General features: G+C 70.7%; 49 protein-coding genes, 1 tRNA gene and 2 pseudogenes (1 of these 52 running past the window's edge). 28 read left to right on the forward strand and 24 right to left on the reverse strand.

Annotated elements, in window-relative coordinates; genetic code table 11:
• Together R2S09_RS23020 and R2S09_RS23025 are read left to right on the forward strand one after the other, a co-directional pair.
• On the forward strand, positions 1 to 385 hold a 385-nt coding region (locus R2S09_RS23020; RefSeq protein WP_316742974.1), incomplete at its 5' end, for a hypothetical protein.
• Positions 385 to 894 (forward strand): SUKH-3 domain-containing protein, encoded by a 510-nt coding sequence (locus tag R2S09_RS23025; RefSeq protein ID WP_306191620.1) that lies wholly within the window; start codon positions 385 to 387, stop codon positions 892 to 894. The genes R2S09_RS23020 and R2S09_RS23025, both read left to right, overlap by 1 nt.
• Positions 895 to 1,008: 114 nt before the next feature.
• On the opposite strand, the pseudogene R2S09_RS23030 reads toward R2S09_RS23025, so the two are convergent.
• Positions 1,009 to 1,182: pseudogene (locus tag R2S09_RS23030) on the reverse strand (site-specific integrase); the annotation flags it as partial.
• 587 nt (positions 1,183 to 1,769) lie between these two features.
• On the opposite strand from R2S09_RS23030, the gene R2S09_RS40625 reads away from it, so the two are divergent.
• Positions 1,770 to 2,156, forward strand: a complete 387-nt coding sequence (locus tag R2S09_RS40625) for an HNH endonuclease (protein WP_399144442.1) — start codon at positions 1,770 to 1,772, stop codon at positions 2,154 to 2,156.
• Positions 2,157 to 2,204: 48 nt separating this feature from the next.
• On the opposite strand, the gene R2S09_RS23035 is transcribed toward R2S09_RS40625, so the two are convergent.
• The 3 genes from R2S09_RS23035 to R2S09_RS23045 form a co-directional block, all read right to left on the reverse strand.
• Positions 2,205 to 2,423: a hypothetical protein gene (locus R2S09_RS23035; RefSeq protein ID WP_306191619.1), complete on the reverse strand. Its 219-nt coding sequence runs from the start codon at positions 2,421 to 2,423 to the stop codon at positions 2,205 to 2,207.
• A 345-nt stretch (positions 2,424 to 2,768) separates the two neighbouring features.
• Complete coding sequence (locus R2S09_RS23040; RefSeq protein ID WP_306191618.1) at positions 2,769 to 2,966, reverse strand: DUF397 domain-containing protein; 198 nt, start codon at positions 2,964 to 2,966, stop codon at positions 2,769 to 2,771.
• On the reverse strand, positions 2,926 to 3,774 hold the full coding sequence (locus tag R2S09_RS23045) for a helix-turn-helix transcriptional regulator (protein WP_316742975.1): 849 nt from the start codon (positions 3,772 to 3,774) through the stop codon (positions 2,926 to 2,928). The genes R2S09_RS23040 and R2S09_RS23045 overlap by 41 nt, the downstream gene beginning before the upstream one ends.
• A 95-nt stretch (positions 3,775 to 3,869) precedes the next feature.
• Here R2S09_RS23045 and R2S09_RS23050 point away from each other — a divergent pair, with 95 nt between their 5' ends.
• Complete coding sequence (locus R2S09_RS23050; RefSeq protein WP_306191616.1) at positions 3,870 to 4,319, forward strand: ATP-binding protein; 450 nt, start codon at positions 3,870 to 3,872, stop codon at positions 4,317 to 4,319.
• An 86-nt stretch (positions 4,320 to 4,405) separates the two neighbouring features.
• On the opposite strand, the gene R2S09_RS23055 is transcribed toward R2S09_RS23050, so the two are convergent.
• On the reverse strand, positions 4,406 to 6,010 hold the full coding sequence (locus tag R2S09_RS23055; protein ID WP_316743084.1) for a CocE/NonD family hydrolase: 1,605 nt from the start codon (positions 6,008 to 6,010) through the stop codon (positions 4,406 to 4,408).
• A gap of 179 nt (positions 6,011 to 6,189) precedes the next feature.
• Here R2S09_RS23055 and R2S09_RS23060 point away from each other — a divergent pair, with 179 nt between their 5' ends.
• From R2S09_RS23060 to R2S09_RS23075, 4 genes are all read left to right on the forward strand, one after another.
• Positions 6,190 to 6,945 (forward strand): TetR/AcrR family transcriptional regulator C-terminal domain-containing protein, encoded by a 756-nt coding sequence (locus R2S09_RS23060; protein ID WP_306191615.1) that lies wholly within the window; start codon positions 6,190 to 6,192, stop codon positions 6,943 to 6,945.
• A gap of 239 nt (positions 6,946 to 7,184) precedes the next feature.
• Positions 7,185 to 10,871: a LamG domain-containing protein gene (locus R2S09_RS23065; RefSeq protein WP_316742976.1), complete on the forward strand. Its 3,687-nt coding sequence runs from the start codon at positions 7,185 to 7,187 to the stop codon at positions 10,869 to 10,871.
• 138 nt (positions 10,872 to 11,009) lie between these two features.
• The gene (locus R2S09_RS23070) at positions 11,010 to 17,603 is read left to right on the forward strand and encodes an RHS repeat-associated core domain-containing protein (protein ID WP_399144446.1); all 6,594 of its coding nucleotides are present in this window, start codon (positions 11,010 to 11,012) and stop codon (positions 17,601 to 17,603) included.
• Between the two features lie 34 nt (positions 17,604 to 17,637).
• The gene (locus R2S09_RS23075; RefSeq protein ID WP_306191612.1) at positions 17,638 to 18,072 is read left to right on the forward strand and encodes a hypothetical protein; all 435 of its coding nucleotides are present in this window, start codon (positions 17,638 to 17,640) and stop codon (positions 18,070 to 18,072) included.
• Between the two features lie 33 nt (positions 18,073 to 18,105).
• Here the strand turns inward: R2S09_RS23075 and R2S09_RS23080 are convergent, their stop codons facing one another.
• Genes R2S09_RS23080 through R2S09_RS23090 form a run of 3 tightly spaced genes read right to left on the reverse strand, consistent with a single transcriptional unit; the run spans position 18,106 to position 19,591 of the window.
• Entirely contained in the window at positions 18,106 to 18,288 is a 183-nt protein-coding gene (locus tag R2S09_RS23080) for a hypothetical protein (RefSeq protein ID WP_306191630.1), read from the reverse strand.
• Positions 18,285 to 19,103: a serine hydrolase gene (locus R2S09_RS23085; RefSeq protein WP_306191611.1), complete on the reverse strand. Its 819-nt coding sequence runs from the start codon at positions 19,101 to 19,103 to the stop codon at positions 18,285 to 18,287. Before R2S09_RS23085 ends, R2S09_RS23080 begins: the two co-directional genes overlap by 4 nt.
• Positions 19,104 to 19,120: 17 nt before the next feature.
• Positions 19,121 to 19,591 carry a GNAT family N-acetyltransferase gene (locus tag R2S09_RS23090; protein ID WP_306191610.1) on the reverse strand — a complete coding sequence of 157 codons (471 nt, stop codon included), beginning with the start codon at positions 19,589 to 19,591 and terminating at the stop codon, positions 19,121 to 19,123.
• A gap of 105 nt (positions 19,592 to 19,696) precedes the next feature.
• On the opposite strand from R2S09_RS23090, the gene R2S09_RS23095 reads away from it, so the two are divergent.
• On the forward strand, positions 19,697 to 20,197 hold the full coding sequence (locus tag R2S09_RS23095) for a MerR family transcriptional regulator (RefSeq protein ID WP_316742980.1): 501 nt from the start codon (positions 19,697 to 19,699) through the stop codon (positions 20,195 to 20,197).
• Positions 20,194 to 21,210, forward strand: coding sequence for an aldo/keto reductase (locus tag R2S09_RS23100; protein ID WP_306191608.1), 1,017 nt, complete (start codon positions 20,194 to 20,196; stop codon positions 21,208 to 21,210). The genes R2S09_RS23095 and R2S09_RS23100 overlap by 4 nt, the downstream gene beginning before the upstream one ends.
• Before the next feature lie 163 nt (positions 21,211 to 21,373).
• Here R2S09_RS23100 and R2S09_RS23105 read toward each other — a convergent pair whose 3' ends face one another.
• From R2S09_RS23105 to R2S09_RS23115, 3 genes are all read right to left on the reverse strand, one after another.
• Positions 21,374 to 22,249 carry a DUF4429 domain-containing protein gene (locus R2S09_RS23105; protein WP_306191607.1) on the reverse strand — a complete coding sequence of 292 codons (876 nt, stop codon included), beginning with the start codon at positions 22,247 to 22,249 and terminating at the stop codon, positions 21,374 to 21,376.
• A 66-nt stretch (positions 22,250 to 22,315) separates the two neighbouring features.
• Positions 22,316 to 23,533: an alpha/beta hydrolase gene (locus R2S09_RS23110; RefSeq protein WP_316742982.1), complete on the reverse strand. Its 1,218-nt coding sequence runs from the start codon at positions 23,531 to 23,533 to the stop codon at positions 22,316 to 22,318.
• Positions 23,534 to 23,751: 218 nt separating this feature from the next.
• A complete protein-coding gene (locus R2S09_RS23115) occupies positions 23,752 to 24,432 on the reverse strand; it encodes a TetR family transcriptional regulator (RefSeq protein WP_316742984.1) in 681 nt (226 codons plus the stop codon).
• Positions 24,433 to 24,554: 122 nt separating this feature from the next.
• Here R2S09_RS23115 and R2S09_RS23120 point away from each other — a divergent pair, with 122 nt between their 5' ends.
• Entirely contained in the window at positions 24,555 to 26,168 is a 1,614-nt protein-coding gene (locus R2S09_RS23120; RefSeq protein WP_316742986.1) for an MFS transporter, read from the forward strand.
• Positions 26,169 to 26,457: 289 nt separating this feature from the next.
• Positions 26,458 to 26,769 carry a small hydrophobic protein gene (locus R2S09_RS23125; RefSeq protein ID WP_306191603.1) on the forward strand — a complete coding sequence of 104 codons (312 nt, stop codon included), beginning with the start codon at positions 26,458 to 26,460 and terminating at the stop codon, positions 26,767 to 26,769.
• Positions 26,770 to 26,790: 21 nt separating this feature from the next.
• On the opposite strand, the pseudogene R2S09_RS23130 reads toward R2S09_RS23125, so the two are convergent.
• Positions 26,791 to 27,540: pseudogene (locus R2S09_RS23130) on the reverse strand (potassium channel family protein); the annotation flags it as partial.
• A 71-nt stretch (positions 27,541 to 27,611) separates the two neighbouring features.
• Positions 27,612 to 30,368, reverse strand: coding sequence for a pyruvate dehydrogenase (acetyl-transferring), homodimeric type (aceE, locus tag R2S09_RS23135; RefSeq protein ID WP_306191602.1), 2,757 nt, complete (start codon positions 30,366 to 30,368; stop codon positions 27,612 to 27,614).
• A gap of 414 nt (positions 30,369 to 30,782) precedes the next feature.
• On the opposite strand from aceE, the gene R2S09_RS23140 reads away from it, so the two are divergent.
• The 6 genes from R2S09_RS23140 to R2S09_RS23165 all read left to right on the forward strand — a co-directional run bounded on the left by R2S09_RS23140 (position 30,783) and on the right by R2S09_RS23165 (position 35,583).
• A complete protein-coding gene (locus R2S09_RS23140; protein WP_306191601.1) occupies positions 30,783 to 31,220 on the forward strand; it encodes a DUF3052 domain-containing protein in 438 nt (145 codons plus the stop codon).
• A 270-nt stretch (positions 31,221 to 31,490) separates the two neighbouring features.
• On the forward strand, positions 31,491 to 31,949 hold the full coding sequence (locus R2S09_RS23145) for a peroxiredoxin (protein ID WP_316742988.1): 459 nt from the start codon (positions 31,491 to 31,493) through the stop codon (positions 31,947 to 31,949).
• A gap of 158 nt (positions 31,950 to 32,107) precedes the next feature.
• The gene (locus R2S09_RS23150) at positions 32,108 to 32,683 is read left to right on the forward strand and encodes a TerD family protein (protein WP_306191599.1); all 576 of its coding nucleotides are present in this window, start codon (positions 32,108 to 32,110) and stop codon (positions 32,681 to 32,683) included.
• Positions 32,684 to 32,810: 127 nt separating this feature from the next.
• Positions 32,811 to 33,389, forward strand: coding sequence for a TerD family protein (locus R2S09_RS23155; protein WP_086724953.1), 579 nt, complete (start codon positions 32,811 to 32,813; stop codon positions 33,387 to 33,389).
• 51 nt (positions 33,390 to 33,440) lie between these two features.
• Positions 33,441 to 34,589, forward strand: coding sequence for a DUF475 domain-containing protein (locus R2S09_RS23160; protein WP_316742992.1), 1,149 nt, complete (start codon positions 33,441 to 33,443; stop codon positions 34,587 to 34,589).
• Between the two features lie 256 nt (positions 34,590 to 34,845).
• Positions 34,846 to 35,583, forward strand: coding sequence for a Tellurium resistance (locus R2S09_RS23165; protein WP_306191597.1), 738 nt, complete (start codon positions 34,846 to 34,848; stop codon positions 35,581 to 35,583).
• A 58-nt stretch (positions 35,584 to 35,641) separates the two neighbouring features.
• Here R2S09_RS23165 and R2S09_RS23170 read toward each other — a convergent pair whose 3' ends face one another.
• Positions 35,642 to 36,412: a TerD family protein gene (locus R2S09_RS23170; RefSeq protein ID WP_316742994.1), complete on the reverse strand. Its 771-nt coding sequence runs from the start codon at positions 36,410 to 36,412 to the stop codon at positions 35,642 to 35,644.
• Positions 36,413 to 36,612: 200 nt separating this feature from the next.
• On the opposite strand from R2S09_RS23170, the gene R2S09_RS23175 reads away from it, so the two are divergent.
• From R2S09_RS23175 to R2S09_RS23185, 3 genes are all read left to right on the forward strand, one after another.
• On the forward strand, positions 36,613 to 37,782 hold the full coding sequence (locus tag R2S09_RS23175) for an HpcH/HpaI aldolase/citrate lyase family protein (protein WP_306191595.1): 1,170 nt from the start codon (positions 36,613 to 36,615) through the stop codon (positions 37,780 to 37,782).
• 62 nt (positions 37,783 to 37,844) lie between these two features.
• A complete protein-coding gene (locus R2S09_RS23180; protein WP_316742996.1) occupies positions 37,845 to 40,385 on the forward strand; it encodes a phosphoribosyltransferase in 2,541 nt (846 codons plus the stop codon).
• On the forward strand, positions 40,385 to 41,197 hold the full coding sequence (locus tag R2S09_RS23185; protein WP_306191593.1) for an HAD family hydrolase: 813 nt from the start codon (positions 40,385 to 40,387) through the stop codon (positions 41,195 to 41,197). Before R2S09_RS23180 ends, R2S09_RS23185 begins: the two co-directional genes overlap by 1 nt.
• A 43-nt stretch (positions 41,198 to 41,240) precedes the next feature.
• Here R2S09_RS23185 and R2S09_RS23190 read toward each other — a convergent pair whose 3' ends face one another.
• Positions 41,241 to 41,471 (reverse strand): zinc ribbon domain-containing protein, encoded by a 231-nt coding sequence (locus tag R2S09_RS23190; protein WP_306191592.1) that lies wholly within the window; start codon positions 41,469 to 41,471, stop codon positions 41,241 to 41,243.
• 536 nt (positions 41,472 to 42,007) lie between these two features.
• Between R2S09_RS23190 and R2S09_RS23195 the strand changes: the two genes are divergently transcribed.
• The 3 genes from R2S09_RS23195 to R2S09_RS23205 all read left to right on the forward strand — a co-directional run bounded on the left by R2S09_RS23195 (position 42,008) and on the right by R2S09_RS23205 (position 47,001).
• Positions 42,008 to 44,287, forward strand: a complete 2,280-nt coding sequence (locus R2S09_RS23195) for a transglycosylase domain-containing protein (protein WP_399144494.1) — start codon at positions 42,008 to 42,010, stop codon at positions 44,285 to 44,287.
• A 123-nt stretch (positions 44,288 to 44,410) separates the two neighbouring features.
• Positions 44,411 to 45,697 (forward strand): hypothetical protein, encoded by a 1,287-nt coding sequence (locus R2S09_RS23200; protein WP_316742997.1) that lies wholly within the window; start codon positions 44,411 to 44,413, stop codon positions 45,695 to 45,697.
• 185 nt (positions 45,698 to 45,882) lie between these two features.
• Complete coding sequence (locus R2S09_RS23205; RefSeq protein WP_306191627.1) at positions 45,883 to 47,001, forward strand: amidase domain-containing protein; 1,119 nt, start codon at positions 45,883 to 45,885, stop codon at positions 46,999 to 47,001.
• 66 nt (positions 47,002 to 47,067) lie between these two features.
• Here R2S09_RS23205 and R2S09_RS23210 read toward each other — a convergent pair whose 3' ends face one another.
• The 4 genes from R2S09_RS23210 to R2S09_RS23225 form a co-directional block, all read right to left on the reverse strand.
• A complete protein-coding gene (locus R2S09_RS23210) occupies positions 47,068 to 48,417 on the reverse strand; it encodes a hypothetical protein (protein ID WP_316742999.1) in 1,350 nt (449 codons plus the stop codon).
• A gap of 74 nt (positions 48,418 to 48,491) precedes the next feature.
• A complete protein-coding gene (locus R2S09_RS23215) occupies positions 48,492 to 49,262 on the reverse strand; it encodes a DUF4097 family beta strand repeat-containing protein (protein ID WP_316743000.1) in 771 nt (256 codons plus the stop codon).
• A 240-nt stretch (positions 49,263 to 49,502) separates the two neighbouring features.
• Positions 49,503 to 49,577, reverse strand: a tRNA-Val gene (locus tag R2S09_RS23220).
• Positions 49,578 to 49,670: 93 nt separating this feature from the next.
• A complete protein-coding gene (locus R2S09_RS23225) occupies positions 49,671 to 50,021 on the reverse strand; it encodes a hypothetical protein (RefSeq protein WP_306191588.1) in 351 nt (116 codons plus the stop codon).
• Between the two features lie 158 nt (positions 50,022 to 50,179).
• On the opposite strand from R2S09_RS23225, the gene R2S09_RS23230 reads away from it, so the two are divergent.
• Both R2S09_RS23230 and R2S09_RS23235 read left to right on the forward strand, forming a co-directional pair.
• A complete protein-coding gene (locus tag R2S09_RS23230; protein WP_316743088.1) occupies positions 50,180 to 50,692 on the forward strand; it encodes a GNAT family N-acetyltransferase in 513 nt (170 codons plus the stop codon).
• A 335-nt stretch (positions 50,693 to 51,027) separates the two neighbouring features.
• The gene (locus R2S09_RS23235; protein ID WP_306191587.1) at positions 51,028 to 51,180 is read left to right on the forward strand and encodes a hypothetical protein; all 153 of its coding nucleotides are present in this window, start codon (positions 51,028 to 51,030) and stop codon (positions 51,178 to 51,180) included.
• 15 nt (positions 51,181 to 51,195) lie between these two features.
• On the opposite strand, the gene R2S09_RS23240 is transcribed toward R2S09_RS23235, so the two are convergent.
• Positions 51,196 to 51,984 (reverse strand): MBL fold metallo-hydrolase, encoded by a 789-nt coding sequence (locus R2S09_RS23240; RefSeq protein ID WP_316743002.1) that lies wholly within the window; start codon positions 51,982 to 51,984, stop codon positions 51,196 to 51,198.
• Between the two features lie 339 nt (positions 51,985 to 52,323).
• On the opposite strand from R2S09_RS23240, the gene R2S09_RS23245 reads away from it, so the two are divergent.
• Positions 52,324 to 52,557 (forward strand): DUF2277 domain-containing protein, encoded by a 234-nt coding sequence (locus R2S09_RS23245; RefSeq protein WP_189901419.1) that lies wholly within the window; start codon positions 52,324 to 52,326, stop codon positions 52,555 to 52,557.
• A gap of 63 nt (positions 52,558 to 52,620) precedes the next feature.
• Here the strand turns inward: R2S09_RS23245 and R2S09_RS23250 are convergent, their stop codons facing one another.
• From R2S09_RS23250 to R2S09_RS23265, 4 genes are all read right to left on the reverse strand, one after another.
• Positions 52,621 to 53,256, reverse strand: coding sequence for a DedA family protein (locus R2S09_RS23250; RefSeq protein WP_306191585.1), 636 nt, complete (start codon positions 53,254 to 53,256; stop codon positions 52,621 to 52,623).
• A gap of 452 nt (positions 53,257 to 53,708) precedes the next feature.
• Entirely contained in the window at positions 53,709 to 54,161 is a 453-nt protein-coding gene (locus R2S09_RS23255) for a DoxX family protein (RefSeq protein WP_316743089.1), read from the reverse strand.
• 283 nt (positions 54,162 to 54,444) lie between these two features.
• Positions 54,445 to 56,088 (reverse strand): alkaline phosphatase D family protein, encoded by a 1,644-nt coding sequence (locus tag R2S09_RS23260; protein WP_316743004.1) that lies wholly within the window; start codon positions 56,086 to 56,088, stop codon positions 54,445 to 54,447.
• 194 nt (positions 56,089 to 56,282) lie between these two features.
• On the reverse strand, positions 56,283 to 56,936 hold the full coding sequence (locus R2S09_RS23265; protein ID WP_306191584.1) for an HNH endonuclease family protein: 654 nt from the start codon (positions 56,934 to 56,936) through the stop codon (positions 56,283 to 56,285).
• A 388-nt stretch (positions 56,937 to 57,324) separates the two neighbouring features.
• On the opposite strand from R2S09_RS23265, the gene R2S09_RS23270 reads away from it, so the two are divergent.
• On the forward strand, positions 57,325 to 57,434 hold the 5' portion of the coding sequence (locus tag R2S09_RS23270) for a TMEM165/GDT1 family protein (protein WP_306191583.1). 469 nt of this gene lie beyond the right edge of the window; the window shows 110 of its 579 coding nt (coding positions 1-110); its start codon is at positions 57,325 to 57,327; the stop codon falls past the right edge of the window.

The raw sequence follows: 57,434 nt of genomic DNA on the forward strand, positions 1-57,434 counted from the left end.
GGGGGCCACGCCGGTCCTGGTTCACAACTGCAACCTGGGTGACTATGCCGACAGTGTTCGCAACGAACCTGGGGTGAAGTTTGCCTCCGAGTACACATCTCCTTCAGGTGCGAAGTACTACGGCCGCAATAAGCACGGTCAGCAGGCAGAAGGGCCGTTGGCGGATGCACTCGAACGGACAGGTCACCATGGAGGGTGCGCGGAGGTGCACTGTCTAATTCAGGCGCAGGCGGCGGAGGGGCCCGAGGCCATCAGGGGTGGAACCATGCAAACGGTAAGGACGCGAAATAACTCCATGCCGACATCGAATACGGATGGGCATGGTGAACCGGCTCACCCCTGCGGCCGTTGTGGCAGACTGCTGGAAGACCTGGAGATCAACTGATGTCCCTGATTCGCTTCGACTCGCTCAGCGAGGATCTGCTTGGGGCGCTTGTTGCGTCCGGATGGAGCACAGGAAGGAAGGTTGATGCAGGTCAATGGGTGGAGCTGCTGGAGGGTGAAGGGTACCGGTCCCACTCATTGGCAGAGGAAATCCTCGCGGCGGTGGGAGGGCTCTCAATCGGTCCGGTCAATCGAGTCGGCCCGAACTTCAGTAATGACGAGCCTTACAATTTCGATCCCATCGCCGCTGGATCAGGGCAGCGTGATCTAGCAACAGAGGTGGAGAGTGTTCTCGGTGGGGACTATTTCCCCATCGGTGAATGGCTCAGTTATTCAAGCGTGTTCGTCGAAGCTGAGGGGAGGGTGGTTGCTGCTGGCATGGGTTGGATTTGGGAGCTTGGTTCCACCTTCGAAGACTCCCTAGAGTTGGCAGTCTGCGCGAATCGCCCACTGATCTGTCTGTACTCCGATCCGGGACTCGATCCTTGGCCGAGACCTGATTCTCGTTAGTGAATCTCGGCCGCGTAGAGCTTCGTCTAACGGGGCTTCTGGCCGGGTTGACGGCAGTAGTTGACGGCAACGGCGGCGGACACCTGGGTGTCCGCCGCCGTTGCCGTACGTATGTCAGGAGTGGTCGAGGGCACAGCCGAGGGAATCGATGGCGTCTCGCTGGAGGCGGAGTCGGACGTGGGCGTAGACGGTGGCGGTGACACCGATGTAGGCGTGGCCGAAGAGTTCCTTGATCACGACGAGTTCGACGCCTTGCTCCAGGAGCAGGGTGGCGGGGGACTGGACAAGTTGGTCAGCGGGTGAGCTGTTCAGAGTTTCTTTACTTGATCAAGGCGACCCGCTGACGCGGGTCGCGCGCGGCACGGCCGCCCACCCGGCCCGCTCTCGGCTCCGCCACCGCGGGCCGGCCAGCGACCAGGCCGCGCAGAAGCACGTAGCGGAGCACCGGAAGCGCGAAGGAAGCCGGACGCGCCCGCACGGCGAGCGCCAGGCCGACGGCGAGGCGACGGTGGGGAGTTGGCTGGTGCGCAGGCCTGGTGGACGGGTCGGGGGGCTCCGCGTGCTTTACCCACCTCCCCGGGTCGGGGCCCGCGTCGGGCAAGGCCAGGGGGCCACTCGTGCACATTGCGGGCAGGAACACGGCCTGCCCGAGTTGCCGGGCCAGCGTACGGCCCCCTGACCATGCCCGACCCCAACCCGGGCAGGACACCGGCCAAAGCCCACTCCGCCGCCCTCACGCACGTAGCCGTCTGACGGCAACGCCGACGGCAACACGGGAGCACAGCAGGGCACTTCCACACACATCCACGAACAGGCCGGAATTCGCTGACCAGCGAAAATGCAGGTGACGACCGCCCGGCGAGCACACGTACTATGTGCTGGCGGGAAATGCCCCAGTACTGGTACACAATTGCCCAAGGGTTGCTGGAGGCGCGCCGGGAAGCCGCCCATTCAAGCCTTTTACCCGCGCCGGGAAGAAGAAAGTCTGGGCTGACAATGAAGCGGCAAATGGCGGCACGGCGAAATGTGAGATATGTGGCGAGCCCCTTGTTAGGCCCCAGCAGTCGACGAGGGGGGTAACGCCGCCCCCGAATGAAGGTGCAGTCGATCATCGGGAGCCCCGGTCGAGAGGCGGATCAGGGGATCCCGGCAACGGTGATCTGCTATGCCGAGTATGCAATAGTGAAGTCAAGAGCGACCTCACGTATGATGAGCTGTGGGAGCAGATGGGCTCGTTCCCGAATGGCGGGATTCCGGGATAGGAGATGAACTCGATGAACGACCACTTTGCCTCTCCTTCGGGATTTCCCTCAAAAGTCGCGGCGGATGTAGCGGCTGTCGTGCAACGGACGGTCATGAGCGGGGAACTTCCAGCGCTTATTGTGGTACATGACGACGAAGGTGACTGGCTCATTGGGGATGGGGTGAATGATCCCAATGAAGATGGCGCTTGCGGGGTCTACCATTTGAGCCATGTCATCACCTTGGATGAGAGTCTTGCGGAGGTTATGAAAATTCCAATTGGTCATGCGGCAATGCGAGAATCAGCCTCGACTCCCTGGGAAATCTCCCCGTGGGAGTACGGAGATTAGGTAGCGAAATAAGTAAGCTACTGAGGGAAATCAGGATTTCGCGGTGTGGAAGTGAGCGGAGTGACCGGTCGAATGTGTCAAATAAGCCTTCGTGCCCGCAGGTAGGGCCTGACCTACTCTGGGTGACTCCTATTTTCGGCTACGTCATCCGACCGGAACGAAACCGATCCGCTTGGGGCTCGTAACGCGATCTCTTTGAGGTGCGCTGGTCAGGCGTGACCTGTGGGGCCGGTTGTGCCGCTCCGAAGTCGGCGAGGGTAACGGAGGCGTCCTCGCGACCTGCTACCGCAGCCCGTCCATAAACGCCTTCCACGCCTCCTTGCCCACGATCACGACCGGGCCGGCAGAGTTCTTGCTGTCGCGGACCGGGACGGCGCCGGTGCGGCAGCCGATGGCGACCTCGACGCACTCGCCGCCGGTGTTTCCGCTGTAGCTGGACTTACGCCACTGTGCGTTCCTCAGGCTGGGACCGGTCTCCATAGCGTTCCTCCATCACGCGGGTGATCAGCGCCGCCGAGTCCTCCACGGAGAGGGCGGTGGCCTGCAAGCGAGCGTAACGGAGAGCGGCCTCCCTGACGGTCTCGGGGTTGGCCGTCACATGGCCGGAGATGAGGTCCTCGGTGTAGACGACGTCCGGGTCGTCCTCGAAGCGCATTACGGTGAACGAACCGGCAAGGCTCGCGTGTTCACCCGTCGAGTTCGGCAGCACCTGCACCTGCTGCCAGCGGTGGCCGGTGAACTTCAACAGGTGCTCCAGTTGTCTCCGCATGACCTCCCGGCCGCCGATCGGTCGGTGCAGCACCGCCTCGTCCAGGATCACCCAGGCCAGCGGTGGCTGTTCCCGCTCCAGGATGCGTTGGCGTTCCATTCGGGCCGCCAGCAGACCTTCCAGGTCGTCCGGCATACCGGTGGCGAGGACCGCCCGCGCGTACTCCTCCGTCTGCAACAGGCCGTAGATCAACTGCGCCTGGTACGTGGAGATGTACGTCGCCTTCGCCTCCATCTCCGCGTACGGCTGAAACCAGTTGGGGAGTTGGCTGCGCAGGACCAGGCCGATCAGGCGGGAGAACAGGCCGTCCGTGCCGAGAGCCGCGTCGACGCGTTCGGAGAAGTCGCGGGTGGGGACCTTCTTCGTTGTCTCGATCTGCCCGATCAATGAGCCCGTGCAGAAGATGATCTCGCCGAGCTGGCCCTGTTTGAGGCCGTGGGCCTCGCGCTGACGGCGCAGCTCCCAGCCGTAGTACGCGAGCGGGGAAGCGGTGGGGTCGAGCGACTGGATGTTGGCCACGGCGGTACCTCGCTTGGGGATTGTGCCCTCCAACACCTCACGGCGTTCGTTTCTTTGCGTTGTCGAATGTATTCGGAGCGTCGCAGTCTTGTGGTGTGAATCAAGCAACTGGTCCGCGTACGGCGGACGTCCAGAGTGAGTACCGGGCCGAGTTCGCCGTGGGCGAGCATTCGGCCCGGCATCTGCGCGGAATTCTGCGGCTCTACCTCGCCGGTTCGGGGCTGGAGGGCGTGGCCGACGCCGCCGAGCTGGCGGTCACCGAGCTGATCGCCAACGTCGTACGGCACGTACCCGGCCGACGCTGTCACATCTGTTTTCTGCTCCGGCGTGGCGGAGTGCGGGTGGAGGTCGCAGACCGGTTTCCCGAGCTGCCCGTGGCGGCCATCGGCGATGCACTCGCCGAGGGTGGGCGCGGGCTCGTGCTCGTGGCCGCCCTCACCGACCGGTGGGGTGTCACCGCCCGCCCTGACGGGCAGGGCAAGACGGTGTGGTTCGAGTGCCTGGCCGGGGGCGCCGGCGCAGCTTCGTCAGAACCGCGTCCGTGACGCGTGGTCGGCTGGGGCCAGGGCCATTCCTGCGTTAGCCGACCAGACGCGTGATACGGGCATCCCCTCGGGATAGGGAGCCGCTGTCACGTCAGCGCCGAGCTCTGGGGCAGTGTCAGCGTCGAGTCCGTGTGGAGTGTGATGTGTACAGGGGCGAAGGTCGTGGCGTCCGCCGGTGGGTGGCCGGTGCCGGAGCCGCGGGCGTAGCGGGGGTGGGCGCCGCCGCTGATCTGCCAGCGGATGCGGTGGCCGGCGGGGAAGCGGTGGGCGGTGGCGCTCATCGGCACGGTGATCTGTGCGGACGCCTGTCCGGTCGTGCGGAGTCGGCCCAGTCCGTCGCAGATGTTGACGGAGCGGTCCTGGGGGTCCACGTCGCACAGGCGGGTGAAGATGTCGGCGTGGCCGGTGTCCGTGGAGATGGTCAGGCGTGCGGAGACCGGGCCCGCGATGTCGACGGGCTCGGTCAGCGGAGGGCCGGTGAACGTCAGGACGTCGTCCCGGGCCTCCAGGGGGCCGTTGTCGCGCGGACCTGCGGTACGGGAGAGCAGAGGGCCGCCGAGGGAAGGGGTGGGGTCGGCCGGGTCGTAGCGGAACGTCGTCAGGGGTGCTGAGTCCGTGGGGGCCTGCTGGGTGAGGTGCCCGCCCGGGGTGGGGTACCACGGGGTGGCGGCGAGGGGCGGCGGCCAGTCCTCGAGATCTCGCCAGGTGTTCTCGCCGCCGACGTGCACGCGTACGGTCGCCGGACGCAGGCCGGAGGGGTCGGCGCACAGGTGGGCCCGCAGCCACGCGAGGCTCTCGGCGAAGACCTCGGACCAGCCCTGTTGCAGGGCGGAGGTGTGGGTCCAGGGGCCGACGAGCAGGGCGGTCTCGCATCCGGCCCGGCGCAGCCGGTCGTACTGCTCGAAGGTCTGGTCGGCCAGCGCGTCGTGCCATCCGGTGATCAGGGCGGTGGGTACGTCGAGCCGCTCCGCCGCCTCCGCCGGGGACGCGCCGTGCCAGTACGTGTCCTCGGGGTCCGGGTGTGTCATCACCTCGTCCAGCCACGGCACTTCGTGCCCGAGGGCGGACGCGTACGCGCCGCGCAGGGGCTGCGCGGTGGTGACGTCGCGCAGGCGGCGCCGAAGGCGCAGGGTCGCTCTCAGGAACGGAACCATGCCCTGGTGCTGGTAGGTCATGCCCACGCCGACGGCGAGGGCGTTCTCCAGACGCAACGCGCCGTCCGCGTGGAACAGGGCATAGGGATCGTGCAGGCCCACCTGCATCACCATCGCCTTCAGCTCCGGGGGCGGGTCCACGACGAGGGCCCACTGCACGTAGCCCAGGTAGCTGGGGCCGACCGTCCCCAGTGTTCCGTCGAACCAGGGTTGCTCGCGCAGCCATGACACGGTGGCCCGGCCGTCGGCGGCCTCGTTGCGCCACAGGTCGAACGCCCCGCCCGAACCGCCGGTGCCGCGGCAGCTCTGCACGACCACATGGAAGCCCTGTTCGGCGAAGAGCAGGCCGTACATGGGGGACCAGGGCAGGCCGCGGCCGTAGGGCGAGCGGACCAGGAGGGTGGGGAAGTCGCCTTCCGCGCGCGGGAAGTAGTGGTCGGTGCGCAACGGGCTGCCGTCGGCGGCCGGCACCTCCAGCCCCGGCTCCCATCCGACGTCGTGCCGTTTCGCCGGGAGGCGGCGCCAGGTCGCCCTCATCATCCGCGAGGACAGCGGCGGCTTTCCGGCAGGTGGTGCCCAGAGCGGCCGGGCCTCGGCGTCGGGCATGCGTGATGGCATCGTTCCCCCTCCTTCATTCCGTACGTCGTACGATAATAGAGGGTGCTTGGATGATCCCCGCAAGAGTCGCCTCGAGGGCAGGGAAGGAGAGCGAGGCCGTGCCCGATGACGGAGCACCCGGCGGCGCGGGCGTCGACCCCGAGCGGCTCTGGCTGCGTTCCGCCGAGCGGCGCAGGGGCCGCAGGCCCTCCTTCAGCCGCGAGGCGATCACGGCGGCAGCAGTCGAGGTCGCGGACGCGGAGGGACTCGACGCGGTCACCATGCGGCGGGTCGCCGCCGAGGTCGGAGCCGGCGTCATGTCGCTCTACAGCTACGCCCCCGACAAGGAGACGCTGCTGGAGCTGATGGTCGATCACGTCAGCGGCGAACTGCCCGCCACGGACCCGCTCACCGGCGACTGGCGGGCCGACCTGAAGGCCATCGCCCACCTCCAGCGCGCCCACATGCTGCGACACCCCTGGCTGCCCGCCGCCCTGGCCACCCGCCGCACGCCCGGCCCCAACACGCTGGCCTTCCTGGAACGGGCCCTGGCCGCACTGCGGCCCAGCGGACTGGACGGTGCGGCGAGGCTGGAGGTCTTCGCCCAGCTCACCGCCTTCGTCGCCGGGCATGTCGGCCATGAGATCACCCAGGCCGCGGCCGCACGATCCCCCGACCGGGGCGCTGCCGAAGCCCGCTACCTCGCCGCCGTCGCCGCCGACGGCCGCCACCCGGAACTCGCCGAGGCCCTCGCCTCACCCGGACGCCCCCTCACCCCCGACGCCACCTTCACCCGCTTTCTCGACCGCCTGGTCGACGGCCTCGACGCCGGGGCGGGCGTACCGCTCCAGGGGGCGGGCGGAGGCGTGGCCTGATCTCCTCCGCCTGGTGGTGCCCGGCGCCGCGTCGGTGTGGGCGGTGTGCGGTGATTTTTCGTCAAGGGAAGGTCATGAACGGGTGAGGTGAACGTCAAGGACTCATGAGCGTCTGTTTGCTTTGTGTGAAAACTGTGTACTGATCTGATCATCACATGGCAGAGTCTCGGCCCGTACATGACAAATATGGGCGGCGGGGGTGCGATGTGAGACGGCAAGGCCTTGATGTCCACAGAACCATGCGACGCAGACGCGGCTTGATATCGCTGGTGTCGGTCGTCGCCCTCCTGGGCGCACTGCCCGTGCTGGGCCACGCTCCCTCGGCCCGTGCGGCCGCCGAGGAGGCCCCGGCCGCGGCAGGCGGGAACGCGCAGGCGCGGCAGGCCCAGGACGAGGCGCGCAAGACGGGTCACCGCGTCGAGGTGACCGGCCAACGCACCGAGCGCGACACGGTGTTCGCGAACCCGGAGGGCACCTTCACCCTGGAGGAGTCCGCGATACCGGTACGGGTGGCCAAGCCCGGCGGCGGCTGGCAGAGCCCCGACGCCACGCTCCAGGTGCGGGCCGACGGCCGGATCGCGCCCAAGGCGGCCGCGGCGGACATGGTCTTCTCCGGCGGTGGCGCGAAGGATCCGCTGGTCAGCATCCAAGAGGGCGGCCGCAGTCTGTCCGTGGGGTGGCCGCACCCGCTTCCCGAGCCCGTCCTCGACGGCGCCACCGCCACCTACCCCGACGTGCTCGACGGCGTCGACCTCAGGGTCACCGCGACCGTGGAGGGCTTCCAGCACGTCCTGGTCGTCAAGACGCCCAAGGCGGCGAAGAGTTCGGCGCTCAAGAAGATCAAGTACTCGCTGAGGACGAAGGACCTCGACATCGTCGAGGGCAAGGCGGGCAACCTCACCGCCGTGGACGACGACGGCAACCGGGTCTTCCGTGCCCCGCCGGCCCAGATGTGGGACTCGGCCGGACCGGGGCAGTCCGCCGCGCGGCCGGCCGCCTCCGCCGCGCCCACCCGACAGCACGTCGCCGACGCGCCCGTCACCGAGGGGCCCCGTGCCGCCGACCCGGCTGAAACGGCCCCGTCCGGCACCGGACTGGAGCCCGGCCAGGGCGACAAGGTCGTCCGAATGCCCGTCGACGTCACCCGTGACTCGCTGTCGGTGGTCCCGGACGCCGGGATGCTCACCGGGACCGACGCCTCCGCCTTCCCCCTCTTCATCGACCCGACGGTCACCTGGGGCGAGTCCGAACGCACCCTGCTGCGCAGCGACGGCTACGAGTCCTACGGATGGGGAAACGGCGACGACAACCAGGGCAAGGGCGCCGGCAAGTGCGGCACCTGGAACGGCTACTACTGCGGCCCGGGCTATGTGCAGAAGCTGTACTTCGAGTTCTCCCCGGCCAGCCTGAAGGGCAAGAAGGTCCTCGACGCCACGTTCCGGGTCACCGAACCGTGGGCGTTCCAGTGCGACCCGCGCTGGGTGGACCTGGTGCGCACGAACAACATCTCCTCCTCCACCACCTGGTCCACGCGGCCCAAGGAACTGGACTGGATGGTCGACCGGAACGTCTCGGCGGGCCGCGGCTCGCTGTGCGACCCGGACTCCCCGGACGCGCCGGTCGAGTTCCACGACAACCCGGACGAGTCGAACGAGAACCTCACCCCGACGGTGGAGGACTTCGCGGCGGGCAAGTTCTCCCGGCTGACCCTGGAGATCCGGGCCCACGACGAGTCGGACACCTCGGCGTGGAAGCGGTTCAAGAACGACGCGGTGCTCGCCGTGGACTTCGTGGGCCTGCCCGACAAGCCGAGCTCCATCGGCCTGGTCACCGGCTCCGGCACGGTCTGCGAGACAAGCGAGAGCGACCCGGCGATCGTCTCCGACCCCACCCCGACGCTCACCGCGACCGCGCAGACCAAGGCCGGCGGTGAGAGCGGCGCCCAGCTGCGGATCGCCTACGACCTCGACAACAAGAAGAGCGACGGCACCTGGGCGGACACCACGGCAGGCAACGGCGACGTCCGCCCCTCGACCGGCTACGTCGGCGACAACGCCAAGGTGACGCTGACCTGGTCGTCGCTCACGGACGGCACGCTCTACCGGTACCGGGCCTGGGGACGGTCGTACTACAACGGCGGCGCCAGCTATCTGGCCGGTCCGTCGAACGCCACCACCACCGGCTGGTGCTACTTCAAGGTGGACTCCACCGCGCCCAAGGCGCCGACGATCACCGTCGGCAGCCCCTACAGCGCCTGCACCCCCACCGACTGCAAGGCCGCCGGAGGCCCCGGCACGAAGGCCACCTTCACCTTCGGGCCCGCCGCCGGCGACACCAACGTGGCCTACCAGTACAAGCTGTCGGCCACGGCCGCCTGGTCCGCCGCGATCAACGGCGCCACCGTCTCCCAGCCGATCACCCCGGAGCGGTCCGGCACTTACACGATCTACGTGCGGGCCAAGGACTCCGTGGGCCGCTGGGGCGCCCAGAACGCGGTGGACTTCCTGGTCGCCGCGGGTGAAGGGCCCCTGGGACGCTGGCACTTCGGCGAGGACAGCGGCGTGGCGGTGGACTCCGCCACGGCCGACGGCAGTGACGACGCGACCCTGTACGGCGGGGCCGTGCGCGACGACCGCGGCCGGCGCGGACTGATCACGCGCGACGCCTCCGGTGTACCGCTGGACAACCCCGTCACCGACAAGGGCCTGTCGCTGAACGGCACCACCGCCTACGCGCAGACCTCCGGCGCGGTGCTGGAGACCCGCTCGGCCTTCACCCTCTCGGCATGGGTGCGGCTGGAGCGCGACGATCGCGACATGGCGGTGCTCTCGACGAAGGACAGCGTCAGCAGCCCGTTCCTCCTGGAGTACGAGGCCGCCAAGAAGACCTGGTTCTTCGGCATCCGTCAGCCGGGCGAGACCGACTGGTACTACGGTCAGCTCGCGGCCTACCAGGCGCAGGTCGGCGTGTGGACGCACCTGGCCGGTACCTACGATCCGGCGACCGGCCAGCTCATGTTCTACGTGGACGGCCGCAGGCAGTACCAGGGGCAGACCGTCCAGGGTTCGTACCCGTCGACCGCGCCGCTCGATTTCGGCCGGCACCAGTTCAGTACGGGCCCCGGGTACTACCTCCAGGGCTCCATCGACGAGGTCGCCGTCTGGCAGCGGGTGCTCACCTGGCAGGAGATCGCCGACGAGGCCCGGCTGATGACCTCGGAGGGGTTCGCGGCCGCCGAGCTGGTGGCCGACTGGTCGGCCGACCGCGGCAGCGGCACCACCATCCCCGACACGACCTCCGGATACGGCAGGAACCTCACGCTCACCGGCGGGGCGGCCCTGGACGGCGAGGCGATCACCCTGGACGGCGTGGATGACGCCGCCACGGCGAGCGGCCCGCTGGTCTACGACCACGGCGCCTTCACGGTCACCACCCTGGTGCAGCTCGACGGCGCCCAACTCGCCGCGAAGGAGACCGGATACACGGGGCAGGTGCTGGGCCAGCGCACCGAGGACGGCTCCGCCTGGGGCTTCTGGTACCAGAAGACGGGCAATGAGACCGTGCTCGACGAGGACACCCTCGAAGAGCGCACCGTCCCAGTCGGTCTGTGGCACTTCGGACGCCTGAACGCCGACGGCACCTTCTCCTCCGTGGCCTCCGACGAGGTCGCCGCGGTGGACAGCATGGTGCGCCTGACGGGTACGTACGACCCGCTGACCGGCACCATCAGTCTCTACCTCGGCCACAACCAGAACGGCGACGCCACCGCGTTCACCGTGGCGCTGGGCAGCGGTGACTTCGCCATCGGCAAGGGCTACACCAACGGCACCTGGGCGCACTTCCTGCCGGCCCGTGTGCAGGAGGTGCGGCTCTGGGCCGGTGCGATGGCCTCCAGCGAGCAGATCGACGACCGCGTCGGGGACTGACCCGGTCGGCTCCAGGGTGCGGGCGGCCCACACCGGCCCGCCCGCACCCGCCCTCCGGCTCCCGCTCTCCCACACCCCCGCACTCCTTTTGCATGCCCCCTCACTGCGGACCGCTGCGACTCAATGGGTGGACAAAATATGCCAAACAGGATGAAAAGGGCACGCCCGAGAGGGTTCTCGGTGCGGTCGTTCGTGACCGCCCTGATCCTCGCGGTGGGCGCCGCCGGCTCCCTGACCCCGGTGGCCCAGGCCGCCGACGCCAAGGGCCTCGGCAGACCCCGGGTGCCCGACCAGCGCACCAGCAAGGTCAAGGCCTACGACGGACCGGGCGCCGCCAAGGCCCGGCAGCAAGCCAGGAACGAGGCCGCCGCCAACGCCGCCCAGGCCGCCCATGCCCGCGCGGAACAGCGGGCCGCGACGTGGCCGCGCTCCGGGACGGCCGACATCGAGCCGACCGCGGTGCGTCCCGGCACCGGCACCCCGGGCGGCCTCCCCGTCACCCTCACTCCCGCGAGGGGCACCGCGCCCTCCGCCGCCCACGTCACCGTCCTCGACCAGAAGGCCGCCCGCGCGGCCGGCGTCACCGGCGTCCTGCTCAGCGTGGCCCCGGACACCGTCGGCCGCACGACGATCGACGTCGACTACAGCGGCTTCGCCGGCGTCCTCGGCGGCGGTTGGGCCCAGCGGCTGACCCTCGTCCAGCTCCCCCAGTGCGCACTCACCACCCCGCAGCGCGCGGAGTGCCGACGCCGCACCCCGCTGCACGCGGACAACGACATCCGCTCCCAGTCGGTCTCCGCCCAACTGCCGTCCACCGCGGCCCGGCCGAAGGCCGGCTCCGCCGACGCGACGGCAGCTCCCACCGCCACCCTCCTGGCGGTCACCACCTCCGGCTCCAGCGCCGCCGGCCCCTCCCCGGCCGGCACCGGCGACTACTCGGCGACGCCCCTGGCACCCGCCTCCTCCTGGACGGCCGGCACCAACTCGGGCTCGTTCGACTGGAAGTACGACTTCACCCTGCCGCCCGCCGCGGCCGGGCCCACGCCCGCGCTGACCCTGTCGTACGACTCGGGCAGCATCGACGGACGCACCGCCACCACCAACAACCAGGCCAGCACCGTCGGCGAGGGCTTCTCCCTCACCGAGTCCTACATCCAGCGCTCCTACGGCTCCTGCGACGACGACGGGCACTCCGGCGTCTACGACCAGTGCTGGAAGTACGACAACGCCCAGCTCGTGCTGAACGGCAAGTCCGCTCGCCTGGTCAAGGACGCGAACACCGGCGCCTGGCACCTCCAGGACGACGACGCGTCCACGGTCACCCACTCCACCGGCGCGGACAACGGCGACGACAACGGCGAGTACTGGACGGTCGTCACCGGTGACGGCACCAAGTACGTCTTCGGCCTGGACAAGCTCGACGGTGCCACCGACCAGCGCACGGACTCCACCTGGACCGTCCCGGTCTACGGCGACGACGCGGGCGAGCCCGGCTACACCAAGGGCGACGCCTTCGCCGACCGCTGGCTCACCCAGGCCTGGCGCTGGAACCTCGACTACGTCGAGGACATCCACGGCAACGCGGCGACCTACTGGTATGCCAAGGAGAGCAACTACTACAAGCGCGACAACGCGTCCACCGCCAACACGTCGTACATCCGCGGCGGTTACCTGAAGGAGATCAAGTACGGTCTGCGCAAGGGCGCCCTGTTCACCGACGACGCCGACGCCAAGGTGACCTTCACCCACGCCGAGCGCTGCACCGCCGCCGACTGCTCCTCGCTGACCGACGCCACCTCCGACAACTGGCCGGACGTCCCCTACGACGCGATCTGCTCCGACGGCGACGCGGACTGCATGGCGCTGGCCCCCGCGATGTTCACCCGCAAGCGCCTGACCGGCGTCAGCACCTACTCCTGGAACGCCACCACCAGCGCCTACGACCCCGTCGACTCCTGGACGCTGACCCAGCAGTTCCTCGACGGCGGGGACATCGGCGACACCTCCGACCAGACGCTGACCCTGAAGTCGCTCACCCGCACCGGCAAGGCGGGCGCCACCGCGCTGCCCGTCGCCCCGATCACCTTCACCTACCAGATGCGGCCCAACCGGGTCGACGCCACCGACGACATCCTGCCGCTGACCCGGCCGCGGCTGTCCACGTTCACCTCCGAGACCGGCGCCATCACCACCGTGACGCTGAACTCCCCGGAGTGCGTGCGCAGCGAGGTCCTCGACGCCCCGCAGGACACCAACACCCGCTCCTGCTACCCGCAGTACTGGAACATCAACGGCTCCCTGGACGCCAAGCTCGACTGGTTCCACAAGTACCGGGTGCTGGCCGTGACGGTCTCCGACCCCGCCGGCAACAACGACGCCGTCGAGTACGCGTACTCCTACAGCGGCGCCGGCTGGCACTACGACGACGACCCGTTCCGGCCCAAGGCCGAGCGCACCTGGTCGGACTGGCGCGGCTACCGGGAGGTGACCACCTACACCGGCGCCCTGAACACCACCCGCTCCAAGAGCGTCTCGCTGTATTTCCAGGGCATGGACGGCGACAAGCAGAAGGACGGCACCACCCGTTCGGTGAGCCTGGCCCCGCTGCCCGCCCCCGGCCTGGGCGCCGCCTCCGTCACCGACCGCGACGAGTACGCCGGGCAGACACGCGAGACCGTCGCCTACAACGGCAGCGCACCGATCGGCGCCACGGTCACCGACCCCTGGTCGAAGGAGACGGCACGGCAGAGCGTGCCCGACGCCGCCGACCACGTGGCCCGCTTCGTACGCACCGCCAAGTCGACGACGTACACGTACCTCACGGCGAGCCAGTCCTGGCGCTCGCGAGCGGTGTCGACCACCTACGACGCCTACGGCATGCCGGTGACCTCCGACGACTCGGGTGAGGTGGGCAAGGCCGGCGACGAGACCTGTACCCGCACCTGGTACGCCCGCAACACCGGCGCGGGCCTGACCGACCTGGTCTCGCGCAGCCGCACCGTGGGCCGCGCCTGCTCCGTGAGCGACGCCTCGCTCAGCCTGCCGGCCGACTCCCGCACCCGCGGCGACGTCCTGTCCGACACCGCCGTCGTCTACGACTCGGCGACCGCCACCGCCTGGACGGCCGCCCAGACCCCGACCGAGGCCGAGCCCCGCTGGGCCGGACGCGCCACCGGCTACCCCGCCTCGGCGGACTCCGCCGGCGAGCGCACCCCGACCGGCTGGCAGACCACCGCCACCATGACCTACGACACCCTCGGCCGTCCCCTGGACGTCACCGACGCCGACAACAGGACGACCAGCACCGCCTACACGCCCGCGAGCAGCGGCCCGCTCACCAAGACCGTGGGCACCGACGCCAAGGGCTACAAGACCACCACGTTCCTGGACCCGCGCCGCAGCCTGCCGCTGCGCAGCTACGACGCCAACCTGAAGAAGACCGAGTTCACCTACGACGCCCTCGGCCGCAAGAGCGCCGTCTGGCTGCCCAACCGCAGCAGCGGCGCGGGCCAGAGCGCCAACTACACCTTCACCTACCGCACCAGCACCACCGAGCCGTCCGCGGTGGGCACCTCGGCCCTCAAGGCCGACGGCCAGACGTACAACACCTCGTACGCCCTCTACGACGCCCTGCTGCGGCCGCTGCAGACACAGACGCCCACCCCCCAGGGCGGCCGGCTGCTCAGCGACACCCGCTACGACACGCGGGGCATGGCCTACGAGACCCTCGAGAACATCTTCGACAGCACCACCGCTCCCGACGCCACCTACACCCGCGCCGAGTACGGCGAGGCGCCCAAGCAGACCGAGACGGTCTACGACGGCGCCGGGCGCGCCGTGCAGAGCTCGCTGTACGTGTACGGCGTGAAGAAGTGGTCCACCACCACCGGCTACACGGGTGACTCCACCGCCAGCACCGCCCTGGCCGGCGGCTCGGCGATCCGTACCGTCGTCGACGTGCGCGGTCAGACCGTCCAGACCCGCCAGTACTCCGGTGCCAGCCCGGCCGACGCCGATTTCGGCACCGGCCCCGGCGCCGCCCACTCCGACACCGCGTTCACCTACACCCTCGACGCCAAGCCCAAGGGCATCACCGGACCCGACGGGGCCGCCTGGTCGTACACCTACGACTTGTTCGGCCGACAGGTGCGCGCCGACGACCCCGACAAGGGCACCACGACCACCGGATACGACATCCTCGACCGCGCGATCACCACCAGTGACGCCCGTCCCGGCTCGGCGGTCCTGACCGAGTACGACGAGCTCGGCCGGCCCACGGCCACCTGGTCCGGCTCGAAGACCGACGCCAACCTGCTCACGTCCTACACCTACGACACCGTCCTCAAGGGCATGCTGAGCGCCTCCACCCGCTATGTGGGCGGCAGGACCGGCAAGGCGTACACCAAGCGGACCACCGCCGTCGACAGCCTCGGCCGGCCCACCGGGACGCAGCTGGAACTGCCCGCCGACGACCCGTTGGTCACCACCGGCAAGGCCCCCTCCACCATTTCCTTCAGCAGCCACTACAACATCGACGGCACCCTGGGCAACACCACCCAGCCGGCCCTCGGCGGGCTGCCCTCCGAGATCGTCGACTACGACTACAACGCCCAGGGCCAGACCACCGCGATCACCGGCAGCACGGGCTACCTCCTGCACGCCGACTACTCCGCCCTCGGGCAGCCCCTCCAGCTCACCCTGGGCACCACCGACTCCGAGAGCGCCAAGAAGGCGTACGTCACCAACACCTACGAGGAGGGCACCGGCCGGCAGGCCACCAGCCACGTCACCGACCAGACCCACCCGTACATGCTCCAGGCCCTCGACTACACCTACGACGACGCGGGCGACGTCACCGCCGTCGCCGACCCCACCCCGCTCGCCGGCGCCGAGACGGAGTGCTTCGGCTACGACGGACTGCGCCGCCTGACCGAATCCTGGACGCCCAGCTCGCAGGACTGCTCGGACCCGCGCAGCGCCACCGCCCTGGGCGGCCCGGCGCCGTACTGGACCGGCTACACCTACAACAACGCCGGGCAGCGCACCACCGAGACCCGGCACCAGGCGAGCGGCACCACCACGACCACCTACTGCTACGACACCGCGGCCGACGCGCACGCCCTGCTCGGCACCAGCACCAAGGCCGACTGCGCGACGCCCGACCGCACCTACCACTACGACGAGGCCGGCAACGCCACCAGCCGGGCCGGCGACTCGGGGCAGCAGAGCCTGACCTGGACCCCGGAAGGGAAGCTCGACACCCTCACCGAAGGCGGTAAGCAGACCGGCTACGTGTACGACGCCGACGGCAACCTCCTCATCCGCGCCACACAGGACGGGGAGCGCGTCCTGTACGCCGGCGCGACCGAACTCCACCTCCGGGCCAACGGCACCACCTACGCCCAGCGCTACTACGGCTCGGGCCAGGTCACCGTGGCCTGCCGCACCAATGTCTCCGGCACCGACAAGCTGTACTACCTGGTCTCCGACCAGCACGGCACCTCCACCCTGGCCATCGCCTCCGACACCCAGGACGCCGTCAAGCGGTACCTCACCGCGTTCGGCGCCGCCCGCACCGGCGGGGTCGGCACCTGGATCGACGACAAGGGCTACCTCGGCAAGACCGCCGACAGCGGCACCGGCCTGACCCATCTCGGCGCCCGTGAGTACGACCCGGACACCGGTCAGTTCATCAGCGTCGATCCGGTCCTCGAGGCTTCCGACACCCAGTCCCTCAACGGCTACTCCTACTCCGCCAACAACCCGGTCACCAACAGCGACCCCACCGGCCGTACCCGCTGCGACGTGGACCCGAGCTTCTGCCCCGGCCACAAGCCCGCCCCGGTGCCCGTGGCCTGCCCGAGCCTGACCAACCCGCAGTGCCCCGAGTACGGCGGGGGCGGCGGCACCCCGGTCGCCTGCCCGAGCCTGACCAACCCGCAGTGCCCCGAGTACGGGCGCACCACCGGCGCCGTCTGCCCGAGCCTGAACAACCCGCAGTGCCCCGAGTACGGCGGCAGCGCACCCTGCCCGAGCCTCAGCAACCCGCGCTGCCCCGAGTACCACAGCGCCCCGGCGCTCAAGACCGGGCCGGCGCCCAACCCGAACGACAACGCCCTGAAGGAGGTGCTGGCCAACTGGACCTCCTCGACCGGCTGCATGGACCGCGGCTTCGGCGGCCGGACCTGCGCGGCGGTCAACGGCATACTCGCCGGCGGCGGAACCCTCGTCTCCGGCATGGACGAACTCGCCACCCGCTGGAAAGCCATCCTCGCGGTCTTCGCCAACCCGGCGGCGACGGCGTCCGAACTGGACGAGGCGATCACCGACCTCGCCCTGTACCTGAAGCATCCCGGTGCGCTGAAACTGGCGTCCAAGGTGCTCGGCAGTCAGGTGCAACTGGGCGGGGCACGGTTCGGGTCGGCCATCCCCGGCATGGCCCGCTACCTCAAACTCGCTCCGTACATCGGCGGCGCCGCCACCTTCTGGTCCAACTACCAGGGCACCGGCGGCAACCTCGCCGAGACCACGGTGATGACCGGTATGGACCTGGGCCTGATCTGGGCGGGGGCCGCCACAGGGGCCTACGTCGGGGGCGTCGTCGGCACCTGGATCCCGGTGCCGGGCGTGGGCACCGGTGTGGGAGTCGTCGTCGGGGCGGTGTCCGGCATCGTCTACACCAGCATCGCGAACAACGTGCTGGGCAAGGCATGGGACAAACTGTTCGGATGATGACGGTGAAACCGGCGACGCCAGGAGGCGGCACGTGCTTGCGATGATTCTCGGCGGGGCCTTCTGGGCCGCGGCGGCCTACCACGCGGCCCGGGTCGACCCGCGCGTCTGGCGCGAGCCCGAACAGGCCGACGTGAGGACGGCGGCTCTGACCGGCTTCCCGTTCGGGACGGAGGTCCGCCGGGGTCTCGTCCGGGGCACCGTCCTGAACACCGCCAACATGGTCCTGCTCGGCGCGGGCCTGCTGTGCGGCGGGCTGTGGCAACGCCAGGGGGCACCCGACAGCGGGGTCCTCTTCTGGGGGGTCCTGGTGTGCGTCGGGCTGGTCCTGGTGTCCGTCGCGCTGGGCCTGGCGATCATCTGGTTCAACGTGCCGAAACGACTGGTTCCGCCGCACATGCGCAACGAGGCGGGACTGGTGACCAGGAAACTGCGCGACCTGCGCGTCCGCCACCAGCACCGCGGCTGACGGCACGGCACGGTACGAGAAGCGGCCCGTCTCTCATCCGGAGGCGGGCCGCTCCCCGTGCCACGTCCACCACGGCGCCGCGTACGTCCCGGCCGCCACCGCCGGCTCATCGTGGGTGCCGACTTCCGTCGGCCGGCCGTCCTCCGTCACCGCCACCCGGTCCGCGTCGTGCGCGGTGTGCGGCCGGTGCGCGATGGCGATGAACGCCCGAATCACACCGCCTCGGCGAGCACCGCGTCGGTGAACGGCGGCCACGCCTCGACCGCCCACGGGCCGAAGGCCCGGTCCGTCAGGGCCACGCACGCCAGTCCCGCGTCCGGGTCGATCCACAGGAAGGTGCCCGACTGGCCGAAGTGGCCGAAGGTGCGGGGGGAGGAGGAAGCGCCCGTCCAGTGGGGGGACTTGGAGTCGCGGATCTCGAAGCCGAGGCCCCAGTCGTTGGGGTTCTGGTGGCCGTAGCCCGGCAGGACGCCCTTCGTGCCCGGGTACTGGACCGTCATCGCCTCGGCGACCGTGCGCGGGTCGAGCAGGCGCGGGGCCTGGACCTCGGCGGCGAAGCGGAGGAGGTCCTCGACCGTGGAGACGCCGTCCTTCGCCGGGGAGCCCTCCAGGGTCGTCCGCGTCATGCCCAGCGGCTCCAGGACCGCCTGGCGCAGGTAGTCGGAGAACGGAATGTCCGTCGCCTTCGAGACGTGGTCGCCCAGCTGTTCGAAGCCGGCGTTCGAGTACAGGCGACGCTCCCCGGGCGGGGCCGTGACCCGGTGTTCGTCGAAGGCCAGGCCCGAGGTGTGGGCGAGCAGGTGGCGGACGGTCGCTCCGGGGGGGCCGGCCGGCTCGTCCGGTTCGATCGCGCCCTCCTCGTAGGCCACCAGCACCGCGTACGCCGCCAGGGGCTTGGTCACCGAGGCGAGCGGGAAACGCCGGTCGGCCGGGCCGTGGATGCCCACGACCGTGCCGTCCGCGCGGACCACGCCCGCCGCGGCGGTGGGAACCGGCCAGTTCTCGATCGACGCCAGGCTGTTCAACGACATGCGTCGAGCCTAAGCGCTCACAGCCACAGCTCCAGCAACGGGTCGGGCTTCGGCCGGAAGCCGAGGGAGGTGTACAGCGGCGCCCCCTCGGCGGACGTGGTGAGCTGCACCCGGTCGGCGCCGCGCTCGCGGAACCACTTCAGAAGCGTCTCCATGCACGCGCGCGCGTACCCGCGACGGCGGGCGTCCGGGTCCGTGGCGACGCTGAAGACGTAGCCGACCGCGCCGAGCGGGTTGCCCGCCCGTCCGATCCGGTAGTCGATCGTGCCCGCCACCAGTGCGGCCAGCGCTCCCGGCCGCTCGGGGTGGTCGACGACGAAGGCGGCGAAGGCCCCGTCCGGCTCGGCGAGCTTCGCGCGCAGGGTGGGCAGGGACTCGGCGTGCCAGTCGGTGGACCGGTCGGCCTGGAACAGTGAGTCGATCATGACCTGGCGCAGGCGCAGCACTTCCTCAGCGTCGGCCGGCTCGGCACGTCGTACGAGACTCATGTCACGCACGCTAGCCACCGGGCCCGCGTCGTGTCCCGCGCTTTTCGGCCGCCGCATCCGGTTCGGCTTGCTTGGAGTGCACTCCAACGTCATAGCGTGGAGGCCATGACGGTGATGCAGACCACGGCCGTGGCCACCGAGGAAACCCCGCAGGCTCCCACCCGCACCGACATCTGCTCCGCCCCGCCCCGGCGCCACCCGCGTCCCGACGGGGAGGACCGGTACACGATCAGCGAGGTCGTCGCCTTCACCGGGCTCACGGCCCACACGCTGCGCTGGTACGAGCGCATCGGCCTGATGGCCCACGTCGACCGCTCGCACACCGGCCAGCGCCGCTACACCAACCGCGACCTGGACTGGCTCGACCTCGTCGGCAAGCTCCGGCTGACCGGCATGCCGGTCGCCGACATGGTCCGCTACGCGGAGCTGGTGCGCGCGGGCGAGAGCACGTACGGCGAGCGCTACGAGCTGCTGGAGGCGACCCGCCGGGACGTCCTCGCCCGCATCGCCGAACTCCGCGACACGCTCGCGGTCCTGGATCGCAAGATCGGCTTCTACGCGCAGGCCGGATGCCGCTACGAGACCGAGAGGAACGGCACTCGATGACCGACAGCAGGATCCCGACGGTACGGCTCGGCGAGGGCGGACCGGAGGTGGGCGTCCAGGGCCTGGGCTGCATGGGCATGAGCTTCGCCTACGGCCCCACGGACACCGAGGCGTCCCGCGCCACGCTGGAGCGGGCCCTGGAGCTGGGCGTGACGCTCTACGACACGGCGGACGCCTACGGCGCGGGGGAGAACGAGCGGTTCCTCTCGCCCTTCTTCCGGGCACACCGGGACGAGGTCGTGATCGCCACGAAGTTCGCCCTGTCGATCCCGCCGGACGACCCGGCCAAGCGGATCATCCGCAACGACCCGCCCTACATCCGGCAGGCCGTCGAGGCGAGCCTGGAACGTCTGGGCGTCGACGTGATCGACCTGTACTACATGCACCGGCGGGACGTGCACGTTCCCATCGAGGAGACCGTCGGGACGATGGCCGAGCTGGTGCGCGAGGGCAAGGTCAAGCACCTCGGCCTGAGCGAGGTCACCGCCGACGAGCTGCGGGCCGCGCAGGCCGTGCACCCGATCGCCGCCGTGCAGTCGGAGTGGTCGCTGTTCAGCCGGGACATCGAGGCGAAGGTGGTGCCGGCCGCCCGCGAGCTGGGCGTGGCGCTGGTGCCGTACTCGCCGCTCGGCCGGGGCTTCCTCACCGGCGGTTTCGTGCAGGCGGAGCAGGACCTGACCGAGGACGACGTCCGCCGCACGCACCCCCGCTTCCAGGGCGAGAACGCCACGGCGAACGCGGCCCTGCTGGAGCCGATCCGCACCGTCGCCAAGGCGCACGACGTCTCGCTGGCGCAGGTCGCGCTGGCGTGGGTGCAGCAGCGGGCCGCCGTCCACGGGCTTGCGGTCGTGCCGATTCCGGGGACGCGGAAGCCGGGGCGGGTGGAGGAGAACGTGGGGGCGGCGGGGGTTGTGCTGTCGGGGGAGGAACTGGTCTCGCTGGAGCCGATCGCCGGGCAGGTGGTGGGTACGAGGTATCCGGACATGTCGTTCGCTTCGGCGGGGCGGGAGTAGCTGTTCGTCGGCGGGTGCGGCGTGGTGGGGGCCGGCGTCGAGTGGTTTGCGCTCGCCCCGCTCGAGGGGGTGCCGCCGCGCCCGCCCGTGCCGCCCTGGGGGTACCTCCCAGGCGTCAAGCACTGGGGGAGGCACGACTGCCCGCGGCTGCGACGGTGTACCCCTACAGCTCCGCCAGGAGTTCTGCCTTCTTCACGCTGAACTCCTCGTCCGTCACCAGGCCTGCCTGGTGCAGTTCGCCGAGGTGGCGGATGCGGTCGGCGATGTCGGCGGGGTCGCGGCGCGGGGCCGGGACCGGCACCGGGGTCGCCGCGCGTACCGCCGCCAGTACCGCCGCGGCGAACGGGAGCGACTCGTGCACCGGTCCGTAGCCGAGGCCGAACACGACCGCGGCCGGATCCTGGTCCGGCTGCGGGCGCTGCGCCTGCTGCACGGTGTGCCCGGCGGTGCCCTGCGTGGTGCCCGTGGTCCGTCGTAGCAGCCGCAGGTGCCCGTCGAAGACCTCCGGCGAGCGCCACTCGACCCCGCCGAGCTCGCCGACCGGAAAGCTCTGGTCGCCGGCCTTCCACTTCGCCGAGGACGCCCCGGTCCACGACCAGCGGAACCGCACCGCCGTGCCGTCGAAGGACGCCTTGCCGTCGTAGGCCTTGAACTGCAGCGGCGCCCCGGGCGCGGCCACCAGGTGGCGGTCGGCGGGGCCGGTCTCGGTGATCCGGGCGCGCAGTTCGTCGGCGTAGTGCTCGGCGAGGGTCTCCCGTTCGGCGGGCAGCACCAGCCGATAGGGGTCGCAGCCCTCCTTGAGCTGTCCGTCGGCCGCGTCCATCAGCGGATCGGCGCCCGGACGGGGCTCGGCGCGCAGGACCACGGTCCCGCGCCGGCCCGGAGCGAGCGTGAGCCCCGCGAGCGCGGCGAGGGGCACCCGGCGCTCGCCGAGTGCCTGGAAGAGCTTCGGTGTCCGTATCCCCCGTTCGTAGCGGATGAGCACGGAATCGGACTCGAACTCCCAGGCAGCGTGAAATCCGGTCAGTACGTCACCCATGCGGCTCATCGTAGGCGGCACGAGCTTCCGCGTCCCTCCTCGCGCAGACCGCACTTCCTGCTGTCTCTACGCGCGTCCGGCCGTCGTCGTGGCGGACAAACCCGCCCGGCATCCGTCGTTGTCATGGGCGCACCGCACCGACTCGTACGAGCCGACGCCGATCTCGGCGAAGTTGGTCAGGCTGTCGGTGCCCGGCTCGAAGTAGCCGGCGTGGCCCTTGGCCTCCCGGGCCGACAGCACCCGCGCCCCGAACGCGTCGGAGACCGGGTCGGCTCCGTGGCCGAGGCCGCCGAGTTCCATGTACGGCACGTCCCGGATCCAGTCGGTGGCGTCCCGCATCGCCCACACATGCGCGTCGGTGTGCAGGTGGGAGGCCTTCCGTACGCGCATGCCGGGGCTCGCGGCGACCGCTATGTCGGTCACCCGGCGCGGCAGTTCGCGCGCCGCCAGCCCGCAGACCACCGAGCCGTAGCTGTGGCAGAACAGGGCGACGGGCGAGCGGCCGGGCAGTCCGCCGAGCATCTTGTTCAGCCGCTGGGCGCCCTCCTCGGCGCGCATCGCGGTGGCCGCGTCCACGCCGAGCCCGCTGGGCGCGGTGTAGTCGGCCCAGGCGATCACGGCCGTACGCGTGCCGGGGGACGCCGTGCGCTCGGCCGTGTAGAGCGACTTGGCCATGCCGTACGGGGCCGAGTACGGGTGGTAGGTCTTACGGAAGGTGAACAGGTCGGTGTCCACGCCGGGGACGACGACCGAGACCCGCTCCGCCTTCGTCAGGTCGCCGAAGACCTCCGCGACCCGGCCGGAGCCCTCGGGGTCGAAGGCGAGGATGTGGCGGCCCTTGGTCATCAGCGCCGTGAAGCGGTCCATACGGCGGCCCGCGTCCTGCTGCCCGGCCGGGGTGAGCCGGCTGTCGTGCATGCGTTTGAGTTCGACCTTGCGTGCCTGGTCGAGCGCGATGCGGTTGGCCTGGTAACGCAGCCGGACGGGAGCGCCGTTCATGTTGCCGACCGCCAGCGGGTAGCGGTGGGCGAGCCGGGCGCGGTCCTGGGAGCCGAGCGAGGCGAAGAAACGCGTCAGCAGGGCGGGGGCCGCGTCGGGGTCCGGCAGCCGGTGCCCGTGCATCCGTCCCTGCTCCCACGCGGACAGGGACGCCTGGAGGGCGGTGGACCCGCGGTGGCCGCGCACGGCGGTCCAGCCGGTGGTCGCCAGCATCACGAAGACCACGGCCAGTGCGAGCAGCGCGCGCCAGACGTTGAGCTGCGGGGAGGTGTCGAAGGAAGTCACTGGGAGGACACACTAGGAGAACGAGCCGGTCTCGCGTTAACCGAGTGACGGGGATCACGTTTTGAGGGATGTGACGGGGATCTCAGTCCCCCTGTCTTCCGTACACCTGTTCAAGATCGGCTGTCCGTACGGCAGTTCGTCGGGCGCGGTCGCCCCCGCGTTCGCGCCGCGGTGGTCCTCTGTGCGCCTCGCGGACTCTCCTGCGGGAGACCCGTCGCTCAACCGCCGCTGCCGGACGGTCCGGTGGCCCGCCAGTTCCCGGTCAGGGCCGGTCCTATCTGGTCGAGGTACGCGGCCGTGAGCGCCCGGATCCCCTCCAGGCTGAGGTCCTCGCTCGTGCTCCACTGACGCCCCGTCACCCGCATCACCCCGCCGAACGCGGCCACCAGCAGGCGCGGGCGCGGGTCGGTGTCCACATCGAGGCCCTCGCGCGCGGCGAGCAGGCGCGCCAGCTGCTCCTCGGTCTCCACCGAGCGGCGCAGATGCGCGGCGAGCAGGGCGGGCGTCGACTCGATCGCCCGGAACATGCGCAGGTGCAGTTCGAGGGGGACGAGGCTCATGATGGCCTCGCCGATCCGGTCCCAGTTGTCCAGCACCGCCCGGCGCAGCGCCTCCAGTGGGGCCTCGTGGGGCGGGCGGGCGCGCAGGGACTCGAGGAACTGTTCCTCCACCATGTCCTGCACGGCGAAGGCGGCCTCCTCCTTGCCCGGGAAGTAGCGGAAGAAGGTGCGCTGCGAGACGTCCACGGCCTCCGCGATGTCGTCGACCGTCGTCTGCTCGTACCCGCGGGTGGTGAACAGTTCCAGCGCGGCCCGCAGCAGTGCGTCCCGGGTGCGCTGCTTCTTGCGTTCGCGTAGCCCTGGGCGTGGCGCCGCCTCGGCGGCCCCCACCGTCTCCATCAACGTCTCCGGCCCTCCCGGTGGACTGTTTCCCCTGTTCAGACTATAGGGCTGCTACATGTCAGTTACCGACTTGTGAATCTGTTTGTCTTTTGTCAGTAGCTGACATTAGCCTCGAATGTATGACTAGTCAGACCGTCGAATCGACAGGGCCGGGGGACAAGGCGTCAGCCCCGTCGGACCCCGCACCGCCGGAGGGCTTGCGCGGCCATCCGTGGTTCACCCTGATCACCGTCGCCGTGGGCGTCATGATGGTGGCCCTCGACGGCACCATCGTGGCCATCGCCAACCCGGCCATCCAGAAGGATCTGCACGCCAGCTTCGCCGACGTGCAGTGGATCACCAACGGCTACTTCCTGGCTCTCGCGGTCTCCCTGATCACCGCGGGCAAGCTCGGCGACCGCTTCGGGCACCGGCAGACCTTCCTTGTCGGCGTGACCGGCTTCGCCGCCGCCTCCGGGGCCATCGGCCTGTCGCACAGCATCGCGATGGTCGTGACCTTCCGCGTCTTCCAGGGCCTGTTCGGCGCGCTGCTGATGCCGGCCGCGCTCGGCCTGCTGCGGGCCACCTTCCCGGCCGAGAAGCTCAACATGGCCATCGGCATCTGGGGCATGGTCATCGGCGCCTCCACCGCGGGCGGCCCGATCCTCGGCGGTGTCCTCGTCGAGCACGTCAACTGGCAGTCGGTGTTCTTCATCAACGTGCCCGTCGGCGCCCTCGCCCTGATTCTCGGGCTGGTCATCCTGCTCGACCACCGCGCCGAGAACGCGCCGCGCTCCTTCGACATCCCCGGCATCGTGCTGCTCTCCGGGGCGATGTTCTGCCTGGTCTGGGCCCTGATCAAGGCGCCGAGCTGGGGCTGGGGCGACGGCCGGACGTGGGCGTTCATCGCCGCGTCCGTCCTCGGCTTCGCCCTCTTCGCCTTCTGGGAGACGAAGGTGAAGGAGCCGCTGATCCCGCTCGGGCTCTTCCGCTCCGTCCCGCTGTCCGCGGGCGTCGTCCTGATGGTCCTGATGGCCATCGCCTTCATGGGCGGCCTGTTCTTCGTCACCTTCTACCTGCAGAACGTCCACGGGATGAGCCCCATCGACGCCGGTCTGCACCTGTTGCCGCTCACCGGCATGATGATCGTCGGCTCGCCGCTCGCGGGCGCGCTGATCACCAAGCTCGGCCCGCGCGTCCCGCTCGCCGGCGGCATGCTCGTCACCGCGGTCGCCATGTACGGCATGTCCACCCTGGAGACGGACACCGGCAGCGCCACCATGTCGCTCTGGTTCGCCCTGCTCGGCCTCGGCCTGGCCCCGGTCATGGTCGGCGCGACCGAGGTCATCGTCGGCAACGCGCCCATGGAGCTGTCCGGTGTGGCCGGCGGTCTCCAGCAGGCCGCGATGCAGATCGGCGGCAGCCTCGGTACGGCCGTCCTCGGCGCCGTGATGGCCTCCAAGGTCGACAACGACCTCGCGGGCAACTGGAAGGACGCCGGGCTCCCGCCGCTCACGGCCGCCCAGACGGACCAGGCCTCCGAGGCCGTCCAGGTCGGCGTGGCGCCGGTACCGAAGGGCGTGCCGGAGGCGGTCGCCGCGAAGATCACCTCTGTCGCGCACGACACGTTCATCTCCGGCATGAGCCTCGCTTCCCTGGTCGCCGCCGGTGTCGCGGCCGTGGCCGTCCTGGTCGCGCTGCTCACCAAGCGCGGGCAGAACGCGGAGGCGGGCGCGGGCGTCGGCCACATCTGACGCACCCGGTCGGCGGACCTCCGGTTCCGCCGGCCGTGGTTCGCCCATCAGGGTGACGCTGCCCAGGACGGCTCGCCCCCGGAGCACGCGGCAGGTCACAGTGGGTCAGGTCCTGCGCAGGGGACGGAGGACGACCGTCTGCGGCGCGCTGCTGGAGGGGGGCAGCGCGCAGGCAGCGGACGCGGTCCGCACATCCGTCAAGCGGCGGCAGGCATGAGCTCCGGAACCGGGGTACCCGCATCCATGAACCCCGACAGAACCCCAACCAGACGCGGGGTTCGAGGAGTTGATGATGACGGGCTTCGGACACGGAACGCGCGCACACCCCCGTTCACGTGGTCGGACGTGGTCACGGAACAGGCCGGACAGCGCGACGCTCGGGATCATCGGAACCGTCTGCGCGATCGCCGGATTCTTCGTGCTGGGCATCGTCCTCGGCCCGGTGGCGGTCGTTTGCGGATGGCTGGCGATGGGCCGCAGTCGGGCGGGAGCCGACCGCTCGGTCCCGGCCCTGGTCGCCCTCGTACTGGGCGCCATCGACACGCTCATCGCCGTCATCTCGCTGGCGGGAGCGGCCACCTGGGGCAACGGCATGTTCTGATCCCGGGCGGCCGCGAACAGGGCCTCCGGCCGAAGGCCGGGGGCCCTCCTTCGTGTTCAGGGTCCTCACCTCGGCCCGGAGCCTGCGCACCTCCTCGGCCAGTTCCTCGATGGCCTCCGTCTGCCGGCGCTCGACGACGTCGTCACGCTCGAAGCGGGCGATGAACCATGCCGCGATGTTCGCGGTCACCACACCGAGCAGGGCGATCCCGGCCAGCATCAGGCCGACGGCCAGCATCCGCCCCAGGCCGGTGGTCGGCGCGTGGTCGCCGTAGCCGACGGTCGTCATCGTCGTGAACGACCACCACACCGCGTCACCCAGCGTCTTGATGTTCCCGTTCGGCGAGTCCCGCTCCACCGACAGCACCGCCAGCGACCCGAACATCAGCAGCCCGACCACGGCCCCGGCGACATACGTCGTCAGCCGGATCTGCTCGGCCATCCGCGCCCGCCGCCCCACCAGCATGAGCGTGGACACCAGCCGCAGCAGCCGCAGCGGCTGGAGGATCGGCAGCACCACCGCGCACAGGTCCAGCCAGTGGCTCCGTACGAACTCCTTGCGCCGCCGGGCGAGCCCGAGCCGCATCAGGTAGTCGGCGGCGAACGCGCCCCAGACCACCCACTCCACCACGGTGCAGGCCAGCGTCACCGGCCGGCTCGCGGAGCTGTGCACGATCGGCACGGCGTAGGCCGCGGCGAACGCCAGCGCGAGCACCAGCAGGGGCCGCTGCGTACGCCGTTCCCAACGGGCCTGTGCCGACAGATCGTCCATGCCCGCATCGTAGGTCCGGCCTCGAAGGGGCGCCGGGAACGGCGTGACCGGCCCCCACGCCCCCGCACCGGCTACGCGTCGCCGCCCGCCGCGCCCGGGTGGGCGGCCGTGACGTCGAGGACCTGGTATCGGTCGATGGCCTGTTTGAGCGCCGACCGGTCGACCTTGCCCTGGCGGGCCAGCTCGGTCAGCACGGCCACCACGATCGACTGGGCGTCGATGTGGAAGAACCGCCGGGCCGCCCCCCGGGTGTCGGCGAAGCCGAAGCCGTCGGCGCCCAGCGACTGGTACGGACCCGGCACCCAGCGGGCGATCTGGTCCGGCACCGAGCGCATCCAGTCGGACACGGCCACGAACGGGCCCTCGGCCCCGCTCAGCTTCCGCGTCACCCACGGCACCCGCTGCTCCTCCTCCGGATGCAGCAGGTTGTGCTCCTCGCAGGCCACGGCCTCGCGGCGCAGCTCGTTCCAGGAGGTCGCCGACCAGACGTCCGCCTTGACGTTCCAGTCCTCGGCGAGCATCTTCTGCGCCTGAAGGGCCCACGGCACCGCCACGCCGGAGGCCATGATCTGCGCCGGGATCTCGCCCGCCGTGCCCGGGGCGATCCGGTGGACGCCCTTGAGGATGCCCTCGACGTCCACGTTCGCGGGCTCGGCCGGCTGCCGGATCGGCTCGTTGTAGACGGTCAGGTAGTAGAAGACGTCCTCGCCGTGCGGGTGCCCGGGGTTCTCGGCCTCCCCGCCGTACATCCGGCGCAGGCCGTCCTGCACGATGTGCGCGATCTCGTACGCGTACGCCGGGTCGTACGCCACGCACGCCGGGTTCGTGGAGGCGAGCAGCTGCGAGTGGCCGTCGGCGTGCTGGAGACCCTCACCGGTCAGAGTCGTACGTCCGGCGGTGGCGCCGAGGACGAAACCGCGTGCCAGCTGGTCGGCCATCTGCCAGAACTGATCGCCGGTGCGCTGGAAACCGAACATCGAGTAGAACACGTACACCGGGATCAGCGGCTCGCCGTGGGTGGCGTAGGCCGAGCCCGCGGCGATCAGCGAGGCGGTGCAGCCCGCCTCGGAGATGCCGTCGTGCAGCATCTGCCCGGTCGGCGACTCCTTGTAGGCGAGCAGCAGATCGCGGTCCACCGACTCGTACTGCTGGCCGAGCGGGTTGTAGATCTTCGCGCTCGGGAAGAACGAGTCCATGCCGAACGTGCGGTACTCGTCCGGCGCGATCAGCACGAAACGCCGGCCGAGTTCCTTGTCCCGCATGAGATCCTTCAGCAGCCGCACGAACGCCATGGTGGTGGCGATGGCCTGTTGGCCGGAGCCCTTCTTCACGGACGCGTACGCCTTGTCGTCGGGCAGGGCGAGCGGCTTGGCGCGCACGATCCGGGTCGGGACGTAGCCGCCGCAGCCCTTGCGGCGGTCGTGCATGTACTGGATCTCGTCCGTGTCCCGGCCCGGGTGGTAGTACGGCGGCGGGCCGGACTCCAGCTCCTTGTCGGAGATCGGCAGGTGCAGCCGGTCCCGGAAGCGCTTGAGGTCGTCGACCGTGAGCTTCTTCATCTGGTGCGTGGCGTTGCGGCCCTCGAAGTTCGGGCCCAGCGTCCAGCCCTTGACCGTCTTGGCCAGGATCACCGTGGGCTGGCCCTTGTGCTCCTGGGCCGCCTTGTACGCCGCGTAGATCTTCCGGTGGTCGTGACCGCCGCGGCCCAGGTGCAGGATCTGCTGGTCGGTCATGTTCTCGACCATCTTGCGCAGCCGGTGGTCGTCGCCGAAGAAGTGCTCGCGGATGTAGGCGCCGGACTCGGTGGCGTAGGTCTGGAAGGCGCCGTCCGGCGTGGTGTTCATCTTGTTGACCAGCACGCCGTCGCGGTCCTGGGCGAGCAGCGGGTCCCAGGTGCGGTCCCAGATCAGCTTGATCACGTTCCAGCCGGCGCCGCGGAAGACCGACTCCAGCTCCTGGATGATCTTGCCGTTGCCGCGCACCGGGCCGTCCAGGCGCTGGAGGTTGCAGTTGACCACGAAGGTCAGGTTGTCCAGGCCCTCACGGGCGGCGATGGACAACTGGCCGAGCGACTCCGGCTCGTCCATCTCGCCGTCACCGAGGAACGCCCACACGTGCGAGTCGGAGGTGTCCGCGATGCCGCGCGCGTCCATGTACCGGTTCATCCGGGCCTGGTAGATCGCGGCGATCGGGCCGAGGCCCATGGAGACCGTCGGGAACTCCCAGAAGTCCGGCATGGAGCGCGGATGCGGGTAGCTGGACAGGCCGTAGGGCGCCTTGGACTTCTCCTGGCGGAAGCCGTCCAGGTGCTCTTCGGTGAGCCGGTCCAGCAGGTAAGCGCGCGCGTAGATGCCCGGTGAGGCGTGGCCCTGGAAGAAGACCTGGTCGCCGCCGCGTCCGTCGTCCTTGCCGCGGAAGAAGTGGTTGAAGCCGACGTCGTAGAGCGAGGCGGAGGAGGCGAAGGTGGCGATGTGGCCGCCGACGCCGATGCCGGGGCGCTGGGCGCGGGAGACCATCACCGCGGCGTTCCAGCGGGTGGCGTTGAGGATCTTGCGCTCGATCTCCTCGTTGCCCGGGAAGAACGGCTCGTTCTTGGTGGGGATGGTGTTGACGTAGTCGGTGCTGCGCATCTCCGGCACGGCCACGCGCCGCTCGCGGGCGCGTTCGATCAGCCGGAGCATGAGATAGCGGGCCCGCTCCCGGCCTCGCTCGTCGACGGCGGCGTCGAGCGAGTCGAGCCACTCCTGGGTCTCCTCGGGATCGAAGTCAGGAACCTGACTCGGAAGGCCGCCAATGATGATCGGGTTTCGATCGGATCCGGAAGCCACGCTGTTCCTTACCTGTCAGAGGGACTGACATATCTGGGGCGGTTCGGGGGTTTCTCTGGACTTTCCCTGGGTTCCAGTGGGTTTGCCTGTCTGTGCCTGCACCGTTCCCCATCGTGTACCTGGCGTGAGCCGCACGTCATCTCTACTGCGCGGTAATCGGAGGACTCCTGCTGGTTCTCCTGCCCGCCGGGGGTTCCCAAACACGCAAAAGCGGGCAGAAGGGTGTGGTGTGAGTCACCGCTGATCGCGATACGGTGTCAGGAGTTGCGGCGACACAGCCGGGAACGTCACCGTTTCGGCGGTCCGTACCGCCGGGTACTTGCGCGATCCGGCCCGCCCGTGTGGACTACGGCCAATGCTTCGCGCACGCGCGTGGCTGAAGACCCATATCGCAACACCATCAGGAGGCAACCCGTGAGCGCGACCGCGGACCACGCGGAGGAGCGGACTAACCCGGCCGCCAGGCTGGGATTCCAGCCCGGGCAGGTGGTCCAGGAGATCGGCTACGACGACGACGTCGACCAGGAGCTCCGCGAGGCCATCGAGGAAGCGATCGGCAGCGAGCTCGTGGACGAGGACTACGACGACGTGGCCGACGCCGTGGTGCTGTGGTTCCGCGACGAGGACGGCGACCTGACGGACACGCTGGTCGACACCCTCGGCTTCCTCGACGAGGGCGGTGTGATCCTGCTCCTGACGCCGAAGACCGGCCGGGACGGATACGTCGAGCCCAGCGACATCGGCGACGCCGCGACGACGGCGGGACTGGCGCAGACCAAGAGCGTCAGCGTGGGCAAGGACTGGAACGGCACCAGGCTGCTGACGCCGAAGGCCGCGAAGTCCAAGAAGTAGCGGTCCGGCACGGAGCGCCGGCCCCTCCCGGGCCGCGGACGCGTCGCCATGCGGCGGACGTCCGCGGCCGCGGGGCTGCGGACGTCCGCAGCCCCGCGGAGCCGGTGTGCCCGGACCGCTCTGCCCGTGCCCGACGCGCCCGGACCGATCGGGCCGGATCCGGCGTGGCGGCGGACGGGCCGACTCACCCTCGGCCCGTCCGCGGGCCCGCGGTGGGTGCTGCGTAGGGTGGTCTCACCCGAACAGTCCCACCGAAGGGAAAGCAGGACGATGGCGATCCAGGTCGGCGACAAGGCACCCGACTTCGAACTCAAGGACAACCACGGCCGCACCGTGAAGCTGTCCGACTTCCGCGGTGAGAAGAACGTGGTGCTGCTCTTCTACCCGTTCGCCTTCACCGGCGTGTGCACCGGCGAGCTGTGCGCGCTGCGCGACAACCTGCCCAAGTTCGTCAACGACGACACCCAGCTGCTCGCCGTCTCCAACGACTCCATCCACACCCTGCGCGTCTTCGCCGAGCAGGAGGGCCTGGAGTACCCGCTGCTGAGCGATTTCTGGCCGCACGGCAACACCTCGCGCGACTACGGCGTCTTCGACGAGGACAAGGGTTGCGCCGTGCGCGGAACCTTCATCATCGACAAGGACGGCATCGTCCGCTGGACCATCGTCAACGCCCTCCCCGACGCCCGTGACCTGAACGACTACGTGACGGCCCTCGAGACCCTGTGAGCCCGGCGTCGCCGGGGTTCGGGGACGGGGAATCGACACCTGGGATTCTTCGGTTGCGGGGCCTGCGTGGGGCGGGAACCCCTCACTAGGATCGACACGTTGATCCCATATCCGATGCACGACGGGGCTCCCCGCCCCCGGACACCAATGGAGGACTCGTGGGAGTCAGCCTCAGCAAGGGCGGCAACGTATCGCTGACGAAGGAGGCCCCGGGCCTGACCGCGGTTCTCGTCGGTCTGGGCTGGGACGCCCGCACCACCACCGGCACCGACTTCGACCTCGACGCCAGCGCGCTGCTGCTGAACAACTCCGGGAAGGTCGGCAACGACCAGAACTTCGTCTTCTTCAACAACCTCAAGAGCCCGGACGGCTCGGTCGAGCACACCGGCGACAACCTCACCGGTGAGGGCGAGGGCGACGACGAGGTGATCAAGGTGAACCTCGCCGCGGTCCCCGCCGACGTCGACAAGATCGTCTTCCCCGTCTCGATCTACGAGGCGGAGAACCGCCAGCAGTCCTTCGGCCAGGTGCGCAACGCCTACATCCGCGTGGTGAACCAGGCCGGCGGCGCGGAGATCGCCCGCTACGACCTCAGCGAGGACGCCTCCACCGAGACGGCCATGGTCTTCGGCGAGCTCTACCGCCACGGCGCGGAGTGGAAGTTCCGCGCCATCGGCCAGGGCTACGCCTCGGGCCTGCGCGGCATCGCCCAGGACTTCGGCGTCAACGTCTGAGCCGACGTCCCGCGCGATCGAACATCTGCACAACAGAACCGCCTGAACGTCCGGCGCCGCGTGTTTCCGCGCGGCGCCGGACGCGCAGGAACCCACACAGGCACCATCCCCGGGGAGGACCAGCATCATGGGCGTCACGCTCGCCAAGGGGGGCAACGTCTCCCTGTCCAAGGCCGCACCCAACCTGACCAACGTCATGGTCGGGCTCGGCTGGGACGCGCGCTCCACCACCGGAGCGCCCTTCGACCTCGACGCCAGCGCGCTGCTGTGCTCCGCGGGCAACCGGGTGCTGGGCGACGAGTGGTTCGTCTTCTACAACCAGCTCAAGAGCCCGGACGGCTCGGTCGAGCACACCGGCGACAACCTCACCGGTGAGGGCGAGGGCGACGACGAGTCGATCCTGGTGGACCTCGCCAAGGTCCCGCCGCAGTGCGAGAAGATCGTCTTCCCGGTCTCCATCCACATGGCCGACGAGCGCGGACAGACCTTCGGCCAGGTCTCCAACGCCTTCATCCGCGTCGTCAACCAGGCCGACGGCCAGGAGCTCGCCCGCTACGACCTGAGCGAGGACGCCTCCACCGAGACCGCGATGATCTTCGGCGAGCTCTACCGCTACCAGGGCGAATGGAAGTTCCGGGCGGTGGGACAGGGGTACGCGTCCGGCTTGCGCGGCATCGCTCTAGACTTCGGAGTCAACGTTTCGTAAAGCCGGGTACGGCGACGGGGGAGACCCGTACATATACGGATTGGGTAGCCAGTGCTTCTGAAAACCTTCGGTTGGTCGTTCGCGATCACCGCGCTCGGCCTCGTCGCGGCGGCCTTCTACGGGGGGTGGACCGCTTTCGGTGTGGTGGCGATCCTCGCCATCCTCGAGATCTCGCTGTCGTTCGACAACGCCGTGGTCAACGCCGGAATCCTGAAGAAGATGAACGCCTTCTGGCAGAAGATCTTCCTCACGGTCGGCGTTCTGATCGCGGTCTTCGGGATGCGGCTGGTGTTCCCCGTCGTCATCGTCGCGATCACGGCCAAGATGGGCCCCATCGAGGCCGTCCATCTGGCGTTCAGCGACAAGGACCGCTACCAGCAGCTGGTCACGGACGCCCACCCGGCGATCGCGGCCTTCGGCGGCATGTTCCTGCTGATGATCTTCCTCGACTTCATCTTCGAGGAGCGGGACATCCAGTGGCTGCGCTGGATCGAGCGGCCGCTGGCCAAGCTCGGCAAGGTCGACATGCTGTCGGTCTGCATCGCGCTGGTCGTCCTGCTGATCACCTCCTTCACCTTCGCCACCCACGCCCACCAGCACGGCGGCGCGCACATCGACAAGGCGCAGACGGTCCTGATCGCGGGCGTCGCCGGCCTGATCACGTACATGGTCGTCGGCGGCCTGTCCGGCTACTTCGAGGACCGGCTGGAGGAAGAGGAGGAGCGCGAGCACGAGCAGGAGGAGGAGGCCGCCCGCGCCGGCAAGCCGCGCTCGGCCGTGAAGCTGGCCGGTCAGGCCGCGTTCTTCATGTTCCTCTACCTCGAGGTCCTGGACGCGTCCTTCTCCTTCGACGGCGTGATCGGCGCCTTCGCCATCACCAACGACATCGTCATGATGGCCCTGGGCCTCGGCATCGGCGCCATGTACGTCCGTTCCCTCACGGTCTACCTGGTCCGCCAGGGCACCCTCGACGACTATGTCTACCTGGAGCACGGTGCCCACTACGCGATCGGCGCCCTGGCCGTGATCCTCATGGTCACCATCCAGTACGAGATCAACGAGGTCATCACCGGCCTGGTCGGCGTGATCCTCATCGCCTGGTCCTTCTGGTCCTCGGTGCGCCGCAACCGGGCGCTCGCGGCCGAGGAGGGAAGGGCGACGGGCTCCGGCGAGAAGGCCGAGGTCTCCACCCCTCTTTAGGGGTCGGTTCACCTCCGGGGCGCCACAGCCTGTGTCGAGAGCGCGACCGTGCTCAGCCCTTCGGGCCTCCGCGCGCTCGCGCTCTCGACACAGGCGCGCCCCTTTGGCTCACTCGCCAGGTGTGACACCCCTCGGCACGAGGAACGCTTCTGAGCGGGGCGGCCGGCGAGGACGACGGCGATCCGAGCCGGGTCCCGGGGCCGTCCCGCTGCGTACGGGGCGGGGGCGGCGAGAGCGGTGAAGCTGGGGGCGGGAGATGGGATTCTTCGACGGTCTGCTGGGCGGACGCGCGTCCGAGTTCGACTCGGGCAGCGCCGCGTCCAACGCGATCGAACTGACCAAACGGCACCACCAGGTGTCCCTGACCAAGCAGGGTGCCGCCACCGGGCATCTGCGCATCAACCTCACCTGGCGGATGCGCACCTCCGACATCGGCGGCTCCGCGCGGCAGAGTCTGCTGCGCCACCCGTTCAAGGCGCTGAAGCCGCCGGAGGTGCTCGGACACAGCCAGTCGATGGTCAACGTCGACCTCGACCTCGGCTGCCTGTACGAGCTGGCCGACGGCACCAAGGGCGTCGTCCAGCCACTCGGCGGCTTCCTGGGCGATGTGAACGCGCCGCCGTACGTCAAGCTCAGCGGCGACGACCGGTTCGGCTCCGCGTCCGGTGAGACGATCTACGTCAACCTCGACCACCGCGACGACATCAAGCGCCTGCTGGTCTTCGTCTACATCTACGACCAGACCCCCGCCTTCGACCGCACCCACGCGATCGTCACGCTCTACCCGAGCAACGGCCCCCGCATCGAGATCGGCCTCGACGACCGCCAGCCCCAGGCCCGCTCCTGCGCGGTCGTCCTGATCGAGAACACCAAGGGCGAACTCGTCGTCCGCCGCGAGGTCAAGTTCGTCTACGGCTTCCAGTCGGAACTCGACCGCCTGTACGGCTGGGGCCTCCAGTGGGGCCGGGGCTACAAGAGCAAGGCGGACCGATGAAGGCGTAGCTGCGCCCCGCAAGCGCGGGCAAGCACCCCCACCGCACCGCCGGGCGCCCTCACCGCCCGATGAACTGGGGCCCCTGCGGCGGCAGGCGGAACTCCGGGTCGGGCACCACCGCGACGGCCGGCGGATAGCCGTACCCCGACTGGGGATACCCGTACGCGGGCTGAGCCGGAGCCGCCACCACCGCCGGTGCCACAGCCGCCGTGGCCTGCTGCGGCGGATACCCGTAAGAGGGCTGCTCCGGCGGCAACGGCTGCGCCACCGGCGCCTCCGCCTCCTCCCTCTCGTCCACCGAGATCCCGAAGTCCGTGGCAAGCCCCTTCAGCCCGTTCGAGTAGCCCTCGCCCAGCGCCCGGAACTTCCATCCCTCGCCCCGGCGGTACAGCTCCCCGCAGATCAGCGCGGTCTCCTGACCGGTCTCGGGCTTGATGTCGAAGTACGCCAGCGGCTCCCCGTCCGCGACCGCCGCGTCGTACAGCAGGATGCGCAGCGCCCGTACGCGGTCGAAGGTGACGCCGTCCGCCGAGGCGACCACCAGGATCCGGCCGACCCCCGGTTCGACGCCCGCGAGGTCTGTCTGGACCGTGTCGGTCATGCCCTCCGCGATCCGCCGCTTGCCGAGCCGCCACACCTTCCCGGAGGGGTGCCGGGGCTGGTTGTAGAACACGAAGTCCTCGTCGGAGCGCACACGACCGTCGGGCCCCAGGAGCAGCGCCGAGGCGTCGACGTCCGGCACCCCCTGGCCGGGCGTCCACCGCACCACGGCCCGTACCGTGGCGGCGTCCAGCGGGACGTTCGACCCCTTCACCATCGCGTGCGTCATGCGGTCATCCTGCCCTCTCCGTCCTGGCCACGACAACGTGGGGGTCCGCCGCGGATTCCGGTTGCGTTACCAGAAGTTCATGCCCGGCGGGAACTTCTGACACTGATTTGTACGTACTATTACCGGCCACCTTTTTTTCGAAGGACCGGGCAGCCCAGCAGTTCCGCACTGGCCACTTGCCATCACCACGGGGGAGCTTCATGCGTCATTTCGGGCACCTCGCTCCTGAGGTGCGGCAGCACCTCTTCCACCGGGAGCCGGCGGAGTTCACCGCCGACTCCCCGGCCCGGCTGCTCTCCGCCGCGCTGGGCGCCACGCTCTACAGCCCCGCCACCCGCCCGCGCCTGGCCGACGACATCGTCAAGCAGGCCGCGCGCGGCGTGGTCTCGATGGTGCTCTGCCTGGAGGACTCGATAGACGACGCGGACGTGGAGCACGGCGAGGAGAACCTCGTCCGCCAGTTCGCCGAGCTGGCCGCCCGCCCCGGCGGCGCCGACCTGCCCCTGCTGTTCATCCGGGTCCGCGCCCCCGAGCAGATACCCGACATGGTGCGCCGGCTGGGTCCGTCCCTGCGGCTGCTGTCCGGATTCGTGCTGCCGAAGTTCACCGGGGAGCGGGGCCTGCCCTTCCTGGAGGCGCTGCAGGCCGCCGAGACGGCGAGCGGACGCCGGTTGTTCGCCATGCCGGTGCTGGAGTCCCCCGAGCTGCTGTACCGCGAGTCGCGGGTGGACACCCTGGAGGGCATCTTCCGCGCCGTCGACAAGTACCGGGACCGGGTGCTGGCGCTGCGTCTGGGCGTCACCGACTTCTGCTCGTCGTACGGCCTGCGCAGGGCCCCGGACATGACGGCCTACGACGTCCAGATCGTCGCCTCCGTGATCGCCGACGTGGTGAACATGCTGGGCCGGGCCGACGGCACCGGGTTCACGGTGACCGGCCCGGTGTGGGAGTACTTCCGGGCACAGGAGCGGATGTTCAAGCCGCAGCTGCGGCAGAGCCCCTTCCTGGAGGTGCAGGCGGTCGAGCTGCGCGCGAGACTGATCGAGCACGCGATGGACGGGCTGCTGCGGGAGATCTCCCTGGACCAGGCCAACGGGCTGCTGGGCAAGACCTGCATCCACCCCTCCCATGTCCTGCCCGTGCACGCGCTGTCGGTGGTCAGTCACGAGGAGTTCAGCGACGCGGCGGACATCCTGCGGCCGGAGCGGGGCGGCGGGGGAGTGCTCAGGTCGGCGTACACGAACAAGATGAACGAGGTGAAGCCGCACCGCGCCTGGGCCGAGCGGACCCTGCTGCGCGCCGAGGTCTTCGGTGTCGCCAGGGAGGACGTCGGCTTCGTGGAGCTGCTCGCCGCCGGAATCCCCGGCTGACCCGCTGCCCACCGCGGCCGCCGACCCACGCCCATCCACCACAGGGAATCCACAGGAAACGCATGAACCGCAGGAACACGGCAGGAAACGACGGGGTCTGGTCCGGCACCTGGGTCGCCGAGCGGCTCGGGGTCGAGCTGCTGGGCGGCCAGGAGCTGACCGGCCTGCTGGGACTCGCGCTGCGCCGCAACCCCAAGCGGGCGCACCTGCTCGTGTCCAACGTGCTCGGCAAGCACGTACCGCAGTCGCCGTCGGTGGTGTACGGCCACGGATTCGCGCTGGGCCGCCGGGTGCGGGAGCTGCTGGGCGAGCCGGAGGCCGCCACGGCGGTCGTCCTGGGCTACGCGGAGACCGCGACGGGCCTCGGCCACTCGGTCGCCGACGGCCTGGGCCCGGCCACCTACCTGCACTCCACACGCCGCCGCGTCCCCGGCCTCGCCCCGGCGGGCGGCTTCGAGGAGTCCCACTCGCACGCCACCTCGCACCTGCTGCTGCCCGAGGACCAGGCGCTGCTGTCCGGGGACGGCCCGCTGGTCCTCGTGGACGACGAGTTCTCCACCGGCAACACCGTCCTGAACACCATCCGCGATCTGCACTCCCGCCATCCGCGCCGGCGGTACGTGGTGGTCGCCCTGGTCGACATGCGCTCACCCGCCGACACCGAGCGACTGGAGGACTTCGCCCGGGAGATCGGCGCCCGCGTGGACCTGGTCACGGCCGCCTCCGGGACCGTACGTCTCCCGGAGGGCGTGCTGGAGAAGGGGCAGGCGCTGGTCGCCCGGCACGAGACGGCCACCGTGACCGAGCAGCCGCAGCCGCAGCCAGAACCGGAGCCGCAGCCAGAACCGCAGTCGCAGCCAGAACCGGAGCCGCAGGCCACCCTGCCCGCCCAGCGCACCCGCGGCCGCGTCACCCGCGTCGACCTGCGCTGGCCCCGCGGCGTGCCCGACGGCGGCCGGCACGGGTTCACGCCCGGGCACCGGGACCGGCTCGAGCGGGCCCTGCCCGACATGACCGCCCGGGTCGCCGAGGCGCTGCCCGGGACCGCCCGCCGGGTGCTGGTCCTCGGGTTCGAGGAGCTGATGTACGCGCCGCTGCGGCTCGCCCGCGAGCTGGAGCAGGTCGTGGCCGCCGAGGTGCGCTACTCCACCACGACCCGCTCCCCGGTCCTCGCGGTCGACGACCCCGGGTACGCGATCCGCACCCGCCTGGTCTTCCCGGCGCACGACGACCCGGCCGACGGCCCCGGCGAGCGCTACGCGTACAACGTGGCCGGAGCGGGCTTCGACGCCGTCGTCGCCGTCGTCGACTCCGCCGCCGACACCCCCGCGCTGCACGCCCCCGACGGCCTGCTGGCCCAGCTCGCCGGGCACACCCCGCACGTCCTGCTCGCGGTCGTACCGTCGTACGTCCCCGCGCCCGCACCCAGCCCCGAAAGGCCCCGTATGCTGCCCGAGCCCCTCCGCGGCCCCGCCTTCTCCTCGTACGCGCCCGAGGAGGTCGGCTGGCTGCTGCAGGACCTCTCGGACGTGACGCTGGAGGCGCCGACGGAGGAGCGCGAGGAGGCGATCCAGAGCGGCGGGGCGCACTACGCCGAGTCGCTGCCGGTGGAGTACCAGCCCAGCGAGCAGTACCAGGAGCTCTTCCAGGCGGCGCTCGACGCCTCGGCGGACCGGATCGCGCAGGCCGTCGGCGCGGTCACCGAGAGCGTCCTCGCCGAGCGGTCGCCCCGCCCCGTCCTGGTCTCGCTCGCCCGGGCCGGCACCCCGGTCGGTGTGCTGATGCGCCGCTGGGCCCGGTTCCGCCACGGCCTGGACCTGCCGCACTACGCGGTGTCGATCGTGCGCGGCCGGGGCATCGACACCAACGCGCTGCGCTGGCTGGCCGACCGGCACGACCCCGCGGACGTGGTCTTCGTCGACGGCTGGACCGGCAAGGGCGCCATCACCCGGGAACTCGCCCAGGCCGTCAGGGAGTTCGAGGAGAAGGAGGGGATCACCGGCTTCGACCCGGAGATCGCCGTGCTCGCCGACCCGGGCTCGTGCGTGCGCACCTACGGCACCCGGGAGGACTTCCTCATACCCTCCGCCTGCCTGAACTCCACCGTCTCCGGGCTGGTTTCGCGCACCGTCCTGCGCGCGGACCTGGTCGGCCCCGACGACTTCCACGGCGCGAAGTTCTACCGCGAACTCGCGGGCGCCGACGTCTCGGGCGTCTTCCTCGACACCGTCTCGGCCCGCTTCCCGGAGGTGGCCGACGCCGTCGAGCAGGCCGCCAAGGAGCCGCTGTCCGCCGAGCGCACCCCCACCTGGGAGGGCTGGGCGGCGGTCGAGCGGATCAGCGAGGAGTACGGCATCCACGACGTGAACCTGGTCAAGCCGGGCGTCGGCGAGACCACGCGGGTGCTGCTGCGCCGGGTGCCGTGGAAGATCCTCGCGCGGTCCGGGGCGGGCGCCGACCTGGACCACGTGCGTCTGCTGGCCGAGCAGAGAGGGGTTCCGGTCGAGGAGGTGGGCGGACTGCCGTACAGCTGCGTGGGCCTGATCCACCCCCGCTACACGCGCGGTGCGACCGGCGCCGACGGCAAGGCGGTGAACGGCTGATGCCGGTGGTGGTGGCGAGCGACCTCGACCGTACGCTCATCTACTCGTCGGCGGCGCTGGCGCTGACCATGCCGGACGCGCGGGCGCCACGGCTGCTGTGCGTGGAGGTGCACGAGAGCAAGCCGCTGTCGTACATGACGGAGACGGCCGCCCAGTTGCTCACCGACCTCTCGGACACGGCGGTGTTCGTGCCGACCACGACCCGCACCCGCAAGCAGTACCTGCGCATCAATCTGCCGGGTGCGGCACCGACGTACGCGATCTGCGCCAACGGCGGCCATCTGCTGGTGGACGGGGTGTCGGACACCGACTGGCACCGGCGGGTCACCGAGCGGCTGGCCGGGGAGTGCGCGCCGCTCGCCGAGGTGCGCGAGCATCTGCTGCGCACCGCCGACCCGGTGTGGGTGCGCAAGCACCGGGTCGCCGAGGACCTGTTCGCCTACCTCGTCGTGGAGCGCGAACTGCTCCCCGAGGACTGGGTGAAGGAGCTCGGCGCCTGGGCGGAGAACCTCGGCTGGACGGTCTCCCTGCAAGGCCGGAAGATCTACGCCGTACCCAAGCCGCTCACCAAGAGCGCCGCCGTCCGCGAGGTCGCCCGCCGCACCGGGACCGACCTGGTGCTCGGGGCGGGCGACTCGCTGCTGGACGCCGATCTGCTGCTGGCCGTGGACCGCGGCTGGCGCCCCGGCCACGGCGAACTGGCCGACACGGGCTGGACCGCACCCGGCATCAGCGCGCTGCCCGAGCGCGGGGTACTGGCCGGGGAGCGGATCGTACGGGAGTTCCTCAAGGCGTCCCGGACACCACGGTAGGCCGTACGGGACCGTCCCACCGAGCCGTACGGCCGGACGGTCCTCAGCCGCCGCAGCAGCCCCCGCCGCAGCACCCTCCGCCGCCTCCCGCGCCGCCGGACCGGGGCGCGGCGGACGGGGCCGTCGCCGAGCCGCCCACCGCGACCGTGGACAGCAGCTTGACGGTGTCGTCGTGACCGGCGGGGCAGACCGCCGGGGCGGCGGATTCCGCCATGGGACGGCTCAGTTCGAAGGTGTCGCCGCAGCTCCGGCAGCGGTACTCGTAACGAGGCATGGCCCCACATTAACGGGAGTGACCAGACGCACAGAGATCTGTGTTTCTCGTGTGTTCGTTTCTGTCCCGTTCTCATGCGGAGATATTGAAAAGACGGCTGATAATTTTGTACGGCCGCGAGAGCCGCGAGGCGGCCGGGAGTGATGGGGGATGGCGGCCGCGTGCGGCAGCTGTGTCGACCCGCGCGAGCAACACGGAGTGCGGAGGGAGACGCAGTCGTGACCGAGGCAGGGCAGGGGGAGGGCCTTCCGGAGGAAGGCCGCCGGTCCGGTGAGCGCCGCGTCGCGCCCGGGCGAGCGCCCGACGACGGCGCACCGCCGCCGGCCGACGCGACGATGCAGCTGAATGTCGACGCCCTGCGCAGACAGCAGAAGCAGCAGAACCAGGAGAAGCCGGCGGAGCCGGAGGCCGAGGCCGTGCCGTCCCGGCCGGACGAGACCATGCAGCTGAAGGTCGAGGCCCTGCGCAAGCAGCAGAGGCAGGAGAAGCCGGCGGAGCCGGAGGCCGAGGCCGTGCCGTCCCGGCCGGACGAGACCATGCAGCTCAAGGTCGACACCCTCCGCAAGCGGCCGCACGAGACCATGCAGCTGCACATCGTCCGGCAGCGGACCCCTGACCGGACCCCTGACCGGCCCCCCGGCCAGAACACCGGCCAGAACACCGGCCGGAGCACCGGCCAGGCAACCGAGCCGACGAACGGCCGAGTTGCTCCGCGCGCCGGCCGGCGGGCCGACCGCCGCAAGCCGCGCCGTGCGAAGCTCGCCCTGCCCCCGGCCCTCGCCCGGCTGACCACCGAGGCCGGCCGGCGCCTGGCCCCGGTCACCCGCCGCCTGGCGCCCGTCGTCGCGGTGGTCGCCCCGTACGCCCGGAAGCTGAAACCGGTCTACCCGCGCCCCGGCCGCACCGGCTGGCGCCGCTGGATGCCCTCCTGGCGGCAGTGGATCGGCATCGTCTTCTCCACCATCGGCCTGACCGGCCTGTTCCTGGTCGTCGCCTACGCCGCCACGGACATACCGGAGAACCTGAACACCTACGCCACCCAGCAGGACAACGTCTACTTCTGGTCCGACGGCACCCCCATGGCCCGCACCGGCTGGGTGCAGCGGCAGGCGATGCCGCTGAAGGACATACCCGAGGACGTCCGCTGGGCCGTCCTCGCCGCCGAGAACGAGAGCTTCTACAGCGACCCCGGCATCTCCTTCAAGGGCATCACCCGCGCCCTGTGGCGCACGGTCGGCGAGGGCGACACCGAGGGCGGCTCCACCATCACCCAGCAGTACGTCAAGAACGTCTACCTCACCCAGAACCAGACCGTCAGCCGCAAGTTCACCGAGGCGATGATCGCCCTCAAGCTCGACAACAGGATGAGCAAGGACAAGATCCTCGAGGGCTATCTCAACACCAGCTGGTTCGGCCGCGGCACCTACGGCATCCAGCGCGCCGCCCAGGCCTACTACGGCAAGGACGTCAGCGAACTCAACGTCAGCGAGGCCGCCTTCCTGGCCTCCCTGCTCAAGGGCGCCGGCCTCTACGACCCCACCCTGAACCCGAAGAACCACGACCGCGCCGTGGAGCGCTGGAGCTGGATCCTGGACCGCATGGTCAAGATCGGCAAGCTGTCGCCGGCCGAGCGCGCCCAGTACAAGACCTTCCCCGAGCCGCTCAAGCGCAACCCGCTGTACGACACCGGCCGGCAGAGCGACTACCTGGTCGAACTGGCCTCGCAGTACGCCAAGAAGGCCGCGCACCTCTCGGACAAGGACTTCGACCTGGGCGGCTACCAGATCTACACGACCTTCGACCGCAAGCGGGAGGCCACGCTCACCGACGTCGTCACCAAGGCCCGCAAGGACGCGAAGGAGAAGGACCCGAAGGCGGCGAAGACCGCCCACTACGGTGCCGCCTCGGTGGCCGCCGACGGCCGTATCCTCGCCGTCTACGGCGGCCCCGACCACCGTACGCAGGGCTTCAACGAGTCCAACGCCGCCACCGTCCCGGCCGGTTCGGCCTTCCAGCCGTTCGTGTACGCGGCCGGGCTGCAGCACGGGGTCGTCAAACGGCGTGACGCGCCCCGCGAGCAGATCAGCCCGGACACCGTCTACAACGGGGACGACGCGGTGCCCGTCACCACCCCCGAGGGACCGTACTGGGACCGCAGCGGCCGCAAGGTCGCCGCGCACAACGACGGCAAGAAGTCCTACGGCCCGGTCAGCCTGCGCAAGGCGCTCGCCCAGTCGGTGAACACGCCGTTCATGCAGCTCGGCATGGACACCGGCCTGGACCAGGTGAAGCAGACCGCCGAGGCGGCCGGGCTGCTGCCCTCCAGCATCGGCCCGCAGGTGCCCGTCATCTCCCAGGGCAGCTCCACGCCGAGCGCGATCCGCATGGCCGACGGCTACGCCACCTTCGCCGCCGGGGGACTGCACACCGAGCCGTACTCGGTGCGGCGGATCACCCGCAACGGCTCGGCCGTACGGCTCGAGACCCCGGCCGCGAACCGCGCGGTCAGCGCCCAGGTGGCCCAGCAGGTCACCGACGCGCTCGCCGACGCCTTCCGCACCGCCCACCCCACCGCGGCCTCGGGCGCGGTCGCGACGCCCGCGACGGCCATGGTGGCCGGCAAGGCCGGCACCACCCAGGACGACAAGGCCGCCTGGTACGTCGGCACCGCCCGGTCGGTGTCCACGGCGGTGGTCGTCTACCGGATGGATCTGGCCAAAAGCCTCGAACCGCTGCCACTGAAGGGGCTCGCGGGAACCGCGGCGGACAGCGTTCCGTACTCCATATGGGCCGGCGCCATGGCACCGCTCGGCTGACCCCCGGGCGGGCCGCCGCACCGGCACCGGCCCGCCCGTCCCGCACCGAAGACCCCCGGCGGACCGCGCAGACCACGCGGACCCGCAGACCGTCGCAGACTCTCCCGCAGATTCGAGCCGCCCATGACGCCGACCCCCGGCCGCCGCCGCAAGGCCCGCGCGCGCCGCCGACCCACCCACCCGCAGTTCCTCACCCTGGCGGCTCTTTTGGTCGTCGCCTCGGTCGTGGCGGGTTTCCTGGCGCTCACCCGACCCGACTCCACCGCGCCGACCGCCTCCGCCGGCTCCAAGAGCGGCACCAAGAGCCCCTCGCCGACGCCGACCAAGGAGCCGAAGTGGGACGGCAGGACCCATGTGCTCGGCGACGGCTCCACCTCGTACACGGGCCCGCAGAAGGGCACGTTGAAGCCGGTTCCGCTCAAACCCGGTGAAAAGCCACCGCAGTTCGTCGTCTTCTCCTGGGACGGTGCTCTGCAGGGCGACGACCATCTCTTCTCGCACTACCGGGAGATGGCCAAGCAGTACAACGCCCACATGACCTTCTTCCTCACCGGCATCTACCTGCTGCCCAAGAGCAAGAAGTCCCTCTACCACGGCCCGATGCACTCGCCCGGTGACGCCGCCATCGACTACCCCACCGACGAGCACATACGCATGACGCTGGAGCAGCTCCGCCTCGCCTACCAGGACGGCAACGACATCGGCACCCACTTCAACGGCCACTTCTGCGGTGCCAAGGGCGGCGGCGACTGGAGCGTCGAGGAGTGGAAGAGCGAGATCGACCAGTTCTACTCCTTCGTGGAGAACTGGAAGACCAACACCGGCTACAAGGACATCGCCCCGCTGCCCTTCGACTTCAGGAAGGAGGTCACCGGCGGGCGCGCACCCTGCCTGGAGGGCCAGCCCAACCTGCTGAAGGCCATGAAGGACTACGGCTGGCGCTACGACGCCAGCTCCCCGGGCGACTTCCAGATATGGCCCAAGAAGAAGGACGGCGTCTGGGACTTCCCGCTGCAGATGCTGCCGTACGCGGGCGGCAAGTTCCAGGGCCTGTCCATGGACTTCAACTTCCTCTACAACCAGTCCAACGGTGAGACCGACGGCGACTCGGCCAAGTACGGCCAGTGGGAACAGCAGACCGTCGACTCCTACATGGCCGGCTTCAACCGCGTCTACTACGGCAGCCGGGCACCGCTGTTCATCGGCAACCACTTCGAGCACTGGAACGGCAGCATCTACATGAAGGCCATCGACCAGGTCATCCCGAAGATGTGCACCAAACCGGGCGTCAAGTGCGTGTCGTTCAAGGAACTGTCGGACTGGATGGACGTCCAGAAGCCGGAGACGCTGCAACGGCTGCGCGCCCTGGACCCGGCCCAGTCCCCCGACTGGTCACAGGTGGTCAAGTGACGTCAAGTGGCCCCTGTAACCCCTTGGTTCCACTTGCGCACACCCTCTTCACACCCGCCACGCGCGTCATGCGAAGATGCGACCGCCCGGTAGGTGTACCGGCGTAGAGGGGAACATCATTGAAATCAAGAAAACTGAGCCGTAAGCGGCGCCGCGCCACCATAGTCACGGCCGCGGCCGCCTCGGTGGTCGCCGGCGTGGCCCTGGTGCCCAACTGGAGCGCGGGCGCGGCGGTCACCGACGACCCGACGGTGGACGCGGCCACCAAGGCCACCTTCCAGAAGCTCGCCGACGCGGTCTTCACCGACCGCACCCAGGCCCTGGTGGACAACACCAAGACCGGCCGGTCCGGGAAGCACGAGAAGCAACTGACCTCCCGCTTCTCCGGCAAGGTCCGCCTGTCCGGCACGCAGTCGCGCACGGAGGACTCCGCGCTGTCTCAGCTGCGCGGCCGCAAGTCCCGCCTGGCACAGCTGGGTGAGAAGTACAGCTCGGCCAGCACCAGCGTGACCCTGGACGCCACGCAGGTGAAGGGCCGGCACGCCAAGGTCGCCGTCACCGAGACCACGACCCTGACGTACGAGAAGGTCCGGGGCAACGAGCCGAAGACCACCGGCTTCCAGGCCCACCACGAGCTGTCCTTCCGGGCCGACAAGCACGGCAACTGGCAGCTGACCGGCATCCGCGACACCGACGACGGCGTCGCCGTCAACCAGGTCGCCGGCCCGGCCGTCGCCACACCGGACACGGGTGACGACGCCCCGCCCGTGGCGCCCCGCGCGTCGACCTCGCGCAGCGCGCCGGCCAAGCCGAAGAACCTGACCTCCGGTACGTACGACTACAAGGCGATGGCCGCGTACGCGAAGAAGTACTGGAGCAACTACAACCCGGACTACCCGAACTTCAACGGGCAGGGTGCCGGCGGCGACTGCACCAACTTCGTCAGCCAGTCCCTCAAGGCCGGCGGCTGGAAGCACGTCCCGGGCTACACCAACGACTGGCACAACTGGTTCGGCACCGCCGACATCCAGTCGGACTCGTTCGTCGGCGTCAACGAGTTCTCCTGGTTCGCCCTGTCCTCCAAGCGGGTCACCAGCCTGCCGTACGTCTACCAGCTCGACGTCGGTGACGTCCTTCAGATGGACTTCAACCGGGACGGGTCCAAGGACCACTCCATGATCGTCACGTCGCGCGTCTCGGGCGTGCCGTACGTGTCGTACCACTCCACGAACACCTACAACCGGTCGGTGGCGAGCCTCATCGCGTCGTACCCGACCGCGTACTACTACGCCTACCGCACCTGAGCGGTGCACCAGGGGGGCGGGAGCCGGGCCGTCGCGGGGCCTCGCCCCGGCGGCCGGCTCCCCGCCTCAGCGGCCGGCTCCCCGCTCCTCGCGGATCCGCGCGACCACCTGGGCCGCCGTCCGCCGGACCGCCTCGGTCTCCGTCAGGAAGCGCCAGTAGTCGGGATGGCGGCCCTCCAGGCCGGCCACCGCCCCGTCCAGCCGGGCCACGGCCTCGTCCAGCGGGCCGGCGTGCCGGGGATCCGGCGTCGTACGGCCCGTCATGGCCAGCCGCTGCGCGTCCCGGACCGCGAACCGGGTCCGCTCGATCTCCGCCTGCGGGTCCTTCTGCACCGCGTTCAGCCGGGCCAGGCGGTCCCCGGCGGCCGAGATCGACTCGTCGGTGGTGTTCAGCAGCGCCCGCACGGTCGACAGCAGTGCGGTCGCGTCCGGCCAGCGCTGCGCGTCCCGCGCGGCCTGTGCTTCCGTCAGCTTCAGCTCGGCCTGCCGGACATTGCCGGCGGCCTGCTCCGGCACCTGCTGAAGGTCTTGCCAGCACGGTGCCGTGAACCGGCGCCGCAGCTCGCTCAGCACCGGCTCCACCTGCCCGGCCCGGGTGGTCAGCGCCTCGGCCCGGGTGCGCAGCGACACCAGCCGGTGGTCGATCTCGGCGGCCTTCTCCGGCAGCCGGCCGGCCTCCGCCCGGATCGCCTCCGCCTCCCGCGCCACCCGCTCGGCACGCTCCAGGGTCTGCTCCACACCGTGCTGCCCCGCGCCCTGGTTCAGCTTGGTCAGCTCGGGGGCGAGCGCCGCGAGGCGCGCGGCCAGGTCGTCCGCCCTGAGCCCCGAGCCGCGCACGGCGTCCAGGGCGTCGCCGGCGGCCCGCAGCGCCTGCCGCGCCCGCTCCACGGCCGGTGCCAGCCGGGCCAGCCGGGTCTCGGCCTTGCCGAGCAGCGGCCCGAGACCACTGGCGAAACGGTCCAGCTCCCGCTTGGCGTTCTGCAGTTCGTCCTTGGCGGCGACCAGGCCGGCGCGCGCCCGGGCGGCGGCGGAGGCATCCAGGTCGTCCCGGTCGAGATCCTGCGCGTCCACGGCCTGGATGTAGTGTCGGCTGACCTCGTCGATCCGCCGGCCGAGCGCCTGGAAGTCGGCGACCGCGCGCCGCGCCGCGGGGGAGTCGTCGACCGCCGTGATCGTCTCCATCGAGATCCGCAGGTCGCGCTGGGCGGTGTCCAGTTCGTAGAACGCGGCGGCCGCCGCGTCCTTCGCCGCCTGCGCCTCGGCCCGCTGGCTCTCGGCCCGCCCGCCGAACCAGCGCCGGGTGCCGCCGCCCGCGAAGGCGGCGGGCAGCGCGAGCGCGGCGAGCAGGGGCAGGCCGAGCAGGACCAGGACGTCACGTGCCGCCGATGTCCCCCCGCGCGCCGGTGTGGCCGTCACATCCCTCTCCCGTGTTGTGGTCCGCCCTGCGTGGATTCATTCTCCCACCTGTACAGGACGAACACACGGGCCCATCAGTTCGCCGTACGCACGGTGATCGATCCGTTGTCCGTCCGTGCGGAGACCACATGGCGGCTGGAGTCGTCGCGGGGGACCGAGACATGGACGCCGCCGTTGTCGGACGCGGTCGTCACCCGGTACGTGGCGCGAGGCAGCGTGAGCGTGAGCGAGCCGTTGTGGGAGCGCGCGTCCAGCAGGTCGGGGGCGGCGGCCAGCCGGAGGCTCACCTTGCCGTTGTGCGTGTCGGCCCGCACCTGCCGTGAGGAGACCTCCGCACTCACCGAGCCGTTGTGGGAGTGCAGCGCCAATGGCCCTGTGAAGTCGGTGACGTGCACCGACCCGTTGGAGCTGCGCACCTCGAGGGAGTCGGTGAAACCATGCGCCCGCACGCTGCCGTTGTGGTCCTCGACCTTCACGGTGATCCCGCGCGGGACCTCGATGCGGTGCTTGGCGGCGCAGTCGGTGGCGATCCCGGCGCACTTGATCCGCAGCACGAGCCGGTCGTCCTTCATGGACCAGGTCGGGTGGGGGTCGTTTCCGACGAACACCCTCCCCTTGAACCATCGCGTGACGTCCACGGTCCCCGCCTTGGCGGTGCCGGCGGCGACGATCTCCAGCGCCGAGTCGTCGGAGTCGACGGTCAGGGTGCGGCCGTGCAGCGCGAAGGTCCGGTGGTCGGGATGCTTGTCGTCGGAGGCGTCACCGCCGCAGGCCGTGGCCGTGGCGAGCAGGGCCGCGACGACGCCGGTGACGGCGACGGCACGGACGGGAACGGTGCGGGACATGACGGTCTCCCCGTGGTGTGGACGACAAGCGGGCTGATCGCTTCGAGCGTAGGAATCGCCGTCCGGCCGGGGAATCCGGAGCGCTGCCGGGTTCGGGGTGGGGATAACCCCCGCAGGGCTTCCCGGAAGCTTCTCGGAGGGCTTCCCGTGGACGTCGGGGAGGGCTGTTCGGGGACACGACGAAGGCCCGGGCCGACGGGTGTCACCCGAGGGACCTGGGCCTTGCGTGTGTCCTGCGACTGGTGGGCGCGGACGGTTTCGAACCGCCGACATCCTGCTTGTAAGGCAGGCGCTCTACCCCTGAGCTACGCACCCGGGACGAGTGGACAGCCTACCCTGCCAGGGGGACTGTCCCGCAAACCGGTTGTGCGCAGCGCGGGCGGTGGGAGCGGTGGGGTGGCGGGGGCCTCACGCGTTCCCCTCCTCGTTCTCCGGGTCCTCGTGGGCGTGCTTGAGCCGGCTGCGGGCGTCGACGCGGTCGGGGCCGGTGAACTCGGACCAGTACCGGTGCGTGGTGACGAACACGGCGAGCTCGTGCTCCCGTCGGCGGAGCTTTTCGACCTCGGCCTGCTCGTCGGCCGTCCAGCCGGGGGAGGCCGGGCGCTCCACCTTGCGCCAGCCGCCTGCGTCACTGAAACCGTCCAGCGGTTCGACCGACCAGGGCAGGCGTTTGAGCAGGGCCGCGAGCTCGGCCCGGACCTGATGCAGCTCCTCCTGGCCGGCCAGGAGGTCACTCGGGAAGTCATAGGGCGTAGCCACGGCGCAATGCTACGCCTGTTCGATTTCGGGTCGCGACTCGCTTCGATGGGCTCGTGTGTTCGATGCGCCCCCGCCGCGGGCGGCCCGTTGTCAGACCCCTGTCCTACGGTGACGGAATGGAGACAGCGGGATACGGAGCGGACGGGGCCGGTGGCGACATGGGCAGGGCGGAGGGGGCGGCCCTACGGCTGGAGCCGTGGGCCGAGGACGACTTCTGGTTGCTGCGGTTGCACAACAGCCCCGAGATGACCGCGCACCTGGGCGGCCCGGAGAGCGAGGAGAAGCTCGCCTCCCGCCACCGGCGTTACCTGGAGCTGGCGGCGGGGCGGATGTACCGGGCGGTGCTGGCGGACAGCGGGCAGGCCGTGGGCGTCATCGGGTTCTGGGAGCGGCAGTGGCGGGACGCCACCGTCTGGGAGACCGGGTGGGGGATATCGCCCGCGTTCCAGGGGCGTGGGCTGGCGGCGCGGGCCGCCCGGGCCGTGGTGGCCGAGGCGCGGGCCGCCGGCCGGCACAGGTACCTGCACGCCTATCCGAGCGTGGACCACGCCGCCTCGAACGCGGTGTGCCGTGCGGCCGGGTTCACCCTGCTCGGACCCGTGGACTTCGAGTATCCGAAGGGACACTGGCTCAGTTCGAACGACTGGCGGTTCGACCTCGCCTCCGGGTGAGTACCCACCGCGCCGCTCCGAGTAGGGGGACGGATGCCGGCCGGCTTCCGTGATCCGTAGCGTCCGGGCCATGGAGAACAACGCGCACACCGACTCCGGGACCACGTCGCACACCGACTCCGGGACCACGTCGCACACCGCCTCCGGGGCGACGCGGTCCGTCCTGCCGCCCGCGGCACGGACGGCCGCCGAGTGGCTCGGGCTCGTCAGCCTCGCGCTGTTCGTGCTGCTCGTCGGCGCCGTCGTGAGGGTCGTCGGGCCGCTGCTCGGCTTGGCCTGCGACGCCTGCCAGGACGAAGGTCCGCGGCCCGCTGCGCTTCGACGGCGCGCTGATCGTGCTGGCCCGGGTCGGCGTACCGGTGGTCACCCTGGGGACCGTCGCGGGCGTGTTCCACCCGCGCGGGGGCGGCCGGGCCGGGGGGATCGGGCTGGGGCTCCTGGGGGTGCTGTTCCGCGTGACGCCGGTCCTGGGTCAGATCACCGCCTGATCGCGAGCTCCCGTATCAAAGCGGGTCCACCACGGACATCCGGACGGAGGCGCCGGGGGCGAGCAGGTGCAGCCGCTCGGTGAGTCCCGCCTCGGCGAAGGCCTTCGTCAGAGCGGGGCCGTCCTCGGTGAAGTGCGCCCAGTGCTCGAAGTGCAGCGGCACGACATGACGGGCACCGAGGATCCGGGCGGCCTCGGCCGCCTGCGCGCTGGTGAGGGTCAGCGGGGCGTCCGGGACGAGGGGCGTCCGCGCGGCGCCCGCGAAGAGCACGGCGATGTCGAAGGGGCCCTCGCGGCGGGCGATCTCGCGGACCAGGTCCATGGAGGCGTTGTCGCCGCTGACGTAGACCTTGGGCAGGTCGTCGCCGGAGAGGACGAAGCCGGTCACCTCGCCGACGAGGGCTTCGGAGCCCACGGGGCCGTGCAGGGCGGGGACGGCGGTGACGTGCAGGACCCCGTCGCCGGGCAGCGGCAGTTCGACGCGCTCCCAGGGGGCGAGCGCCCGCACGGGGGCGCCCAGACGGGCCTGGGCCGACGGCGTGGACAGGACCAGGGGAGCGGTCGCGAGGTGCGCGCGGCCGGAGGTGTCGAGGTTGTCGGGGTGCTGGTCGTGGGAGAGCAGGACCGCGTCGACCGGGCCGATGTCGCCGGGCCGGCGGGCCGGGCCGGCCGTCTTGGTCAGCTCACGCGAGCCGATCGGGTAGGCCCCGGGGGCGTCGAAGGTGGGGTCGGTGAGCAGGCGCAGGCCGGCGAGCTCGATGACAGCGGTCGGGCCGCCGATGTAGGTGATCTCCACGGTGGTCATGTCCGGTGCAAGAGGAGGCGGACCGGAGGTATTCCTTCCGCTAAGGGGGTCCTTGCACTATGAGCGTCCGATCAGGTCGCGTGGTCTGGTGGTGGGGGTACCTCCCGCGCCGTTCAGGCAGCGGGGGAGCATCGCAAGGCGCCGGAGCGCCCAGGTAGCTCCGCTACCTGGGCGCTCCGGCAACGCGGCGAGGTGCGGTGCCAGGCCGCGGGACCCGGGCGGGCATAGTGCAAGGACCCCTAAGCGGGGCAGGCCCTGCGACGTGGGACGTACTGCGCCGGACACGGAACGGCGGACAGAACAGCGGACACCGAACGGCCGGCAGGAGAGACTGGACCCATGTGCCGGAGCATCAAGACACTGCGTCCGCCCGCGTTGCCCGAGGAGGCGACCCAGGAGGAGATCCGGGCCGCCGCCCTCCAGTTCGTGCGGAAGGTCTCGGGCTTCCGGGCTCCCGCCGCGCACAACCGCGAGGTCTTCGACCACGCGGTCGAGGCGATCGCGGCGGCGACCGAGGAACTGCTGGCGGGGCTGGAGGTGCGGGGCCAGGCGGCGGTGCGCAAGGCGGGCTGACACGGCCGGAACGCGGACGGGGACGGGGCTTCGGACCCCTGAACCCCCGAGGCTGCCTGGACCCTAGGACGCCTCAGGGCCCGCCGGGGCCCTGCGCATCAGATACGCCGCTGCCGCGCCCGCCGCGAACAGGGCCGCCACCGACACGCCCGTCGCCAGCCAGGCGGCGCCCAGCCAGCGCGTGCCGAAGTAGCCGAGGGCGACGCTGTAGGCGGCCCACGACAGACCGGCGAGGGCGGACCAGGGCAGGAACTCCCGGACCCGGCGATGGGTCGCGCCGGCGCTGAAGGAGACGACCGAGCGGCCGGCCGGGGCGAAACGGGCGATCACGACCAGCACGCCGCCGCCCCGGGACAGGGCCGCGCCGAGTCGTTCCTGCGCCGAGCTGAGCCTGCGGGAACGGGCGATGGCACGGTCCAGCCGCTCGCCGCCGCGCCAGGCCAGCCGGTAGGCGACGAGGTCGCCCAGCACCGACGCCGTCGCCGCGCACACGATCAGCGCCAGGATGTCGGGCACGTCCCCGGGGACCTGCCCTGTCGCGGCACCCGAACCGGCGGCGGCCGCCGTGGCCGCGGTGACGACCAGAACGCCGCTGGGCAGCACGGGCAGGAAGACGTCGAGCAGCACCGACAGCGCCACCACGACATAGATCCATGGTGCGCCGGTGAGCGACCCCACCCTCGCCACACTCTCCAGCACCGACGACTCCCTGAACTCCCCCGTGGACCGGACCGTGCCGCGACGTCGCGGGGGAGCGGCAGGGGCGGCCTGTGAACAGCCATACAGCGTACGCCGCAGATGTGACAGGGGGTGCGTCGGGGGCATATGTGTTCGCTGTTACGCCGGAAAGGCGTCGAGAACAGTCGAGGCAAGGGCACCGAGACGGCACCGGAACGGCGGCCCGAGACGGCGACGGAACGGCGGCCCGAGGCCCTGACGGCCGACGCCCGTCCGGGAGCCGACCGTCAGACGCTTGGGCCGCCAGACCCTCGGGCCGTCGGGCCCCTAGACCCTCGGGCCGCCAGGCCCCTGAACCGTCGGGGCCGTAACCGGTGCGGTCCGGTCCGCTCCGGCCGGGACCGGTGGCCTCGGCCGTCAGGCCGCCACGGTCAGGCCGCCACGGTCAGGCCGCCACGGTCAGGTTCCGACCGTCAGACCGCGACCGGCGTCTGCTCGGCCGTGGGCTGCTGCTGCGCCCAGCGCCTGGCGAGCAGCGTGTCCAGCCCGAACGCGCCGGAGCCGGTGAAGACCAGCAGCAGGAAGGCCCAGCAGAACATCGCCGACGCCTCGCCGCCGTTCTCGATCGGCCACAGGGCCGCCTTCTGGTGGATGTCGAAGTAGGCGAACGCCATGGACCCGGAGGCGATGAACGCGGTGGCGCGGGTGCCCAGGCCCAGCAGGACGAGAGCGCCGCCGACCAGTTGGATCACCGCCGCGTACCAGCCCGGCCAGGTGCCGGCCGCGAGGGTGCCGCCATGGGTGCCCATCGCCCCGCCGAGCACACCGAACAGCGAGGCGGCACCGTGGCAGGTGAACAGCAGGCCCACGACGACGCGGTAGAGGCCGAGGGCGTACGGCTGTGTGGAGTTGAGGCGTCCGGTCAGGCCGGTCATGTGGGGAGTCTCCTTCTACGGAGCCGGTCGGAGGGGTGCCGGCGCATGGAGAGGGGGGTACCGGCACAGGACGGTTGTTCGAACAGCTGAACAGATTAGGTCTCCCTAATCAGTGCTTGCAAGTTCAACATCTCGCCAATTCCGACCGCGGCCGTGGTTCCGTTTGCCGCTTTCTTTGCGGTGGTACGGCGCGGAATGCGGGAAGTGCGCGGGCGGGCGGTGCCGCGGACAATCGGGGACAACGGGGCGTGCCACTGGGTGGACCGCCCGCGTCCTACTGGGCGAGTTCGCGCTCGGCCGTCGTCTCGAGCCGGGCCCGCCCACCCGCCGCGGCCTGCGCCCGGGCCCGCTCCAGCCGCAGCCGTGCTGAACGACCGTGCAGTGTGAGGGTCATGAACTGGTTGCCGAACCAGGGACCGCCCGTGCGCCGCCAGGTGACAGATGGCTCGACACAGTTCCCGTGCCGGGCGAGAAGGCGCCCCAGGGCCCGCGCCGCCGCGCTCCAGCCGAAGTGGAAGCCCAGCCGCATCGGCAGCGGCACGGAGTTGTGCACGGGGGAACAGGTGAGCTGCACCACCCGGGAGCCCACCGGCCGCGACCGCCACGCGGGCTCGGCGACGTAGGCGTGGTGGACGTCACCGGAGAGCACGCAGATCGTCGCGGGCGCCCCGGGGGCCGACCCCGCCTTTGCGATCAGCTCGGCCAGCGCCTCGAAGGACGCCGGGAACGCCGCCCAGTGCTCCAGGTCCGCACGCCGCCGCAGTCGCTCCCCGAACCGAGCCCAGCGCGGGCCCCGCACGCCCCGGCACAGTGCCGCGTCCCACGCCTCGGCGTCGTGCACGAGGTGGGGCAGCAGCCAGGGCAGCGAGGTGCCGATCAGGAGGTGGTCGCAGGAGCCGGGGTCCGCGAGCACCTGGTCGCGCAGCCACCCGGCCTCCCCGGGATCGAGCATCGCCCGGCCGTCCTCGTCCAGGACCCGGGCCGCCCGCGTGTCCACCATCAGCACCCGGACCCGGCCGAAGTCGCGGCGGTAGCTCCAGCGCGCCGAGGCGGGGTCGGCCTCCGTGCGGGCGGCGAAGGCCCGCAGCGCGTCGGTGCCGTCCGGGGTCGCCCGTACGGCGGCGTAGAGCGGGTCGGCGGCCAGCTCGGCGGGGGAGAGGTTGCCCAGGTGCTGGTGCACCCAGTAGGACATCAGGCCGCTCAGCAGCCGCTCCCGCCACCAGTGGGTGGCCCGCATTCCGGCGAGCCAGGCGGCGGAGGTGTTCCAGTCGTCGATGACGTCGTGGTCGTCGAAGATCATGCAACTGGGCACGGTGGACAGCAGCCAGCGCACCTCCGGGTCGCGCCAGGACTCGTGGTAGAGCCCGGTGTACTCCTCGTAGTCCGCCACCTCGCTGCCCGGAGGGTCGGCCGGGTCGCGGCGGGCGGCGAGTCGGCGCCGGGTCGCCTCGGAGGTCTCGTCGGCGTAGACCTGGTCGCCCAGGAGCAGCAGCACGTCGGGCCGCTCGCCCTCGGGGTCGGCGGCGATCCGCGCCGCCAGTGCGTCCAGCGCGTCGGGCCCGGCCGGGTCCTTGCCGTCCGCCGGGGGCGCCGCCCAGCGGCAGGAGCCGAAGGCGACGCGGAGGCCGTCGCCGGGGCCGGGGGCCCGGATGACGGAGGGCGGGAAGGGCGAGCCGGGCAGTGGCCACACCCGAGTGCCGTCGAGCAGTACCTCGTACGGCACCGACGTGCCGGGCGTGAGACCGGTCACCGGGACGACGGCGTAGTGGTGGCCCTCGATCTGGAAGGTGCGGGCGGTGCCGCCGGCGCCGCCGGAGCAGCGGACCTCGGCGGTGCACGGCCGGCCCGCCTCGACCCACACGGTCGCGGACGAGCCGTCGACGTACCTCAGCAGTGGTCCCAGGCGCAGTCCGGCCACGGCGATCGCCCGCCCCTTTCCATGGTCGGGCTCGCCTCCGGGGCGCTTCACCCGGTGTCGTGGCGGCGATCGTGCTCAGCCCTTCGGGCCTCCGCGCGTTCACCGCCCCGACACCGGCGCGCCCCTCCGGCTCGCCCTCCTCCGTCGACCCGTACGGTATTGAACGACGGGGGAGGGCGGACAGACCCGTGCGATCAGCAGCCGGCGAGGTAGTTCTGCAGGGCGCTCTTCTCCGCCGAGTCGACCGAGAGGTCGTAGTAGTACTTCACCTGGACCCAGGCGCGGACGTACGTGCAGCGGTACGCGGTCCGGGACGGCATCCAGGTCGCCGGGTCCTGGTCGCCCTTGGCCTGGTTGACGTTGTCGGTGACCGCGAGGAGCTGCGGGCGGGTGACGTCGTTGGCGAAGGCCTGGCGCTGGGCGGTGGTCCACTTGCTCGCGCCGGAGTCCCAGGCCTCGGCCAGCGGCACGAGGTGGTCGATGTCCACGTCGGAGGCGGCGGTCCAGGTCGCGCCGTCGTAGGGGGAGTACCAGCTGCCGCTGGTGGCGCGGCAGGAGGAGTCGGTGACGACGTTGGTGCCGTCCCGCTTGAGGATCCACTCGCGGGTGTTGCAGGTGCCGGAGATGGTGATCCAGGTCGGGAACAGGTCGCGGCTGTAGCCGGTGCGGTTCTCGGCGGCCACGGTGAGGGTGGAGAGGTAGCTGCGGGCGGTGGAGGCGCTGACCGGCGTGGGGAGGGCGGCGGAGGCGGCCGGGGAGTTGAACAGCGCGACGGAGGCTATGAGTCCGGTGAGGGCCGCGAGTATGCTCAGCCGTCGACGCGCGTAGACCTTCGAAGAACGAGTCACGTGAACTCCCTTGTGGGGTGGGGTGTTGGGGCGAGCGAGGGAATGCTCGCGGCGCCGCGTTGCGGGGAGGTGTGTGTCCGGTAAGAAGCTAATGACGTGTTCATGACACGACAAGGTTCACGACCGAACTTTCGGATCCCGTACCATGGACGGCGCAGAAGGGGAGTAGCCCTTCGCCGGGACCGTCGACATACTGCTCAGCCCGCCTGAGCCGGCGCCCGGAGGCGGACCTCGCACCGTAGGACGGCGAGGTCGGCCGGCGAGACCTTCGGCAAGCAGTGCACACCCGTGCGTACGGCACGGGTGCATCCGTGTGCTGCCCTGCCGAGGTGTCTGATCGCGAACGTCGCACCCTCTCGGCCGGGTGGCCCCGACCGATTGAGAAGGAATGATCAGTCTCAGCGTCCTGGCGCTCGTCTTCGGCGTCGTCTTCCTCGCCGAACTGCCGGACAAGACGGCCCTCGCGGGACTCGTCCTCGGCACCCGCTACCGCGCCTC

It is taken from the genome of Streptomyces sp. MK7, from assembly GCF_032658145.1.
In the GTDB taxonomy this organism is placed as follows: domain Bacteria; phylum Actinomycetota; class Actinomycetes; order Streptomycetales; family Streptomycetaceae; genus Streptomyces; species Streptomyces spiralis.

Bases quoted from the DNA above. Each gene is read 5' to 3' on its own strand.
- R2S09_RS23025 (WP_306191620.1), top strand. From the start codon at position 385: ATGTCCCTGATTCGCTTCGACTCGCTCAGCGAGGATCTGCTTGGGGCG.
- R2S09_RS23035 (WP_306191619.1), bottom strand. From the start codon at position 2,423: ATGACCAATTGGAATTTTCATAACCTCCGCAAGACTCTCATCCAAGGT.
- R2S09_RS23040 (WP_306191618.1), bottom strand. From the start codon at position 2,966: ATGGAGACCGGTCCCAGCCTGAGGAACGCACAGTGGCGTAAGTCCAGC.
- R2S09_RS23055 (WP_316743084.1), bottom strand. From the start codon at position 6,010: ATGAGGGCGACCTGGCGCCGCCTCCCGGCGAAACGGCACGACGTCGGA.
- R2S09_RS23065 (WP_316742976.1), top strand. From the start codon at position 7,185: ATGCGACGCAGACGCGGCTTGATATCGCTGGTGTCGGTCGTCGCCCTC.
- R2S09_RS23070 (WP_399144446.1), top strand. From the start codon at position 11,010: ATGCCAAACAGGATGAAAAGGGCACGCCCGAGAGGGTTCTCGGTGCGG.
- R2S09_RS23085 (WP_306191611.1), bottom strand. From the start codon at position 19,103: ATGTCGTTGAACAGCCTGGCGTCGATCGAGAACTGGCCGGTTCCCACC.
- R2S09_RS23090 (WP_306191610.1), bottom strand. From the start codon at position 19,591: ATGAGTCTCGTACGACGTGCCGAGCCGGCCGACGCTGAGGAAGTGCTG.
- R2S09_RS23095 (WP_316742980.1), top strand. From the start codon at position 19,697: ATGACGGTGATGCAGACCACGGCCGTGGCCACCGAGGAAACCCCGCAG.
- R2S09_RS23100 (WP_306191608.1), top strand. From the start codon at position 20,194: ATGACCGACAGCAGGATCCCGACGGTACGGCTCGGCGAGGGCGGACCG.
- R2S09_RS23105 (WP_306191607.1), bottom strand. From the start codon at position 22,249: ATGGGTGACGTACTGACCGGATTTCACGCTGCCTGGGAGTTCGAGTCC.
- R2S09_RS23115 (WP_316742984.1), bottom strand. From the start codon at position 24,432: ATGGAGACGGTGGGGGCCGCCGAGGCGGCGCCACGCCCAGGGCTACGC.
- R2S09_RS23120 (WP_316742986.1), top strand. From the start codon at position 24,555: ATGACTAGTCAGACCGTCGAATCGACAGGGCCGGGGGACAAGGCGTCA.
- R2S09_RS23125 (WP_306191603.1), top strand. From the start codon at position 26,458: ATGATGACGGGCTTCGGACACGGAACGCGCGCACACCCCCGTTCACGT.
- R2S09_RS23145 (WP_316742988.1), top strand. From the start codon at position 31,491: ATGGCGATCCAGGTCGGCGACAAGGCACCCGACTTCGAACTCAAGGAC.
- R2S09_RS23155 (WP_086724953.1), top strand. From the start codon at position 32,811: ATGGGCGTCACGCTCGCCAAGGGGGGCAACGTCTCCCTGTCCAAGGCC.
- R2S09_RS23165 (WP_306191597.1), top strand. From the start codon at position 34,846: ATGGGATTCTTCGACGGTCTGCTGGGCGGACGCGCGTCCGAGTTCGAC.
- R2S09_RS23170 (WP_316742994.1), bottom strand. From the start codon at position 36,412: ATGACGCACGCGATGGTGAAGGGGTCGAACGTCCCGCTGGACGCCGCC.
- R2S09_RS23175 (WP_306191595.1), top strand. From the start codon at position 36,613: ATGCGTCATTTCGGGCACCTCGCTCCTGAGGTGCGGCAGCACCTCTTC.
- R2S09_RS23180 (WP_316742996.1), top strand. From the start codon at position 37,845: ATGAACCGCAGGAACACGGCAGGAAACGACGGGGTCTGGTCCGGCACC.
- R2S09_RS23185 (WP_306191593.1), top strand. From the start codon at position 40,385: ATGCCGGTGGTGGTGGCGAGCGACCTCGACCGTACGCTCATCTACTCG.
- R2S09_RS23190 (WP_306191592.1), bottom strand. From the start codon at position 41,471: ATGCCTCGTTACGAGTACCGCTGCCGGAGCTGCGGCGACACCTTCGAA.
- R2S09_RS23195 (WP_399144494.1), top strand. From the start codon at position 42,008: ATGCAGCTCAAGGTCGACACCCTCCGCAAGCGGCCGCACGAGACCATG.
- R2S09_RS23200 (WP_316742997.1), top strand. From the start codon at position 44,411: ATGACGCCGACCCCCGGCCGCCGCCGCAAGGCCCGCGCGCGCCGCCGA.
- R2S09_RS23215 (WP_316743000.1), bottom strand. From the start codon at position 49,262: ATGTCCCGCACCGTTCCCGTCCGTGCCGTCGCCGTCACCGGCGTCGTC.
- R2S09_RS23230 (WP_316743088.1), top strand. From the start codon at position 50,180: ATGGGCAGGGCGGAGGGGGCGGCCCTACGGCTGGAGCCGTGGGCCGAG.
- R2S09_RS23240 (WP_316743002.1), bottom strand. From the start codon at position 51,984: ATGACCACCGTGGAGATCACCTACATCGGCGGCCCGACCGCTGTCATC.
- R2S09_RS23245 (WP_189901419.1), top strand. From the start codon at position 52,324: ATGTGCCGGAGCATCAAGACACTGCGTCCGCCCGCGTTGCCCGAGGAG.